This is a genomic window from Azovibrio sp., from assembly GCF_049658005.1.
In the GTDB taxonomy this organism is placed as follows: domain Bacteria; phylum Pseudomonadota; class Gammaproteobacteria; order Burkholderiales; family Rhodocyclaceae; genus Azovibrio.
Window position 1 is genome coordinate 1 of the sequence record NZ_JBASOH010000041.1, and the last position, 56,683, is coordinate 56,683.

Below are 56,683 nucleotides of genomic sequence, written 5' to 3' on the forward strand. Positions count from 1 at the left end.
ACCGTCCGGCCTTGGGTTTCGTGCGCCTGTAAACGGGCCTCGATCTCGGCGCTACACAAAGCGCGTTCTTCGATTAGACGATGATTGCCGAGGATCAGCAGTTGGCCGTCAGCGCGTGCTTCGAGGCCTCGTCCCGGGAGTGCGACGAAATCGCTCAGGCCGTTTTCGGGAAGATTGAGGCCGGTCGCAATCGCTTTCGAGACCGGGTGGTCAGAATGCCCGGCAAGGCTGGCCGCCCAAGCGAGTACCTGGGATTCGGGGACCGTTGAGGGAAGTATCTCCGTGGCGACCAGACGGGGTTTGCCTTCGGTAATGGTGCCGGTCTTGTCGAGGGCAATGACGCGCAGCTTGCGGGCCTCCTCAAGATAGACGCCACCCTTGATCAGGATGCCGCGTCGGGCCGCTGCCGCCAGTCCGCTGACGACCGTCACCGGCGTGGCGAGCACCAGCGCGCAGGGGCAAGCGATAACCAGCAGCACCAGGGCCTTGTAGAGCGACTGCGTCCAGGTCCAGTCGAGCAGCCATGGCGTCAGAGCGGCCACCGCAACCGCTAAGGTGAATACGGTCGGGGTGTAGATCGCGGCAAACCGATCAACAAAGCGCTGCGTCGGCGCTTGTGTTCCCTGTGCCTGTTCGACCGCGTGAATGATGCGGGCCAGCGTCGTGTCGGCGGCGGCAGCCGTCACGCGGAACTCCAGAATGCCGGTTTCGTTGATCGTGCCGGCGAACACCGGGTCGCCTGCCGCCTTATCAATCGGGATGCTTTCGCCGGTGACCGGTGCCTGATTAACCGCACTCGTTCCTGCCGTCACCTGACCATCGAGCGGTATCCGGGCGCCGGGTTTTACCCGCACGCAGGACTCCAGTTGTACCGCTGCGGCCGGAACTTCAAGCCAGGCGCCATCGGCTTGCCGAACTTCCGCCGTCTGCGGCGTTAGGTCGAGCAGGCCTTTGATGGCGTTACGCGCCCGATCCACGGAGCGGGCTTCGATCAACTCGGCAATGGCATACAAGGCCATGACCATCGCCGCCTCCGGCCACTGGCCGATCAGGAAGGCACCGGTCACCGCCACACCCATCAGCGCATTCATGTTCAACTGCCCGCGCCGCAATGCCGCCAGTCCCTTGCTATAGGTTGAAATACCGGACAACCAGATCGCGGCGACGGCCAATGCCATACCGAACCCCTTGAAAAGCAATGTGTCGGGCGCGAAGAAATCCAGCGCTTCCGCGCCGACGGCCAGGCCCAGCGCCAGAATGCCTCGCCATAGTTCACTGGCACCGACGTTTTCCTTTGCGACCTGACCTGCCGACACCGGCTTGGGGTCAAAACCGGCCTTGCGGATGGCGGCCAAGGCGGCATCGAGTGCTTCCGTCGTGGCATCAATCGAAACGGTGCGTGCCGACAGTTGGAAACGCAGGGAATGGATGCCCTCGATACTGGCCAACGCACGACGGATATCGTTCTCCTCGGTCGGGCAGTCCATGGTCGTAATCAGGAAGACGGGTACTCCATCGCTTTGTGCGAGATCGGGGGCTGCTGGGATGTCAGCGGCGGCGGGCACCGCTACGGAGCAACTGCTGGCGCATCCGCAGTGAGTGGTTTCCTGAAGGGGCTTTGGGGTTGGGTCAAGACTCATGGTGTTTTCCTTGTTTCCTGTATTAGAAACCCTTGAGTGGCTACAGGGTCAAGCAATTGCAATTAAGGAAAATAGTCGGAGCCGAAGCAATGCCCGAGTTGTTATTTGCATTACACACCCTGTAGTAACTATAGGGTCAAGCGCGTAAAATAAAGTTTTCCGAAATGCCCGGGCAGCAAGGAGGATCGAGTCATGAGAATTGGTGAGTTAGGGCAAGCCACTGGCGTCGATATCGAAACCATCCGTTATTACGAGAAAGCGGGACTGCTACCGGCGCCGGCCCGTCATCCAAACGGCTACCGTGCCTATGCTCCCTTGCACGTGGAACGGCTGGCCTTCATCCGCCATTGTCGGGCTTTGGATATTTCGCTGGCCGACATTCAGCGCTTGCTGGCATTTGTGGCGCATCCGGAAAGCGATTGCCGCGATATCGACCAACTGATCGATGCGCAACTGGCCCGCGTCCAGGCCCGTTTGCAAAGCATGCAGGCACTGGAGCGCCAACTCACTGCCTTGCGCGGCCGATGCGGCAACAGCCATCTCGCCGGGGACTGCGGGATTCTTCATGAGTTGGTCGCGGCAGCTCACCATGAAGCCTGCGTCTGTCATAGCGAAGCACTTTCGAAGCCGGCCGAACTGGAGGCAGTGATTGCCCCTTTGGCCACCCAAGGAGCGTAGCCCATGAGTTGGCATCGCGGCATTGCCGTTGCCCTCGCGGCAGCCGGTCTGTTCGGGATAGGCACCCCGTTATCCAAGCTGCTGCTGGCCGAGGTCAGCCCCTGGCTGCTGGCAGCGCTGCTCTATCTCGGCTCTGGCATCGGCCTCTGGCTCATGCGCCAGATTCGCCGTAGCCCGAAGGTGCACCTTGATCGGGGCGATTGGCGCTGGCTCGCTGCAGCCACCGTCGCCGGTGGCATGATCGGGCCGGTACTGCTGATGATCGGGTTGTCAGCCATGCCGGCATCGGGCGCCTCGCTGTTGTTGAATGCCGAAGGCGTTCTGACCGCACTGCTTGCCTGGTTTGTTTTTCATGAAAACTTTGACCGTCGTATCGCCCTGGGCATGCTCGCTATCGTCGCCGGGGCACTGGTCCTGAGTTGGCCATCCGATGCGCAGTTCTCCGGGGCATGGCCGGCGCTGGCGATTCTCGGTGCCTGTTTCGCCTGGGCGATCGACAACAACCTGACCCGCAAGGTGGCGCTGGCTGATGCCTCGTTCATCGCCATGGTCAAGGGCTTGGTCGCCGGAATCACCAATCTCGTACTGGCGCTTTTGGCCGGGGCGCTCTGGCCGGCACCTGGAGTCGTTGCGCAGGCGGCATTGCTTGGCTTCGCCAGCTATGGCGCCAGCCTCACGCTCTTCGTCATCGCGCTGCGCCATCTGGGGACTGCCCGCACTGGCGCCTACTTTTCCGTGGCGCCATTCTTTGGAACGCTGCTGGCGATCCTGTTGCTCAACGAACCAGTGACCCCGCAATTGTTGGTGGCCGGGTTGTTGATGGCCTTGGGTGTCTGGCTGCATCTATCGGAGCAACATGAGCATGGACATCGGCACGAAGCGCTTGAGCATACGCATGAGCATGTCCATGGGGAACTTGATGACCACCACATCCATAATCACCCTGGACCAGTGCTGGCAGGAACCAGCCATACCCATCGCCACCAGCACGCGTCGATTGAGCATACACACGCGCACTTTCCCGATGCGCACCATGCGCACAAACACTGAGGACGGGCAATGATCAAGACCGGTTTGCTGTTCTTTGCTACCGCACTGGCCGAAATCATCGGCTGTTTCCTGCCTTACCTGTGGCTGCGCAAGGATGGCTCCCCGTGGCTGCTACTGCCGGCTGCGCTTAGTCTTGTAGTCTTTGTCTGGCTGCTGACCTTGCATCCAGCAGCAAGTGGCCGGGTCTATGCCGCTTACGGTGGTGTCTATGTAGCGACAGCTCTGCTCTGGCTGCGCGTCATCGATGGTGTGAAACTCTCTCCGTTCGACTACCTGGGGGCTGGAATTGCCCTTTTGGGCATGGGCATCATTGTGGCGGGCTGGAAGGCTGCTTGATCAGGGGGCCGGTTCAAGCAATACCTTTTCTTGACGATCAATCTAACAGACGTTAGATTGATCGTATGAAAGCCAAGCCTACCAAGTCCTACCTCTACGAACACGTTGCCCGCATCGGCAAGGCACTGTCCAGCCCGAAGCGTCTGGAACTACTTGAACTGCTGGCCCAGGGCGAAAAGCCGGTCGAAACCCTCTCTGCTCAGGCCGATATAGATATGCGCTTGGCCAGTGCTCACCTAAAGGCGTTACGTGAAGCCCGTTTGGTCGAAACCCGGCGTGACGGCAAATACATTCATTACCGCTTGAGCGGCCCGGATGTCTCCCAACTCTGGGTCACGCTACGGGAAACCGCTGAGGAACATCTCGTCGAACTGCGCGTTGCCCTTGAACAGATGGCTAGCGAACCGGACAGCCTTTGTTCGGAGAGCCGGGAAAGCCTGTTGCAGAAAGCCAAGCAAGGCGACGTCATCGTCATTGATGTCCGCCCACCGGCTGAATACGAAGCCGGCCACCTGCCGTTTGCCCGCTCCATGCCTTTGGGCGAATTGGAAAAGCGTCTGGCCGACCTGCCGGCGGATTGCGCGATCGTCGCTTACTGCCGTGGGCCGTTCTGTCTGATGTCCGACGAGGCCGTGAAACTACTGCGCGCCAATGGCTTCACCGCCCAGAAGATCAGCGATGGTGTCAGCGAATGGGCGGCCTGCGGTCTACCCATCGAAACCAGCAAAAACTGATACCCAACAGCGGAGGAGTCCCCATGAAATCGTTGATCATTATTGTATCCGGCGTGCTCATCTCCTTTTCGGTCAGTGCTGCCGATGTCTCGATGGCGGTGCCTGGAGCCAAGGATGCTGCCGGCCGTTCTGTCTTGACCTTCATCGCCAAAGACCCGCCAGGGCAACGCTGCAACGGTAACCTTCAAGTGGCTGCCGAGATTGCCAACACCTACCGCGTGCCTATTCAATCAACTACTTCCGTCCAGCCTGGCGCCGGGACTCCCCGCGCCCGCAGTGTTCTACGGTACGCAGTTGATTGTCGCCGACGGGAAGGATTTCAACGGTGCCGCCAGTTACCAGATCATCGCCGATGTGCTGGATATGGAAAGCGTGTCTAAACAGGGGAAATCCGGACTACTGCTCAACGACAGCGTGCGGAAGAACTTCGATGCCTTGAAGGCAAGCGACAAGTAAGCATTTCATCAAGCCAAAAGTGAGATTCGCCATGCAAACACTGTTCATTCTCAACGATGCTCCCTATGGCACCGAGCGTAGTTACAACGCCCTACGCCTCGCCAAGGCCTTGGCCAAACGTGATGGCGAATCGGTCCGGATCTTTCTGATGGGCGATGCCGTGGCTTGTGCCAAGGCTGGTCAGAAAGTACCGGAAGGTTATTACAACGCCGGTGACATGGTGCGCATGGTCGGCGGCGAAGTCGGTTTGTGCGGCACCTGCATGGATGCCCGGGGTATTACGCCAGGTGAGGTTGTCGAAGGTACCCGGCGCAGCACATTGCTTGAGCTGGCGGCCTGGACGGCGGAAGCCGACAAGGTACTGGTGTTTTGAGTTCGACGCTGATATTGGGGAAAACATGAAAGGACGTGAAAGCGGCATGCCTGAGGAGGCCTACTGGGCGACGTTTTTTGACCCGGAGGCCGCGCTTGAGCAACTGCTGATATTGGATAACTCGCCCGGCAACATCGTGGAATTTGGCTGTGGCTTCGGCACTTTCACGATGTCGGCTGCCCGGCGAACCGCCGGCATCGTCACGGCCCTCGACATCGAACCAGAGATGGTCGAGGCGGTCCGGCAAAAAGCCGAGGCCAGGGCATACGACAATATTCAGGTTGTCCTTCGCGACTTCGTTACCGATGGCACAGGGCTGGCCGCTAGTTCGCAGGCACACGCCATGATCTTCAACCTGTTGCATCTGGAGAATCCGGTAGCCTTATTGCGCGAGGCACATCGGGTGCTTGGCCTAGACGGCATGCTCTCCGTGATCCACTGGCGTAGCGACATTGCTACGCCTCGTGGACCATCGCTGGAGATCCGGCCGACACCAGAACAATGCCAGACATGGATGGAGGAAGCCGGCTTCAAGGCTATCCAGAGCGTTGATCTGCAAGCCAGTTGCCCCTATCACTTTGGCTTGCTCGGCCAGCGCTGAATCAGCTTTCCCCAACGTACTCAAAAAAGGAGACAACCCATGTCAATCAAGCTGCTCCGCGTCAGTCTGCTGGCGCTCGCCATACTTTCTGCACCAGCCATGGCTGACAACCGTGAAGAAGCGGTCAAGGCCATGGAGGAATACCTCGATTTCGTCGACTACGGCGGCGCCACCATGTTCGCCGAGCAAATTCCGCGTGAAGACTGGAAGCGTTTTCACGTCATCGACGCCCGCGACAAGGATCAATATGCGAAGGAACACATTCCCGGCTCGGTCAATCTCGAATGGCGCCAGGTGATCGCGCAGCGCCAGTCTATTCCCAAAGACAAGCCGGTATTGATCTACTGCAATACCGGCAGTCTGTCAGCCCAAGCCGGTTTCGCGCTACGCATTGCCGGCTACGACAACGTACGAATTCTCCAAGGCGGTTTTGCCGAGTGGAAAGCCAAGGGGGGCTTGGATGCGGCTAGCAAGGCGACAGCAGCCGCCGGGCATTAAATCAAAATAAGGTGAGCGCTGCGAGCGCTCTTTTATTTATCTATCTTAGAATGGCAAATTCTGCGGAATTTTCATTATCCCAGTTGGAGTTGCAGGGCTTCTTGCCACTACATAACCAACACGCGATAGGCGACGACAACGGAAGCGATGAGTCGGGTCGATCTTTACCTTAATGCGGCTGAGCGGGCCAATACCCGACGCAGTTATGCCTCGGCCATCCGCCATTTCGAGATAGAGTGGCGCGGTCTACTGCCGGCAACGATCGATTCGATTGCCCGGTATCTGGCCGGACACGCCGAATCCTTATCCCTGAACACCCTCAAGCACCGATTGGCCGCCTTGTCGCGCTGGCACCAGGAACACGGTTTCCCCGACCCGACCAAGGCCGCCAAGATCCGCCAAGTTCTTAAAGGCATCCGGGCGCTGCATCCGGCCCAGGAGAAGCGCGCCAAGCCGTTGGAACTGGACATCCTGCAACAGACCAGTGACTGGCTGGTGCAGGCAACAGCCGCCGCCGTTGTCCGGGGCGATGCCGGCAGCGCGCTACGACATACCCGTGACCGTGCTCTGGTGCTGCTGGGGTTCTGGCGGGGATTCCGCTCCGATGAATTGGCCAGTCTGTGCATCGAGTTTATCGAGATCAAGCCTGGCGAGGGGATGACCTGTTATCTCCCGCGGAGCAAAGGGGATCGCCAACTGGAAGGGCGAAAATTTTCCTGCCCGGCATTGTCTCGCCTGTGCCCGGTGGAGGCGGTCGAGGATTGGCTGGCCTTGTCCGAACTCAAGGAAGGTCCACTTTTTCGTAAAATTAACCGCTGGGGTCATCTCTCAGAGACTGGGCTTCTCCCTGGAAGCATCATTCCCATGCTTCGCCAGTTCCTTGCGCAAGCGGGGATCGCCGATGCCGAAGCGTTCAGCAGCCACTCCCTACGCCGGGGATTTGCCCAGTGGGCAGGTTCGAGCGGGTGGGATATCCGGGAGTTGATGACCTACGTCGGCTGGCGCGACGTGAAGGCCGCCATGCGCTATCTGGACGGGATTGATGTTGGTCTCAAGGCGCGCTTCGAGCAGGGCTTGGATCGTACTTTGCCGGAGTTGGTGAAGCCGATGCCGCAACTTCCGGCCGTTCCGGAAGTGGCACAGACGATCATCGAGGTATCGATCCAGCTATCTTCATTTAGCGGCAGCCGTCGGAAAGAAGCCAGTGCATTACGCGACATGCTGGATACCGGTCTCGCCCGTTTTCAGGCGCAGCAGGTCGACAGTGATCGCGGCCTATATCAGCTATCCGTCCCGACCCCCTCGGCCGATATTCTGGATGATCATCTCTACGCTTTGCTGGATGAACTCCACCGCATTGCCGATGCCAAGGAATGCTTTCTGGAGGCAGTTTGCCGCGATCCATCAAGCGGCAAGCATTGGGATTGATCCAGCATGACCCAACTGTACGAGACCGCGTATCCCCGCTTGAATGCGGACCCTTCCGCGCAGGATCTTGAAGAGGTCTACACCCTGACGCGGGATGAAATTGCCTTCATTGACCGGACCTTCAAACGACCGCCCGCTCGCACGGTGGCCTTTCTCTATCTGAAGCTTTTTCAGCGACTGGGCTATTTCATCCGTATCAAGGATGTACCAACCGTCATCCGGCAGCACATTGTGGCGCAAACGGGATTCGCCCGTCCCCCAAGGCTGGAGGAGTTGTTGCAGTTTGACCGCTCAACCGGCCGAGAACGGATGATCGAATCGCTGCGCCGCTTCCTGGATGTCCGTCCACTCAATCAGGAGGGTCGGGCCTGGCTCCAGCACATTGCCGAGACGGCTGCCGACAATCGCCATGTCGTGGCCGACATCATCAACGTGATGCTGGAGGAACTGGTCCATCACCGCTATGAGTTGCCCGGCTTCACGGGTTTGGATCGATTGGCCATTCAGGCCCGGGAAAAGATTCACGAGGTGCATTTCGCGGGTATCGCAAATCAACTCGATACCAAGGTCAAGGAACGGATCGACAGCCTGTTCAAGGTCAGCAAGGATGAATCCAGCACGACCTGGAACATGCTCAAGCGGGAACCGAAGAAACCAACCAACAAGGAAACCCGCTCCTACCTCCAACACATCAGGCGCTTGCAGTTGCTCGTTGAGCAACTGCCCCAACCGGATATTCCCGTCCCCAAACTCAAGCAGTATCGCTATATCGCTCGCTCCCTGAATGCCAGTGAGATGGCGGAACTGAAACCGCAGAAGCGTTATGCGCTGGCGGTCATTTATATCCGCGCGCAGTTTGCGCAGACCCTCGACGATGCGACCGATCTGTTCGTCCGCATGCTCCAGAACCTGGACAATCAGGCCCGCACCAAGTTGGGTGAGTACCAGCAAGAACACTTGCAACGAACAGATCGCCTGATCGGGCAGTTAAAGGAGGTGTTACTGGCCTACCAGATCAATGGCACCGACCATCAACGCGTGGAAGCCATTGGTTCCAGTCTGATTGCCGACGTCGACGACTTGGTGGCCATCTGCGACGAACACATGGCCTATGCCGGTCGCAATTATCTGCCGTTCCTCATCCAACCCTACAAGGCGGTGCGCGCCCAATTACTCAACTGCATCGAAATCATCAATCCACAGAGCAGCAGCGAGGACGATACCTTGATCCGGATGATGAAGGCGTTGCAGGGACTGCGCAGCTCGCGTCACGAGATCGTGCCGATTTCGCTGATTGACCTGGATGCAGAACGCGATCTCCAGTGGTTGCCTGCTGCCTGGCGAAAACTGGTCGTTACCGAACGTGCCGACGGACGGATCGCCACCATCAATCGCCGCTATTTTGAACTGGCAGTCTTGTATGCCATTCGCGATGAGCTAAAGTCAGGCGACCTCTTCATTCAGCATGGCGAACGCTATGACGATTATCGCGAACAGTTGGTTGACGATGAAACCCTGAATCGTGAACTGACTGAATATGGTCAGGTAACGGGCGTTGAAACCGATCCCAAGGTCTTTACCCAGGCATTGAAATCCGCCTTACTGGAGACGGCCGAAGCCGTCGATGCCGAGTTCCCGGAAAATGCCTATGCCGAGATCGTCGACGGCCGATTGATCCTGAAAAAGCCACCGGCAAGCGAATTGCCGCCCGGTATCCGCCAAATTGACCATCTGATTACCGAGCGCATGGAGAACGTCAGCATTGTCGACGTGCTGATCGATACCGAGCGCTGGCTGCAAATGCATAAGCTGTTCCGGCCCATGATGGGGACCGAAAGCCGGATCGAGGATTTGCGCCCACGGGTGATCAGCACCTTGTTTTGTTACGGCTGCAATCTGGGCCCCACCCAGACGGCACGCTCGATTCGCGGAATGAGCCGCAAACAAGTTGCCTGGCTAAACATCAAATATATGACCGAAGAGGCGCTGGAACAGGCCATCGTCAAGGTGATCAATGCCTACAACAAGTTCGAATTGCCCGGCTACTGGGGTTCGGGAAAACATGCCTCAGCCGATGGCACAAAATGGAATCTCTACGAACAGAACCTGATTTCCGAGCACCACATTCGCTATGGTGGCTATGGTGGCATCGGCTATTACCACGTCTCGGACAAGTTTATCGCCTTGTTCAGTCACTTCATTTCCTGCGGCACCTACGAGGGAACGCATATCCTCGACGGGCTGATGACCAACACCTCGGATATTCGGCCGGATACCATTCATGGCGATACGCAGGCACAGAGCTACACGGTCTTCGCTTTGTCGCATCTGCTTGGAATCAAGCTGATGCCCCGTATCCGGGGCATCAAGGATCTGGTGTTCCATCGTCCGGATAGCGACAAGAAATTTGCGCACATCGACGGCCTATTCACGGACGACATCAACTGGCAATTGATCGAAACCCATTTGCCGGACATGTTGCGCGTGGCCATTTCCATCAAGCTCGGGAAAATATCAGCTTCGGCCATCCTGCGCCGTCTGGGTACCTATAGCCGCAAGAACAAACTGTATTTCGCCTTCAAGGAATTGGGCAAGGTCGTCCGAACCATGTTCTTGCTGAAATACGTCGGCGACGTCGAATTACGCCGGCTCATCAACGCTGAAACCAACAAGTCTGAGCAGTTCAATGGCTTCGCCAAGAAAATATTCTTCGGTGGAGAAGGGGAGATCGCCGAGAACCTGCGCCATGAACAACGCAAGGTGATCAAGTACAACCATCTCGTCGCCAACATGGTCATCCTGCACAATGTGGTGGGGATGAGCCGGGTGCTGAAGCAGTTGCAGGCCGAGGGAGTGCTAATCAACCAGGAAATTCTGGCTGGGCTGGCCCCATACCGTCTGGAACACATCAATCGCTTTGGCGACTATGTTCTGGATTTCCGGCGCAAGGTTGCGGTGTTGGCGGATGGGTTCCGGATTCTCGATGTTGAATCAGAGGCTTAAAGCAGAAACGGGGAATTTTTCATGATTCCCGGCCGACCCTCAGAAAGGCGAAAACGAGGTTCTGCCGCATATTGCCGACGGTCGCGACGGACAACAGGCGGGCCCGGGCAATGCCGCGCAGATCGCCCTTGACCAGCGTCACCTGGGCACTGTTCATCGCCACGTCGGTACCGGTGCCCATGGCCACTCCGACATCGGCGCGCGCCAGCGCCGGCGCATCGTTGATGCCGTCGCCGGCCATGGCGACGACCCGGCCTTCGCCCTGCAGGCGTTCGACCAGGGCCAGTTTGCCGGCCGGCTTGACTTCGCCATATACCTCGTCGATGCCTAACCGCGCGCCGACGGCTTTGGCCGTGGTCAGCCCGTCGCCTGTGGCCATGATGACCCGCAGACCGACGGCCCGCAGACTCTCCAGCGCCTCCGGCGTACTGGCCTTGACCGGGTCGGAAACGGCAAGCAAGCCGAGCAATTGGCCATCGGCGGCGAGATGCATGACGCTGGCGCCATCTTTCCGGAGCTTTTCGGCTTGTTCGGCAAGGATGGCCGTATCGACGCCTTCTTGCGCCATCAAGGCCCCGTTGCCGAGCGCCAGACGGCGCCCGCCGACCTTGCCGTGCACCCCGATGCCGCTGGCCGACTCGAAATCCTCAACCTTGTCGAGTGCCAGGCCCTGTTCCCGGGCGGCGCGGACGATCGCATCGGCCAGTGGATGTTCGCTACCCTGGTCGAGGCTGGCGGCCAAACGAAGCACCTCATCCACGGTGACGCCGGAAACGGCGATGGCCTGCTCGAAAGTCGGCCGCCCTTCGGTCAGGGTGCCCGTTTTGTCGACAATCAGCGTGTCGACCTTGCCCATCCGCTCGATGGCCGCCGCATCCCGGAACAAGATGCCTTGGGTGGCACCACGGCCCGTCGCGACCATGATCGACATCGGTGTGGCAAGACCCAGCGCGCAAGGACAGGCAATGATGAGCACCGAGACGCCATTGATCAGCCCGAGCAACCAGCCGCGCTCGCCACCAAAGAAGCCCCAGGCGAAGAAACTGCTGAGTGCGATCCCGATCACGACCACTACAAAATACGCCGCCACGACGTCGGCCATCCGCTGCATGGGTGCCTTCGAGCGCTGGGCCTGGGCGACCATCTGCACGATCTGGGCAAGGACGGTCTGCGAGCCGACCTTCTCCGAGCGGATGACCAGGCTGCCGGAAGTGTTCAGGGTTGCGCCGATCGCTTTATCACCGACTCGCTTGGTCACCGGCAGGGGTTCCCCGGTGAGCATCGATTCATCGATGGAACTGACACCTTCGACGACGACGCCGTCGACCGGGACTTTCTCGCCGGGGCGAACACGCAGCAGATCACCGACGTGAACCTGATTGAGCGGCACGTCTTCCTCCGTGCCGTCCGGAGCAATCCGGCGCGCGGTCTTGGGCGCCAGGCCAAGCAGCGACTTGATCGCGGCCGAAGTCTGCGAACGGGCACGCAATTCCAGCATCTGGCCGAGCAGGGTCAGCGAGATGATGACGGCAGCGGCCTCGAAATAGACGCCGATACGACCATGGGCCATGAAGGAGGCCGGAAAAAGCTCCGGTGCCAGCGCGGCGACGACGCTATAGACGAAGGCCGCGCCGGTGCCGATACTGATCAAGGTCCACATGTTCGGACTGCGCTGGATGATCGACCGCCAGCCGCGGACAAAAAACGGGGCGCCGGCCCAGAGCACGATGGGCAGGCTGAGCAGCATCTCGCTCCAGGTCCGGACCACCGGCGTCAACCCGGGAATGACGTGCCCGGCCATGGCCAGTACGACGACGATGACGGTCAATGGCAAGCTGCCCCAGAAACGGCGACGGAAATCCTTGTATTCGCTGTCGTCTTCTTCCTGTTCGAGTCCGGGCAGCAGGGGTTCGAGCGCCATGCCGCATTTTGGGCAGCTGCCCGGCCCGATCTGGCGGATTTCCGGGTGCATCGGGCAGGTGTATTCGGCGCCCGGATCAGCCGTCGGCGCTCCAGACGAGGTCTCGGTAGTTGCCAGATAACGGGCCGGATCGGCGTCGAATTTCGTTTTGCATCCGGCGCTGCAGAACCGGTAGGGAACCCCCTCCAGGATGCTCTGGTGTGGCGATTCAGGCTTTACGATCATGCCGCAGACGGGATCTTGGCTCATGTGGTTTCCTTTCGAAGGGCAATAATATCCAGGTCGGTCTCCCCTCAAAGGGCTTTTTCATACCAGGCCTTGCTGGAATTGATCATTTTCACCAGCCACAGCATCACTGGCACCTCGATCAGTACGCCGACTACGGTGGCCAGGGCGGCGCCGGAGTCGAAACCATACAGGACAATGGCCACCGCCACCGCAAGTTCGAAGAAGTTGGAAACGCCGATCAGCGTCGACGGCCCGGCCACATCGTGGCGGACGCGGAATTTGCGGTTGAGCCAGTAGCCAAGGGCGGCAATCAAGAGGCCCTGGAGAAAGATCGGCACGGCCAGCATGGCAATGATGAGCGGCTGCCGGACAATGGCCTCGCCCTGGAAAGCAAACAGCAGCACCAGCGTCACCAGCAGGGCCACCATGGTGAATGGGGCGATGCGCTCGATGGCTTGCCGGAACGCTTCTTCACCACCGCGCAAGAAATGCTTGCGCAAGCCCTGGGCGATGCCAAGCGGGATGACGATGTACATCACCACCGATAGCAGCAGCGTGTCCCACGGCACCGGAATGGCCGAGACGCCAAGCAGGAAGGCGACGATGGGAGCAAAGGCGAAGACCATCACCAGGTCGTTCAAGGCCACTTGCGAGACGGTGAAGATCGGATCACCCCGGCACAGGTTGCTCCAGACGAAGACCATGGCGGTGCACGGCGCGGCACCGAGCAGGATCAGGCCGGCGATATAGCTATCGAGCTGCCCGGCCGGCAGCCAGGGGGCAAAAACGTGACGGATGAACAGCCAGCCGAGCGCTGCCATGGTGAAGGGCTTGATCGCCCAGTTCACGAACAGCGTGATGGCGATGCTGGCTCTCTGGTTCTTTACCTCACGGATCGAGGCAAAGTCGATCTTCATCAGCATTGGAACGATCATCACCCAGATCAGCAGACCGACCGGGATGTTGACCTGGGCATATTCCATCCTCCCCAGTGCCTGGAAGATGGCCGGGAAGCACTGACCCAGCAGGATGCCGGCGACGATGCAAAGCAGCACCCAGAGACTCAGAAAACGCTCGAAGAAACTCATCGGAGCCCCCGCCGCCTGCTTGGCGCCCCCACCGCACAGGGCGCTCATGCTTCGCTTTCCTGATGAATCCGCCTGGCGGCGGCAGCCACTTCGGCGCTGTTCATGGTTTCCAGCGGCAACGCGACAAAGGCTTCGATGCGCTGGCGTAGTTTGCGGTAGGCCGCCTCGAAGGCAGTGCGCCGGGCTTCCAGGGATTCCACATGGGCCGGATCGGCGATGCCCCAGTGCGCGGTGGTCGGGTGGCCGGGCCAGATCGGACAGGCTTCGCCGGCCGCCGAGGCACAGACGGTAAAGATGAAGTCGATTTCCGGCGCGCCGGGGGCGGCGAATTCATCCCAGGACTTGCTGCGCGCCTCCGGCAGCGGCACGCCGTGCTTTTCCAGGGTTTCCAGTGCCAGCGGATTGACCTTGCCGGTGGGCTGGCTGCCGGCCGAAAAGGCGCGGATACGACCAGGGTTTTCCTGATTGCCAAGGTGGTTGAACAGGGCCTCAGCCAGGAGGGAGCGGGCAGAATTGCCGGTGCACAGCACCAGGATGTTGATGGTCATGACGGGTTCTCCGAATTGGTACAGCCATGGACTGCCTCGCCGCAGGACTCTCCGGCGCAGCAATGCTCGGTCAGGTAGGCGAGCAGATCGTTCATGACCGGGTAGTTGGCCGAATAGAAAATGAAACGGCCGGACTGGGTGGCCCGCACCAGGCCGGCATGGACCAGTTCCTTGAGATGAAAGCTCAGGCGCCCATTGGCCTCGGTGCCCAACTGCGCGGCAATGCACCCCACGGACAGTCCCTCCGGCCCGGCCTGGACCAGCAGGCGGAAGGCCTGCAGGCGTGTTTCCTGGGACAGCGCCGCCAGGGCAGCCAAGGCATTTTTCGTTTCCATGTTTCAATAATAATCGAAGTATTGTGCTTGAAACAAGTCCCGTCATCCCTTTTCACGGGGTGGAGGTTGCCCCGGTGAGTGAAAAACGGGCAGTGGGTCAGAACGGTAGGTCGAGGTCCGGATAGGGCGGGTGGTGCGGGGAAACGGTCTTCAGCCAGGCCTTGAGCTGTTTCGGGTCTGCGGCAGTCGCGATCTGCTGCTGGAGTTCGGCGATCTGCCTCTGGCAGGTGGATATGTCCTGCAGCAGCATGGATATCAGGTCACTGGGGTGAAGCGCCTTGAAGGGAGGCAGGCCAAAATCGGTTATGAGCTGTTCTTCGACGTGCTGGATTTCCATGTCCAGATCCTCCAGTTGCCCCTTCAGGATCTTGATGTAGTGCTTGAGGCGCTCGGGACGGATGGCGGCCAGGTGGGCCTGGTCGATGTGCTCGAGTTCGAGCTGCAGTTCCAGCAGCTGCAGCAGGTTGCCCTTCTCGTAGGCCTCGTTGGCCCGCTGCATCAGGACCGTCTTGCGCGCCTGCTCCGCCGGGTCCGGCTCCCGGTCCGGGTGCAGCGCGCTGGCCAGCTTGCGGAACACCTCCCGGATGGACTGGCTCTGTTGCTTCTCCTCGGCCTCCTGGCGCGCCGCGCGTGCTTCCTCTTGCCGGGATCTCTTGCGGCTTGACTCCGCCTCGGCGTGCGCCTCCTGCTGCGCCCGGAACTGGCTTTCGACCCGCTTCAAGACCTCCTCTGGCGAATTCATGTCCACGTCGTCGCCCAGATCCATGCCCAGCGTGAGTTCCAGCATGGCTTTCATGCCTTCCAGGCGCGCCGCCTCATCTTCGTCGTAGTCCGACGGGCTGTGCTTGTTGAACAGTTCCTTGAGCTCACCGTGGTCCTTGTGCGCCAGCACGGCTTCGGACAACTCCACGATCAGCTCTGCCAGTTTGCGCTTTTCGCCCTTCGTGATGCCCTTCGTGCCATGGGCCGCATCCAGGGCTCGGGCGAGTTGCCATTGCAGATCCAGGCACTGCTCCTGCAACGGCAGGAGGTCGCTGGCGTATTTCTGCCGGAAGATCGGCAGGATGTCTTCCCACTCGCCCATACGGGCCCGGCGCGCCCCGATTTTCTTGATCAGGCCGTTGAAGGCCTTCTGATCCTTGCTCAAGGGCGCCGTGTCAGTGGGCACGATGCGGGCGGAGGTCGAGACGGGTTTGTGTCCGAACAGGGGCATGGCAGTAGTCTGGGTGATCCGGAGGAGCGAACCAGGCCCGCTCCCGGTGGCAAAATACAAAGGCCGGAGTATACCGAATTGGTGGCGAATTGGCGGTGGCCTGCAGCTTCGCCTGGCGCAGCTTCAGTTGCCCGACCTGGGGGCGGGGTGCCGGCCCAATCGGGAACTACAAGGGGAAACCACAAGGGGAAACTACTGGGGGGAAACTACTGGGCGATCAGGCGCCGCGGCCAGAGCTTGCCATCGTCTTTGACCTCCCCTACTCCCAGCAATCGTTGCTCGACATATACCCGCGCCACCCCCTGCAAGCCGGCGGGCGGTTGAACCGGATTGCCGTGGCTGAAACGGGCTTCGCCCGCCGGGTCCACCTGTATGGCGGGCAAGGTAGATAGCAGACTGTCCACCGGCCTGAGCCGGGAGAGGCGCTGGTTTTCCTCCAGGGATTCCAGTTCCGCCAGGGTGACAGCCCCCTCGAGACGCAAAGGGCCGACCTGGGTGCGGCGCAGGGCAACGAGATGGGCGCCACAGCCCAGGGCCTGGCCCAGGTCTTCGGCCAGCACCCGGATATAGGTGCCCTTGCTGCAACGGACGCGCAAACGGAGCAACGGCAGATCGCAGGCCAGCAGTTCCAGGGCGTGAAGGGTGACCGGACGAGCCTGACGTTCCACCTCCACCCCCTGCCGGGCCAGTTCGTGCAGGGGGCGTCCCTCCCGCTTCAGGGCGGAATACATCGGAGGCACCTGCAAAATGGTGCCGGTGAAACGGGGCAGCATGGCCAGGACATCGGTCTCGGTACAGCTGACCGGGGCCGTGCGCATCACCTGCCCTTCCCGGTCGCCCGTGTCCGTGCAGCTTCCCAGCAGCACCCGGGCTTCGTAGGTTTTATCCGCCTCCAGCAGATCGGCGGAAAATTTGGTGGCCTCGCCGAAACACAGAGGCAGGAGGCCGGTCGCCATGGGGTCGAGGGTGCCGGTATGCCCGCCCTTGGCGGCCGAGAACAGCCGGCGCGCCTTCTGCAGGGCGGCGTTGGAAGTCATGCCTTCGGATTTGTCCAGTAAAAGGACGCCATCTACCTGTTTCCAGGTGCGTTTGACTGACATGAATGGCCGGGTTCAGTGGCGGGTGGGCTCGTCGTCATCGGAGCCATGGACATGACCATGCGCGATTTCTTCGGCACTGGCGGGACGGACAGCGGTAACGGTGCAGGTGAACACCAGGGCCATGCCGGCCAGGGGATGGTTGCCATCCAGTACCACCTTGTCGTCGGCAATATCGGTCACCCGGTAGATGAGGAAATCGTCTTCATCAGACCCCTGGGGGGCGCCTTCAAACTGCATGCCGACTTCCAGTTCCTTGGGGAAATCCTTGCGCGGCTCGACCTGGACCAGTTCCGGATCGTAATCGCCGAAGGCTTCATCAGGTTGCAGCTTGACGATGACGCGCTCCCCTACCCTCTTGCTTTGCAAGGCTTCTTCGATTTTGGGGAAGATGTCATCGTAGCCGCCATGGAGATACACCAGGGCATCGCGGCCTTCGTCCACCAATGTGCCATCGGGATCGGTCACGTTGTAGTCCAGGGTCACGACGGTATTCTTGACGACTTGGGTATTCATGTTACTGCTCCTTGATGAGTGCGGCCGTGCCACTAAATGATGAAGGGTTGTGCAGGCCGGAGGCGTTTGAAAACAACTTCACGGACTGCCCGGTCCTGGCTTGAGGTATAAAAGCGGAGAAACCGGCCGGATTCTAGCAATCTATTCTTCAATTCCCAAAAAAGGATCTGTCATGAAAACCAGGCTTGCCCTCCCTGCCCTGTTATTCCTCCTCCTGCCCAGTCCGGCAAGCTGGGCCGGGACGCGGGTGGATATCGCAGCGGATGCCAGCTATCCGGCCAGCAATGATCTGGCCCGCGCCACGGTTTTTGCCGAAGCCAGCGGCCCCAACCCCAAAGCCTTGGCACGGCAGATCAACGGCCTCATGGCAGAGGCCGGCCAGATCGCCAAAAGCCATGGCAAGGTAAAAGTCCAGAGCGGCAACACCTCCACCTACCCGAACTATGGCAGGAGCGGCAAGATCGAGGCTTGGCGCATGCGTTCAGAACTGGTGCTGGAATCGCGGGATATGGAAAGCCTGTCGGAACTGGTGGGCAAGCTTCAGGAGAGTCTGGGGGTCGCCAGCATCCAGTTCATGCCCGCCCCGGAAACCCGGAAGCAGGCGGAAGACCAGGCGGTCAAGGCGGCCATTGCTGCGTTCCAGGACCGGGCCGCGCGGGTCGGCCAGATCCTGGGCAAACCCTACAAGATCGAACAGATGAGCATCAATACCTCTGCTCACTATCGCCCTCCGGTCATGTACCGCAAGGCGGGCCCCATGATGGCGGAAGCCGCGGCCCCGATGCCCATGGAAGCAGGAGAAAGCCAGGTCCAGGTCAGTATCAATGGCCGGATCGAACTGGCGGACTGAAATATCCGGTAACAAAGTCTGAAAATTGCTGACGCCCGGCTGGCTATACTCCGCAGCCACTTGCCTCCACTGTGATGACTGGCTCCGTGCTGAACATTTCCTTGCCCCGCTTCCCGGTCACCCTGGCCTGCCTGATGCTCCTGAGCGGGGCGGGCCACGGGGCGCCGGACCCGTTCAAGATGGACAGGCGGGTTCTTGTCCCACGGCCTGTCAGTCAGGAGCCGATGGCAGCCCCCTGCCAGCCCCCGTCTGCCGACACCCTGCTGACCCTGACTCAGGTGGTGGATGAGGCCCTCTGCCATAATCCGAGAACCCGCGAGGCCTGGGCCAATGCCCGGGCCCAGGCGAGCCTTGCCGGAGTGGCCCAAGCGGCGTATCTGCCGAGCCTCAATGCAAGTCTTGGCATCGGCCGGCGCTACAGCGAGATGGAGGGCAATAACCAGAATGCCGAGCAGAACACCGCCAGCCTGACCCTGTCTTATTTGCTGTATGACTTTGGCGGCCGGGCCGCAAATCTGGAAAACAGCCGGCAACTGCTGGAGGCGCTCCTGGCAACCCAGGATGCAACCCGCCAGAACGTGTTTCTCAGCGCCCTGCAGGCTTTTTATCAGGTTCATGCCACGGAAGCGGCTGTCCAGGCCGCACGGGAATCGGAGCAGGCCGCCCAGGAAAGTTTCAAGGCGGCCGAGGCGCGTTACCTGGCGGGGGCCGCCACCCCGGCTGACAAACTGCAGGCCCAGACCGCCTATTCCCAAGCCATGCTGAACCGTATCAAGGCCGAGGGAAACTTCAAAAATGCCCAAGGGGTGCTGGCCAATGTCATGGGCCGGGATGCATACACCCCGGTGCGCCTGATGCCCATCGAAGCCCGCTTCCCGGAACAGCGTTTCGAGCAGAACCTGGAAACCCTGGTAGCGATGGCCAAGGCCCGGCGCCCTGACCTGCTGGCGGCCGAAGCCCGCTACAAGGCGGCCCAGGCCAGTATTGCCGCCGTCCGGGCCGAAGGCATGCCCGCCCTGAGCCTGGGCATCACCCCGAGCTATCAATCCCTGGATGGCGTTTCCAGCCAGACCGGCAGCCTGGGGCTGACCCTGAACATTCCCCTCTTCACCGGCTTTGCCAACAGTTACCAGATCCGGGCGGCGGAAGCCCGCCTGGAGGCCAGCGCCGCCCAACGGGAACAACTGGCCCAGCAGGTCGCTCTGGATGTCTGGCAGGCCTACCAGAACCTGATCACGGCGACCCATGCCCTGCGTACCACCGCCGACCTGCTGGCCAGCGCCCTGGCCTCGGAACAGGTGGCCCTGGGGCGCTACAAGGCCGGGGTAGGCAATATCCTCGATCTGCTCAATGCCCAGAGCGCCCTGGCCAATGCCCGCCTGCAACGGATTCAGTCTGCCTTTGACTGGCACATCGCCCGGGCCTCCCTGGCCCAAGCCATGGGCCAGATGGATAAACGGCTGCTGGACACCCCCCTGCCCGTCGATACGAATGCCGGACCTGCACGGAATACCCCATGAAACTGCCAACTCCGAAATCCCTGCTCAAGCCCCTGCCCCTCTTCATTCTGGCTGTCCTGATGAGTGTCGCCGCCTGGTATTTTTACGGGCAGGGCAACCGGCGCAGCCCCGAGGAGCGTTACCGCCTGAGCACCATCGCAATCGGCAAGCTGAGCCAGACGGTCTCTGCCAATGGCACCCTGAATCCGGTCACCCTGGTGAATGTGGGCACCCAGGTCTCGGGTCGGGTCAAGACGCTTTATGTGGATTTCAACGACCATGTGGAGCAAGACCAGATACTGGCTGAACTCGATGACTCCCTGCTCGCTGCCCAGCTGCGCCAGAGCGAAGCCAGCCTGAGCAGCGCCAGCGCCTCCCTGGATCTGGCCCGCGCCAATGAACAACGCATGCGGACCCTGTTTGCCCAAGAGTATGTCTCGCGCCAGGAACTGGATCAGTCGGTGCAGGCCCTCAAGACCGCCCAGGCCCAGTTGCGCCAGGCCCAGGCCCAGTTCGACAAGGACCGGGCCAATCTGGGTTACACCATCATCCGCTCCCCCGTCTCCGGCGTGGTGGTGGATCGCCAGGTGGATGTCGGCCAGACCGTGGCGGCCAGTTTCCAGACCCCTACCCTGTTCAAGATTGCCCAGGACCTCTCCAAGATGCAGATTGACTCGGCCTTTGCCGAGGCCGATGTGGGCAACATCCGGGTGGGCCAGCCTGTACGCTTCAATGTGGATGCCTTTCCGGACCGCAGTTTCCAGGGCGAGGTCAAGCAGATTCGACTGAATCCCACCACCATTTCCAATGTCGTGACCTACAACGTAGTGGTCTCGGTGGACAACCCCGAACAGATTCTGCTGCCCGGCATGACGGCCTATGTGAATATCACCGTGGCCAGGCGGGATGGCGTGCTGCTGGTGCCCAATGCTGCCCTGCGCTACCGCCCGGCCGAAAAGGCGGAAGGAACGAAAGCCGCCATGGCAAACACCCCCCCGGGCGGGGTGCTGAGCGGTACCACGCCGCGCAGGGGGCCACCCCAGCCCGGCGGCGGCCCGCGTAATGACAGCCGGCGGGAAGGCGCCAGCAAGGGCACCGTCCATGTGCTGCGGGATGGTCAGGGGGTGCCTGTCTCCATCGAACTGGGGATTACCGACAACCGCAATACCGAAGTCACCGGAGGAGAACTCAAGGCCGGCGACCAAGTCATCATCGGCGAAAACACCGCCGAGGCCGCCGCTCCCTCCAGCGGCACGCTGCGCATGAGGGCGTTCTGATGGCTGAACCGGTTATCCGGATTGCCGATCTGCACAAGGCCTATGACACGCCGGCGGGCCCTTTCCCGGTGCTCAAGGAGGTGAATCTGGAGGTTCAGCCGGGGGAATTCGTGGCCATCATGGGGCCCTCCGGCTCGGGCAAGTCCACCTTCATGAACATCCTCGGCTGCCTGGATCGCCCTACTTCCGGCCGCTACGAACTGGATGGCAAGAGCGTCGCGGCCATGAGCAAGGACGAAACCGCCCGGCTGCGCAACCAGACCCTGGGTTTCGTGTTCCAGGGCTTCAACCTGCTGCCGCGCATGAGCCTGGAAGACAATGTCGCCCTGCCCCTGGTTTACAGCCAGGTCGAAAAACCCATCCGCCGGGAGCGGGCCCGGGAACTGCTCGCCAGGGTCGGGCTGGAGAAATACGCCAGCTCTTTGCCCAACCGCATTTCCGGCGGGCAGCAGCAGCGGGTGGCCATTGCCCGGGCGCTGGTCAACAAGCCCCGGCTGATTCTGGCCGATGAGCCCACCGGCAATCTGGACAGCCACACCAGCGAAGAAATCATGGCGCTCTTCAATGAACTGAATCAGGAAGGCATCACCATCGTGCTGGTCACCCACGAAGCGGATGTTGCCCAGCATGCCCAGCGCCAGGTGCGTTTTCTCGATGGCCGCATCGTCCGGGACGAGCCCACCCACCCCCTGGAGACAATTCCATGCTGAGGTGGATGCTCCACGAAGCCTGGAGCGCCATGGGCGCCAACCGGCTGCGCACCCTGCTCACCATGCTGGGCATGGTAATCGGCGTCGGCGCCGTGGTGCTGATGATGGCCGTGGGCCAGGGGGCCCAATATGCGGTGGCCCAGAGTATCAATTCCATGGGCAGCAACCTGTTCGTGGTGCTGTCGGGCTTCACCAATACCGGCGGTGTGCGCAGCGGCAGCGGCGGTGGCCCGACCCTGACGGTGAGGGACGCCAATGCCATTGCCGAGCTGGACAATATCGAGGCTTCGGCCCCGGTGCACATGGGTACCGCCCAGGTGATCTATGGCCCCAACAATTGGAATACCTCCATCATCGGCACCACCCCGGATTACCTGGCCGTCCGGGCCTGGAACGTGGTGGAGGGCTCTCCCTTCACCGCTTCGGACCTGCGTTCGGCCACCCGGGTGACCCTGATCGGCAAGACCACCGCCCAGAACCTTTTTGGCGACGAAAACCCCGTCGGCAAGACCCTGCGCATCAAGCAAAGCCCCTTCGTGGTGCTCGGTGTCCTGGCTCCCAAGGGCCAGAGCCTGGATGGCCGGGATCAGGACGACACCCTGCTCATCCCGCTCACCACGGCCCAGCGTCAGGTATTCGGGACTCCCTTCCCCGGCTCCGTGCGCATGATCATGGTCCAGGCCTCCCGTCCGGAAGTCATGCCCCAGGCAGAACAGGCCATCATCGCCCTGCTGCGCCAGCGGCACCGGCTACGGGAGGGCGTGGATAACGACTTCTTCGTGCGCAACCTCACCGCCGTAGCCGACTCGGCGGCCGAGACCACCCGCATCATGTCGTTGCTGCTAGGCGCCATCGCCTCGGTATCCCTGCTGGTGGGCGGCATCGGCATCATGAACATCATGCTGGTTTCGGTCACGGAGCGGACCCGGGAAATCGGCATCCGCATGGCGATTGGTGCCCGTGAGCAGGACATCCTGATGCAGTTCCTGCTGGAGGCCATCCTGATCTCCGTGGCCGGCTGCCTGATCGGCCTGCTCCTGGGAGTCGGGGGCGCGGTGCTGGCCAACCGCCTCACCAACACTCCGGTGATGATTTCCGGCAGCACGGTGCTGGTTGCCTTCTCCGTGGCCGCCGGCATTGGCATCTTCTTCGGCTATTACCCGGCCCGGAAAGCCGCCCGACTCGATCCCATCGAAGCGCTGCGTTACCAGTGAACGTAAAAAAGCCCAGCGTTTGCGGCTGGGCTGGTGCCATTCGATTCAGTGGCGGCGGGCGTGTTGAGCATGTGCCGGGCCGGGGGGCCGGCCGGGCATGTGCCGGAAAGTGATGCGGCCCTTGCTCAGATCATAGGGCGACAGTTCCAGAGTGACCTTGTCACCGGCAATGATCTTGATGTGGTGCTTGCGCATCTTGCCTGCGCTGTAGGCGACAAGACCGTGACCGTTTTCCAGCGTGACGCGAAAACGGGAGTCCGGCAGCACTTCATCGACAGTGCCCTGCATTTCGAGAATTTCTTCCTTGGCCATGACCATCCCTTCTGAATGATGAAAAAGAAAAACCCGGCCTGTGCCGGGTTCCGGAGGGAGGCAGACCGGGACCCGCCCGGCATACATTCCCCATGCGCCGATTTTTATTCGGGACGAATATTGGTGGCCTGGGGACCCTTGGGGCCGGTGCTCACATCAAAGCTGACGCGCTGACCTTCGGTCAGGCTCTTGAAACCCTGGGACTGGATGGCGGAGAAGTGAGCGAAAAGATCGTCACCCCCGTTTTCGGGAGAAATGAAACCGAAGCCCTTGGCATCGTTGAACCACTTGACAGTACCTGTTGCCATGTCTTGTATCCTTTTTGGAAAATTTGAAAGGGGAATGCCCCCTGAAGGGACGAAACTCAAGACGGCGGGGTATTGAAGTGGGACGAACCGGAACGACGGGAACTGAACCTGCCAAAACTGCACTACTTGAAAATCGCTGGAACGAACTATGCGCTTCATGGCCGGGAAAAGCAAAGGATATTTGCACATTTTTCTGAAATGAATGCGCCAATCCCGTTTTCATTGCTCCCGTTTTCATTGCTATCCGGCTTTTTTCGGGAATTCGGATTCCCTGGTTGAAATCCCTTCCCGGGCTTTTTGATGGTGTTGCAAACCCAAAAGGATTGAGTGCTTGATTCTCTCTAGTCGTCAAGGATTTTCTGTAACTACGCTATCAACCAGCCACCACGAAATTCAGGCAGGGCAGACGGGCGACCCTCTCAACCGGTTAATCCGGATACCCCTTTTTTTTCTGGGGGGGCGGCAAGGGCGTGGCGGAACCGCTGCCCGGGTCCTGGGATTTTTCCGGAATGGGAATGAACAGCTCCCCCGTCTTGATCATGCCCAGTTCGAAGCGGGCCCGTTCCTCGATCGCATCATAGCCGGTCTTCAAGTCCCGGACTTCCGCATCCAGCCCGGCATTGCGCAGTTCCAGCTGGCGCGTCACTTCCTTGTACTGTTGCAACTGACGGTCGTACTCCCACACCTTCAACCACCCGCCCTTGCCAAACCAGAGCGGGTATTGCAGGCAGGCAATGAGCGCGAGAAGTCCGACCGTAAGCCAGCGCATGTCTGAAAAACCCGGGGTATGGGGCCTCCTCAGCGGAGGTTGTAGAAGGTTTCGCGACCAGGGTAGGACGCGGTATCGCCCAGGTCTTCCTCGATCCGGATCAGCTGGTTGTACTTGGCGATCCGGTCCGAACGGGAGAGCGAGCCGGTCTTGATCTGGCCGGCGTTGAGGCCCACGGCGATGTCGGCGATGGTGGAATCTTCGGTCTCGCCGGAACGGTGCGAGATCACGGCGGTGTAGCCGGCGCGCTTGGCCATTTCCACGGCGGCAAAGGTTTCGGACAGGGTACCGATCTGGTTGATCTTGATCAGGATGGAGTTGGCGATGCCTTTCTGGATGCCCTCCTTGAAGATGCGGGTGTTGGTGACGAAGACGTCGTCGCCGACGATCTGCACCTTCTTGCCCAGGCGGTCGGTCAGCAGTTTCCAGCCGTCCCAATCGGCTTCGGACATGCCGTCTTCAATGGAGACGATGGGGAACTGGTCGGCCAGATTGGCCAGGTAATCCACGAACTGGGCGGAGGTCAGTTGCAGACCTTCACCGGCCAGCACGTACTTGCCATCCTTGTAGAATTCCGAGGCGGCGCAGTCCAGGGCCAGCAGCACATCCCGACCGGGCACATAGCCGGCGTTTTCGATGGCCTGGACGCAAAGTTGCAGGGCTTCGGCATGGCTGCCCAGGTTGGGGGCGAAACCGCCCTCGTCCCCCACGGCGGTGGAAAAGCCCTTTTTGTCGAGCAGCTTCTTCAGGGCGTGGAACACTTCGGCGCCACAACGCAGGGCTTCCCGGAAGGAAGTCTGGCTGACGGGCATGATCATGAATTCCTGGATGTCCAGGCTGTTGTTGGCATGCTCGCCGCCGTTGATGATGTTCATCATCGGCACCGGCATCTGCATCGGACCCATGCCGCCGAAATAACGGTAGAGCGGCAGGCCGGATTCCTCGGCGGCGGCCTTGGCCACGGCCATGGAGACCGCCAGGATGGCGTTGGCGCCCAGGCGGGACTTGTTCTCGGTGCCGTCCAGATCGATCAGGGTCTGGTCGATGAAAGCCTGTTCCTGGGCATCGAGGCCGATGATGGCTTCGGAGATTTCGGTGTTGACGTTCTCGACGGCCTGGAGCACCCCCTTGCCCAGGTAGCGGCCCTTGTCGCCGTCACGCAGTTCGATGGCTTCCCGGGAGCCGGTGGAAGCGCCGGAAGGCACGGCGGCCCGACCCATGACGCCGGATTCGAGCAGCACGTCGCATTCGACCGTGGGGTTGCCGCGGGAATCGAGGATTTCGCGGGCGATCACATCAACCACAGAACTCATACTTCTCTCCTATTTCAATCACTTGAATTGCAAACCAAAGAAACTACTTCAATTCTTCGAAACCGGCGGCCTTGGTGGCCTCGTCCAGGGCCACCAGGGTGGTGAGCAGGCTTTCCATGCGCGCCAGGGGCCAGCTGTTGGGGCCATCGGAAAAGGCCTGCTCGGGATGGGGGTGGGTTTCCATGAACAGGCCGGCGATGCCCACGGCCACGGCGGCCCGGGCCAATACCGGCACGAATTCGCGCTGTCCGCCGCTCCTGTCCCCCTGCCCGCCCGGCAACTGCACCGAGTGGGTGGCATCGAACACCACCGGGCAAGCGCTCTCCCGCATGATCGCCAGGGCGCGCATGTCGGCCACCAGATTGTGGTAGCCGAAGGAGGCGCCGCGCTCGCAGACCATGAGGTTGTCGGCGCCGCCATTGGCCTCGCGGGCCTTATTCACCACGTGCTTCATGTCGTCCGGGGCGAGGAACTGGCCTTTCTTGATATTCACCGGCTTGCCGCAGGCCGCCACGGCGTGGATGAAGTCGGTCTGGCGGCAGAGGAAGGCCGGGGTCTGCAGCACGTCCACCACCGCGGCGACCTGGGGAATGTCGGCTTCTGTATGCACGTCGGTGAGCACCGGCACCCCCACCTGGCGCCGTACTTCAGCCAGCATCTCGAGGCCGGCTTCGAGGCCAGGGCCGCGCACGGACTTGCCGGAGCTGCGGTTGGCCTTGTCGTAGGAGGCCTTGAAGATGTAGGGAATGCCCAGCCGGCCGCACACTGCCTTCAGGGTGCCGGCCACCTCGACGCAGAGTTCCAGGGATTCGGCCGTACAGGGGCCGGCAATCAGGAACAGGGGCTGGTCGAGACCGGCCTCGAAGCCACAGAGCTTCATGCCCTGGCCTGCTTCTGCGCCAGGGCCGCCTGAACGTAGGAGGTAAACAGGGGATGGCCCTGGCGCGGGTTGGAGGTGAATTCCGGATGGAACTGGCAGGCCACGAACCAGGGATGCACCGCGTCGGGCAGTTCGATCATTTCGCACAGATCGGTGCCCGGGGCGCGGCCGGAAACGATCAGCCCCTTTGCTTCCAGCTGGCTGAGCAGGGTGTTGTTCACTTCATAGCGGTGCCGGTGCCGCTCGACGATTTCCGGCTTGCCGTAAATGCTGCGGGCCTTGCTGCCTTCCTTGAGGAGGCAAACCTGGCCGCCCAGGCGCATGGTGCCGCCGAGGTCGGAATCACCGGAGCGTTTTTCCAGCTTGCCGGAGGCATCCAGCCATTCGGTGATCAGGCCGACCACCGGATAGGGAGTGTCCGGATCAAACTCGGTGGAATGGGCGCCGGCCATGCCGGCCACGTCCCGGGCGAATTCCACCACGGCCATCTGCATGCCCAGACAGATGCCCAGATAGGGCACCTTGTTTTCCCGGGCGTAGCGGATGGCGGCGATCTTGCCTTCGGTGCCGCGCTTGCCGAAGCCGCCCGGCACCAGGATGGCGTCCATGGTCTTCAGCGCATCGACGCCTTCGGTTTCCAGGGCTTCGGAATCGAGGTAATGGATATTGATCTTGCTGCGAGTGTGCATGCCGGCGTGGTTGATCGCCTCGATCAGGGATTTGTAGGACTCGGTGAGGTCCACATACTTGCCCACGAAGGCGATGTCGAGCTGATGTTCCGGGTGTTCCAGGGCATCGATCAGCTTTTCCCAGATGCTGAGGTCGGCGGCCTTGGCCAGGATGCTCAGCTTGTGACAGACGATTTCGTCCAGCATCTGCTCATGCAGCATGCCGGGAATCTTGTAGATCGAATCGGCGTCCAGGCACTCGATCACGGCTTCGGGCATGACGTTGCAAAAGAGGGCGATCTTGCGCCGCTCTTCCTCGGGAACGGAACGATCGGCCCGGCACAGCAGCACGTCGGGCTGAATCCCGATTTCGCGCAGTTCCTTGACGGAATGCTGGGTGGGCTTGGTCTTCAGTTCCCCGGCCGTGGGAATGTAGGGCAAGAGCGTGAGGTGGATGTAGCAGGTGTTGTTGCGGCCTTCCACGAGGCCCATCTGACGGATGGCTTCGAGGAACGGCAGCGATTCGATGTCGCCCACGGTGCCGCCCACCTCGACGATGGCCACGTCGGCGCCCTCGGCACCGGCCTTGATCTTGTCCTTGATTTCGTCGGTGATATGGGGAATGACCTGGACCGTCTTGCCCAGATACTCACCCCGGCGCTCCTTCTTCAGGACCGTGTCATATACCTGGCCGGTGGTGAAATTGTTGCGCCTGGACATCCTGGCGCTGGTGAAGCGCTCGTAGTGGCCCAGGTCGAGGTCGGTTTCGGCCCCGTCTTCGGTAACGAACACCTCACCGTGCTGAAAGGGCGACATGGTGCCGGGGTCGACGTTGATGTAGGGGTCCAGCTTGAGGTGGGTAACCTTGATGCCACGGGATTCGAGGATGGCCCCGAGAGACGCGGCGGCGATGCCTTTACCCAGGGAAGACACCACACCGCCAGTGACGAATACGTATTTGGTCATGAAAATACAGGCCGCGGGAAAGCGCAATTCTAGCCGAAAACCCCGTGGGCCGTCGACGCACTCGCGGGATTCCGGTTGTAAAGCTGGATTTGCCCGGCCGCCTCGGCGCTGAGCCGCACCGCTTCGCGGCCCAGGCACCGGCATGTGCGGAGGCGGGAAACAAGGGAACGCCTGGTGGGCCCAGGGGCAGATGGGCCGGATGCGTTTCAGCCTGCCAGTGGACATGGGCGCCACAATTCAACACGGGGTGGCGGGAGCTTCGCTAGAATGCCTGCCTCGTCTTTTCATCTTGCCAACCGGAGACCCCCATGTTTCTCGCCATGAACCGTTTCAAGATCGCCCGCGGCCACGAAGAAACCTTCGTCGAGCACTGGCGCCGCCGGGAAAGCTACCTGGGCGAAGTCCCTGGCTTTGTCCGCTTTCACCTTCTGAAGGGGCCGCAGACCGAGGCATACACCCTCTTTGCCTCCCATACCGAATGGGAATCCGAACAGGCCTTTGCCGACTGGACCCAGTCGGAAGCCTTCATGAAGGCCCATGCCAATGCCGGCAAGGCGCCCCGGGAAATCTACCTGGGCCCGCCCGAGCTGGAACTCTTCGAGTCCATCCTCTGAATCTGAATCGACCCCATGCTGAGTTATCGTCACGCCTATCATGCCGGCAATCATGCCGACGTCCTGAAACATCTGGTGCTGGTGCAGATCCTCCAGTACATGACCGAAAAGCCTGCCCCGATGTGGGTGGTGGATACCCATGCCGGGGCCGGCCGTTACAGCCTGGAGTCGGTCCAGGCGGAAAAACTGGGGGAATTCAAGGACGGCATCGGCCGCCTCTGGAACGCCACCGGCCAGCCCAAGGCCGTCGCCGAATATCTCGATGCGGTGCGGGAACAAAATCCGGACGGCAAGCTCGCCCACTATCCCGGTTCGCCCTGGCTGGCCTACCAGTCCCTGCGCAAGGAAGACCGGCTGCGCCTCTTTGAACTGCACAGCAATGAAGTGAAATTACTGGCCAGGACCTTCAACGGCACCGGCCGCCAGGTGAACATCGTCGAAGGCGACGGGCTGGCCGCCCTGAACGTGATACTGCCGCCCCCCACCCGCCGCGGCCTGGTGCTGATCGACCCCTCCTACGAAACCCGCAACGACTACGCCGCCGTGATCAAGGCCCTGAAGGAAGCCCTGAAACGCTTTGCCACCGGCACCTATGCCCTCTGGTATCCCCAGGTCGCCAAGATCGAATCCCGCCAGTTGCCGGAGCGGCTCAAGCACCTGCCGGTCAAGAGCTGGCTGCATGCCAGCCTGCGGGTCGCGGCCCCCGCCACGGACGGCTTTGGCATGCACGGCAGCGGCATGTTCATCATCAACCCGCCCTGGACCCTGGCGGAAACCCTGCGCCAGACCCTGCCCTGGCTCACCGGGCAGCTGGCCCAGGGCGAGGGCGCCGAGTGGAAGCTCGAAGTGCAGGACAAGTGACGCACGCTTTAGTCGTCTTCCCGCGCCAGCACCGTGTATTTGTCGCGCCGGCCATGGCTTTTTTCCACCGGATATTTTTGCGCGTTCTTGACCAGCTTCTGCCGCAGCGCCTGGCCCAGGTCGATGCCGGCCCGCTCGGCCACGAGCAGGAGATAGGCGAGCACGTCGGCGCATTCGTCGGCCAGGGCCTCGCGCCCGGCCGGGTCGCCGGGCAGGGCCTCGATTTCGGCATCGCTCTGCCACTGAGTCAGCTCGAGGAGCTCGGCCGCCTCCAGGTTGAGGGCGACGATGAGCTGCCGCAGGCCATGGAACTGGGCCCAGTTGCGCGCATCACGAAAGGCGAGCACGGCCCGGGTCAGGTCTTCCAGATTTTCCGCCATTTTTTTCTCCACTTCGTTTCTCCACTTCGCATCCAACGAGGCGCTCATGATAACGGACCCCATTTTCACCGGCCTGACTCCCCAGGCCGTGTGGCGGCATTTCGCCACCCTCTGCGCCATCCCCCGCCCCTCCAAGCACGAGGCCGCCCTGCGCCGCCACCTCATGGACTGGGCCGCTGCGCGCGGCCTCGACGCCCGGGAGGATGCCGCCGGCAACCTGATCCTGACCAGGCCCGCCAGCCCGGGGCGGGAACAGGCGCCGGGCATCGTGCTTCAGGGCCATCTCGACATGGTCGCCCAGAAACACTCGGACTACGCGCACGACTTCTTTCGCGACCCCATCCGGCCCGAGCTCGAAAACGGCTGGCTGCTCGCCCGCCACACTACCCTGGGCGCCGATAACGGCATCGGCGTCGCCCTGGCCCTGGCCGCCCTGGAGGACGACCGCCTGGCCCACGGCCCTCTCGAGGTTCTGCTCACCGCCGACGAGGAAGCCGGCATGGGTGGGGCACGCGCGCTCGAAGCCGGCACCCTGCAGGGCCGCTACCTGATCAACCTGGATACGGAGGAATGGGGCCAGTTCTATCTGGGCTGCGCCGGGGGAGTGGACGTGCTGGCGCAACTACCCGCGCCGGCCATCCCGGCTGCCAGCGGCTGGGTGGGCATGGAAGTCAAGCTCGACGGCCTCACGGGCGGCCATTCCGGTGTCGACATCCATGAAAACCGGGCCAACGCCATCCGCCTCATGCTCGCCCTGCTCCTGGAACTGGGGCTACCTTACCGCTTTGCCGTGGCGCGCCTCACTGGCGGCAGCGTGCGTAATGCCCTGCCCCGCTCGGCCCAGGCCCTGCTCCTCATGCCTGCCCTGCAGTGCTCGGCCTTTCGCCATGCGGTGCAGCAGATATCCGTCCGGCTGCGCCGCCAGTACCTGGACACGGACCCGGAACTGTCCTTGAGCGCCCTGCCCTCGGAGGCGCTGGCCGACACCGTGATCGAGCCCCGTGCCTTGCGCCGGCTGGCCCTGGCCCTGAGCGAGGCGCCCTACGGCGTCGCCGCCATGAGTCAGGATTTTCCCGGCGTGGTCGAGACTTCCAGCCATCTCGGCACCCTGGACCTTGCCCCCGGACGCTGTGAGGCGGGCTTTCTCGTGCGTTCCCTCCGCGACCCGGCAAGGGACGCCCTGGCCGAGCAGATTGCCGGGCAGATCCGCGCCGCCAGCGGCACGGCGACCATCTTCGGCGCCTATCCGGGTTGGGAGCCCAGGCCCGACTCAACCCTCCTGGCCCGCTGCCAGGCCGTTTATGCCAGCCTCTACGGCCAGCCTGCCGGCCTGCAGGTGATCCACGCCGGGCTCGAATGCGGCCTGATCGCCCACAGCCATCCGCAACTCGAGATGATTTCCTTCGGCCCCGACATTCGCGGCGCCCACGCCCCCGGCGAGCGGGTGGAAGTGGCCTCCGTGGGCCGCTGCTGGCAACTGCTCACGGCCCTCCTCGACCAGCTTGCCCTGCCGCAACGGAGGCACTCATGAGCGGCTACCGCCTCGATGCCCTTACACCGCAGCTCGACAGGGAGGTCTGGGTGGCCCCCAACGCCACCGTGATCGGCGACGTCCGCCTCGGCGAGCGGGCCTCGGTCTGGTTCAATGCCGTGCTGCGCGGCGACAACGAGCCGATCTGCATCGGCGCCGAAACCAATCTCCAGGATGGCGCCATCCTGCACACCGACGCCGGCATCCCGATGTCCATCGGCGCCCGCGTCACCGTGGGTCACAAGGTGGTGCTGCATGGCTGCAACGTCGGCGACGGCTGCCTGATCGGCATCGGCTCGATCCTCCTCAACCGCTGCCGGATCGGCGCCCACTGCCTCGTCGGCGCCAACACCTTGATCCCCGAGGGCAAGGTATTCCCGGATCGGGTGCTGATCCTGGGCTCTCCCGGCAAGGTCGTGCGCGAGCTGAGTGACGAGGAAGTCGCCCGCCTGGAAAAGAGCGCCGCCCACTATGTGCAAAATGCCCGGCGCTACCGGCTGGGCCTGGCCCTTTCCTGTGGCCCCTTTCCTGAGCCGTGACCTGTGACAAGGATCATCGATTTTTTGCCTTATTTTTCGCCCTTACAATCCCGCTTCATTCAGTCCTGAGCATCACACACCATGGAATCCCTGCCGCTCTCTGAAATCATGACCCGCCAGCTCCTCAGCCTGCCGCCCGAGGCCAGCCTGGGGCAAGCCGTGGATGAACTGGCCCGCGCCCATGTGAGCTCCATTCTGGTGAGTGTCGATCATCAGGTGCTGGGCATCATCACGGAGCAGGATGTGCTGCGGGCCTACGGCAATCAGTTGCCGGACGACACCCCCCTGGCGGACTTCATGAACGCCCCGGTCCTCAGCGCCCCGGAAAGCATGAATTTCCGCGAGGCCTATCATCTGGTCACCGCACATCAAGTACGGCACTTGCTGGTACTCGACAAGAACGAGCGCCCGGTCGGCATCGTCAGCCTCACGGATTTCGAGCGCCACCTGAGCCAGGCCTATTACCGCCGCCTCAAGGATGTACAGTCGTTGATGCAGCACAGCCTGCCCACCCTGGCGGCCCAGGCCACCGTGGCCGAAGCCGTTTTTGCCATGGCCGACTACCGCAGCAGCTGCGTCATCATCGTCGCCGCCGGCAAACCAGTGGGCATGCTGACCGAGCGGGACGTGGTACGCCTCTACCAGCATCACACCACCCGCCAGCAGCCCGTGCTGCAGGTCATGACCCCGAATCCTTGCTGCATCACCCCCCATACCCCCGTCATCGCAGCGGCGGAACTGATGCACCAGCGCCAGATCCGCCACCTGCCGGTGGTCGATGAACAGGGCCTGCTGGTGGGCTTGGTGAGCGAGGCCGATCTCCTGCAGCGGCTCGAAAGCGAGCTGGTGGACCTGTCCAGCCACAAAATCCTGCGTTCCCGCCAGAAGCTGGCCCAGGCCGAAGCCAGCTGGCGCAGCGTTTTTCAACAAGCCGCCCAGTTCATGTGGATTCTGGATGCAGAAGGCTATCTGCTCGAGGTCAACGCCTCGGCCCTGGCCTTGATCGGCACCCCGCGGGAAGAGGTGCTGGGCCACCGCTTCCGGGAAACGCCCTGGTGGTCGCATGACGCAGAGCAACAGACCCGGCTGCAAGAAGCCATCGCCCAGGCCCTCGCCGGTCACCCCGCCAGCTTTGAAGCCCGGTATCGGGACCTCTCCGGCCAGACTCGCTGGGTCGATTTCCAGTTGCGTCAGCTCGATCATGAAGAAGCCTCGCCGCACCGCCTGCTGGCCGAAGGACTGGACGTCACCGAACGTCATCTGGCCACCCGCCAGCTGCGCCTGGCCGCCGGGGTGTTCATCCACAGCCACGATGCGATCCTGATTACCGACACGGCAGGCACCATCATCGACGTGAACCCCGCCTTCTGCCGCCTCACGGGCTACCACCGCGAGGCGGTGCTGGGTCAGCATGCTCGCCGGCTCGATTCCGGCCACCATGACAGCCGTTTTTTCGACCATGTGTTCCAGGAGGTGGAACAGCAGGGCTACTGGCAGGGCGAAGTGATGTGCCAACGCCAGGATGGCTCTGACGTCATGGTGTTGATGACCATTTCCGCCGTGCGCGACGAGCACGGCGGCACCCTCCAGCACGTCGGCATCCTCTCGGACATCACCGACAAGAAGCAGCACGAACAACGCCTGGAGCGCATGGCCCATTACGACAGCCTCACCGGCCTGCCCAACCGCACCCTGCTCGGCGATCGCCTGCATCTGGCCCTAGCCCAGGCCCAGCGCCGCAACACCCGCCTGGCCGTGGCCTATCTCGATCTGGATGGCTTCAAGACGGTCAATGACCAGTTCGGCCACCACACCGGCGACCAGCTCCTCATTGAAGTGGCATCCCGCCTGCGCAGTCACCTGCGCGCCAGCGACACCGCTGCACGGCTGGGCGGCGATGAGTTCGTGCTGCTGCTCAATGACATCGGCAACCTCGCTGAACTGGAAGTCATTCTTGACCGGGTACTGGAGAGCCTGACTCAGCCCATCCACAGCAAAGGCCACACCCTCCAGATTTCCGCCTCGCTCGGCATCACCCTTTACCCCGATGACGGCAACGACGGGGATGTGCTGCTGCGTCATGCCGACCAAGCCATGTACGAGGCCAAGCGCCAGGGGCAAAACCGCTACTACCTGTTCGACGTGGCCCAGGACCAGATGGCGCGGGAATTGCGGCAACTGGTCATCGACGTCCGTCAGGGGCTGGCAGCCGGTCAGTTCCGGCTCCATTACCAACCCAAGGTGAATCTGTGCAGTGGCCTGGTCACGGGACTCGAAGCCCTGTTGCGCTGGCAGATTCCGGGCGAGATCGAACCCCGCCTGCCTGGCCGCTTCCTGCCGCCGCTGGCCAATCATGAAGCGATTGAAGAAATCGGCCGTTGGGTCCTGCACGAGGCGCTAGAGCAAATGCAAGCCTGGCAGGCCGAACTCCCTCATCTACCCGTCAGCATCAACCTGGCACCGCGTCAGTTGCAATCGCCGGAATTTGTTGCCGATCTGCGGCGTGAACTTGCGCATCACCCCATGGTGCCGGCCAACCTGCTGGAACTGGAGGTGCTGGAAACGGCTGCGCTGGATGACCTGCAGCACACCCGACAGGTCATGCTCGAATGTCAGGATCTGGGCGTGGTGTTTGCCCTGGATGATTTCGGCACCGGTTATTCCTCCCTCTCCTACGTCAAATCCCTGCCCGCCAACACCTTGAAGATCGACCAGTCCTTTGTGCGGGAAATGCTGGACGACCCGGATGCGCTGGCGATTGTCGAGGGCATCATCGGTCTCACGGCGGCCTTCCAGCGCCAGGTGGTCGCCGAAGGCGTGGAGTCGGAAGCCCATGGCACCCTGCTGATCCGGCTGGGCTGCATCCAGGCCCAAGGCTACGCCATTGCCCGCCCCATGCCGGGCGATCAGGTCCTGAGCTGGATCCGCGCTTTCGAACCCCCTCCTGCCTGGGTGACTGCCGCGGAAGAACAGTGGCGGCGCGAGGACTTTCCCCTGGTGGCCGCCGAAGTGGAGCTCCGCCACTGGCGCACCCAGGTCGAGGCCCAGCTCCAGTCCGGCAAGCTGGCACGGTCCGGCCAGAGTCTTGGCGATGGGCAGCACTGCCGTCTGGGACGCTGGCTTGCCACTCAGGGCCGCAAGGATTACGGGCATCTGGAAAGCTACGCGGAACTCGTGCGCCAGAACGACGCCATGCATGCCCTCGTCAAGGAACTGCTGCAGGCCGGTCAGGCCAGCCCGGAACAACAGCAGGCCTTTGCCCGGAGCAGCGAGGAGGTCATCCGCGGCCTGCACCGGTTGCAGCAGATGGTTTCAGTGCTACGGCAGACGAATTAATGAAAAACCCGGGAAGCCCCGGGTTTTTTTTCAGGAACGTTTTGCAGGAACGAAATGGCGTGACAGTGTTGGCGGAGCAGTGTTGGCGGGGCAGTGTTCAGCCGGCCACGCTGCTCAGGTTGGAGAGCACCACATTAGGACGGACATGGGTCAGCACTTTCTGCAGCCCCAGACGCGTCTTGGTGTTGATGATCAGCGGCGCGCGCAAATTGGCGCCGATCCCGGCAGAATCCGGGGCCGCTTCCTGCTTGAACAACACCAGGACCACCGCCGCGTCAGCCGGGTCATCGAGCTTGATCAGGGCGGTTTCGGCATCGCTCAAAGCCAGTTCATAAGTAAAACCCAAGGCGGCAGGATCGATGACCTGCAGGGCCAGGTTGGCATCATCGAGGGACTGCAGGGTAAAGCTGACCGGGTCCTCACCTTCGGCTTCGTGAATCAGCATGAATCGTTTGTTGTTTTCGAAGCTCAACAGACCATTGGGAAACTCGATGATTTGTTCAGGATCGACATCCACCGCACCAAACAGAAATGTTTCAACTGTCATATACCCCCCCCTTGAAATGATTAGCGAATACCGCAGCATGCTACTCCATTTTTTCATTCAGGTGACAGGCATCTGAGCCGGTCTGCATGACGGGCCAGGCTTGGCCCCGGCTTGCCATTCCCGCCTGCTTTTGGCATGGTTCGCCCTTTTCGAAAAAGCTCCGACCCCATGCTCGCACCCATCGAACACCGCATCGCCCATGAACTCGGCGTGCGCCCCGCCCAGGTCATGGCCGCCGTCCAGCTGCTGGACGAAGGCGCCACCGTGCCCTTCATCGCCCGTTACCGCAAGGAAGTCACCGGCGGCCTGGACGATACCCAGCTGCGCAACCTGGAAGATCGCCTCGGCTACCTGCGGGAACTGGAAGCGCGGCGCACGGCCATCCTCGCCAGCATCGAGGAACAGGGCAAGCTCACCCCGGAGTTGCAGGCGGAAATCCTCGCGGCCGAAACCAAGCAGCGGCTGGAAGACCTGTACCTGCCCTACAAGCCAAAGCGCCGCACCAAGGCCCAGATCGCCCGGGAAGCCGGCATCGAGCCTTTGGCCCTGGCCTTGCTGGAAAACCCCATGCGGGTGCCGGAAACCGAAGCGGCCCGCTTTCTCGATGCTGAAGCCGGCTTTGCCGACATCAAGGCGGTGCTGGACGGCGCCCGGCAAATCCTCATGGAGAAATTCGCCGAGGATGCCACGCTCCTGGGCCAGTTGCGGGAATACCTGAACGACCATGGGGTCGTGAAATCCTCCGTCGTCGAAGGCAAGGAAAACGAAGGCGCCAAGTTCCGCGACTGGTTCGACTTTGCCGAACCGATCACCCAGATGCCGTCCCACCGCGCCCTGGCCCTTTTGCGGGGCCGCAACGAAGGAGTGCTGAACGTGGCCCTGGTGCTCGATTCCGAGCTCGACCCGGAACAGCTGAAACCCGGTCCCAATCCCTGCGAACAGCGCATCGCCGCCCGTTTCGGCATCAAGGACATGGGCCGCCCGGCCGACAAGTGGCTCAATGACACGGTGCGCTGGGCCTGGAAGATCAAGATTTTCCTGCACCTGGAACTGGAATCGATGCAGGCCCTGCGGGAGCGCGCCGAGGCAGAAGCCATCCACGTCTTTGCCCGCAACCTCAAGGATCTGCTCCTGGCCGCCCCCGCCGGGGCGAAGTGCACCCTGGGCCTGGACCCGGGCATCCGCACCGGCTGCAAAGTGGCCGTGGTGGACGCCACCGGCAAGCTTTTGCAGACCGCCACTATCTACCCGCACGAACCGCGCAATGACTGGGACGGTTCCATCGACATCCTGGCCAAAATCTGCAAGCAATTCGGCGTGCAGCTGGTGGCGATCGGTAACGGCACCGCCAGCCGCGAGAGCGACAAGCTGGTGGCCGAGCTGATGAGCCGCCACCCGGAGCTGAAACTCACCAGAATCGTGGTCTCCGAAGCCGGGGCCTCGGTCTATTCGGCCTCCGAATTCGCCGCCCGGGAATTCCCGGATCTGGATGTGTCGCTCAGGGGCGCGGTCTCCATCGCCCGCCGCCTGCAAGACCCGCTCGCGGAACTGGTGAAGATCGACCCCAAGTCGATCGGCGTCGGCCAGTATCAGCACGACGTTTCCCAGAGCAAGCTGGCCAGGAGCCTCGATGCGGTGGTGGAAGACTGCGTAAACGCCGTGGGGGTGGATGTGAATACCGCCTCGATTCCGCTCCTCACCCGCATTTCCGGCCTCAACGCCAGCCTGGCCGCCCACATCGTCGGCTTCCGGGACAGTAACGGGGCCTTCAACCGCCGCAGCGACCTGAAGAAGGTGCCGCGCCTGGGCGACAAGACCTTCGAACTGGCCGCCGGCTTTTTGCGCGTGCCCAATGGCGACAATCCCCTCGATGCTTCCGCCGTGCACCCGGAAGCCTATCCGCTGGTGGAAAAGATCCTGGCCGACATCAAGAAGGGCATCAAGGACGTGATCGGCGATTCCCGCCTCGTCCGGGCCCTGAACCCGGCCCGATACACCGACGAGAAATTCGGCCTGCCGACGGTGCAGGACATTCTCAAGGAGCTGGAAAAACCCGGCCGCGACCCGCGCCCCGAGTTCAAGACCGCCCGCTTCACGGAGGGCATCGAAGCGGTGCAGGACTTAAAGCCCGGCATGATCCTCGAAGGCGTGGTCACCAACGTCGCCGCCTTCGGCGCCTTCGTGGATATCGGGGTGCACCAGGATGGTCTGGTGCATGTTTCCTGCCTGTCCACCCAGTATGTCAAGGACCCCCATGAAGTGGTCAAGGCCGGCGCCGTGGTGAAGGTGAAGGTGCTGGAAGTGGACCTGCCGCGCCAGCGCATCAGCCTTACCCTGCGCCTTGACGACGAGGCTGCCCCGGCCCGCCGGGAACCGGCCACAGGCCAGGGCCGCGCTCCTGATTCACGAGGCCGGCGCAACAGCCCGGCGCCCAGACGTCAGGAAGCCGCACCGGCGGGGGGTTCCATGGCGGCGGCCTTTGCCAGGCTGAAACGCTGAGCCGGCAGGACCGGAAGGGTGCGCAGGGGCAAGTGTCGGGCGAAGTGTCGGGCGAGCGGCACTTCAGTCATCCGACACTTCGCCCGACACTTCCTGAGCAATCAGCTCGGGCTTCTCGGTCAGCGTCATCAAGATATCGGCATACCAGACGCAATTTAGCCCCAGCGCCTCATCCAGGAGCACGTCCCGGGTGCCCATGTCGAGGCGCGAGGAATGGATGCCGAGCAGGATCCACGGCAAATCCCCGGAAATGGTGTCGCGCTCCGAAGCATGCATCACGACCGGCGCGCCGCTGGTGCCACGGTGAGTGCGGGCATCGGTGAGAAAGTAACCCTTGCCCTGGAAACGCAGGACGAACGAGGAAGCAATCACCGCATGACGAGCCACCGGCAAGTGATGCAAGGTGTCATGAAAGCCCAGGGGAAAACCCACCACCAGCAGCGAAGTGCCGACCGAAACCTGTTGCAGCGAACCATGCAGGTGCTGGGGGGTGAAGGCGCGATAAACCGTCGTCGCCGGCAGGGCCGCGCGGTCGATCTCGATCACCGCCACATCGATATCTCCAGCCCGGTCCCGGCCCTGGCGCCAGGTACTCTGGCCATCCCGATACAGGGGAATCGAAAAACCGGTGGAGCGGGCCATGTTCTCCGAGTCAGTGTGAAGTTCGATCTCGATGCGATCGGGGAAGTGCTTGCTGGACTCATCGACCATCACATGCCGGCTGGTAACCAGAAACAGGTGTTGGTCGCGCTCGAAAAAGAAACCGCTGGCATTGGTCAGATGGCGCTTCTGGGCAAAGGTGGAGACGCGGGCAGCGGTCAGCAGGATGGATTCGATCATCAAGGCTTCAGTCTCGTCATAAAGAGCGGCGGCCACGGATGACGTCGAGCAAAACCACGACCATGGCAATGACCCGCAGGATGGGATGAAACCGCCCGGCATGGTGAAAACCACCCGCCCCGGCAGCCAGAGGAGGATCAGGATAACAGCAATGTTTATAGCACGATGGCGCGCCTTTCATGAACCTGGATCCGCGACCACACCACCGCGCCCTTGCCTTAGCGGCAACAAGCCATGCCTGGCCCTTGCCCGGTTGCAGGCTTCCTGGGGCCGGCCGTCGGCGTCGTAGGGGTCGAACTCCCGGCAGGTGCTGGAACGCAGCGGGTAAATGGCACAGGAAACGCTCACGCCCACCCTGCCCTCCAGGGCCACGCAGCGCCAGGATTCCCGGTCATCCACTTTCATGCAGCGCAGATGAAGAGAAACGGATTCGGTCAGGGCCACGGGCACCAGGCCGCCCGGAGCGTCGTCGGCTTCGGCCCAGTAGAAGGAAACGCGCAAGCCAGAGCAGCAGGCGCCGCAGTTCATGCAGGGGGATGTGTCGGACATGGGGTCGGACATGGGGTCGGACATGGGGTCGGACATGGGGTCGGATCAGGGTCGGATCAGGGGTGCGTGCGGGGTGGCGGGTGGCGGGCGGCGGGCGGCTCGTCCTGCGCTTGCTGCAGGAATTGCCGCAGCAGTTCCCGGTTCCTGGCGATGGCGCTGCCGGCGGGAAATTCGGTTTCCATGGCCCGCTGAAATGAGGCCAGCAAGCCTTGGTAGCAGGCGGCGAAGCGGCGGCGGTCATGACGAAAATCCAGCACCCGCTGCAACAGGCGCTGCACCTGGGCCTCGTCGGCCAGCAACTGCCGGGATTCCCAGTCCATGGGCAGGGCCAGGCCCTGGCAGGCGTATTTGAGATGGACAAAATCGGTGTTGCTGCCCTGGATGCGAAAGGCCATCAGGCCCCGGGCGATGCGCTGCCCCTTGTCCATGGCCCGGCGTCCGCCCAGGGCGTCGCGCACCCGTTCCAGGCTCTGGCTCATCAACTGGGGCTGGCCCCAGTTCAACTGGCGGGGCCGCCCGGCCATGGCCTGTGTCAGCAGGGCCTCCAGTTGTTCGAGTGGCGGACGTGGTTCCTGAGTGGCGGCCATCAGAGATCCAGGGGGCAACGGCTGTCCCCGTCCAGGGCCTGCTGGCGGGAGGGGCCGCGGGTTTCACCTAGTTCCAGGAACTCCAGACGCAATTCGATCCGGCGGCTTTCTTCGGCGCTTTCCTTGAGGGCATTGAAGGAGGCGCCGCTGACCAGGAACAGGTCGCGCACCTGCTGCCGGTCCGTATCGTTCAGGGCATCGGGGGCCGGCGGGCCGGCCATGAGTACGCACAGCACCCGCTCGGAACGCTGCAAGGAAAGATTGAGGTTGTGCAGGTAGCTGCCCCGGGCGTCGGCAAAGCCTTCGACCACGATGCGCTTTAGCCACTTTTCGCCCAGGGGGTCGCGGGCGGCGGCCAGCACCTTGGGCACGAAGGTGCGCAGCAGGCGGGCCTGGGCTTCACTGAGTTTGTGGCTGTTGCTGTCGAACCGGGCCCGGTCGCCAAAATCCACCACCCGGCCGCGCACCGTGATGCCGGGAAAATCGGCCGTGGCAATCTGGAGGCTGGCCATGAGTTTGGCGATGTCGTCTTCCCGCGCCGCCTTCTGGTCTTCGGTTGCGGAGATTTCGTCGGTGATCGCCAGCAGGGCCACCGTCATGGCGACCAGAAACAGCACCATCAGCGCCGTCATCAGATCCGAAAAGGAAATCCAGAATGGCCGCTCGGCCTCGTCCCGCCGGGGCCGGCGCGGCAGCGCGTTGCGTTTGCCCAGGCTCATTTGCGGCTCGCCAGATTTTCCAGGGTATCCCCCAGTTCCTCGATGGCGCCCTTGAGGTAATCGACGGCGGTGGATAGCTCCTTGTGAAACTGGGAATTGCCCTGACGCAGGGTGCGTTCCACGTTCTCGGCAAAGCGGCCGTGCGCTTCTGCCAGCACCCGGTTCACCCCTTCCAGATAGTTCCTGGCTTCGCCCTCGGCCCGGGCCAGGGCACCGCCGGCGGCTTCGAGGCGGGAGACCAGTTCGCTAGTGAGCGAGGCTTCGCGGCGGGCGTTTTCCAGAATGGATTCGAGGTCGCCCAGCATCAGGGCAAAGGCATCCCGGGTGCGGCCCTGCTCGCGCATCACCTCGCCGGCTTCCATGGCGGCAGCGGTGAGGGAGGCGGCAGCCGCCACCAGTTGTTCGCTGGCCTGGGCGAAGGTGTCGGCGGCGCGGCCCACGCCGACCCCCGCATCCTGCAATTGCCCGGCGGCCCGGCTCACGGCGCCCTGCCCGGCCCCGTCCAGGCGGGCGGCGACCCGGCCGAGTTCGCCCACGACCTTGTCGAGGGATCCGGCAGTGCGGGTCAGCAGGCCTTCCAGACCCGACTGGCCCTGGCCCAGATGGGCTTCCATGCGGGCCATGAAGCGGCCCAGCAGGGGTTCCAGGGTGCGGGCCGTGGCCTCGCCCTGGCTACCACCGGCCTTTTCCACGGCCGCCGCCATGCGCCCCAGGGGCTCGCGCAGGGCCTCTCCCACGGCCCGTGCAACGGCATTGGCGACCGCCGCGGCGATCTGCTCCTGCTGCCTGGCGGCTTGTTCGTTCTGCTGCTCGATCAGGGCGCCGAGGCTCTGGCGCAGTTCGCCCACCAGGGCCTGACGCAGTTGCCCGCCCTGATGGGCAGAAATCTCGCTGGCGCGCACCAGCCGGGCCAGGTATTCCTCTTCGACCCCGCCTTCGAACCGGCTGTCGATCAGTTCGTTGAGCCGCGCCACCTTGCGGTAGCCCAGGGTGACCAGCGATTTTTCGATCCAGGTGGCCACCATGGCCAGGGTGATCGCCAGGGCGGAAACCTGAAAGGCGTGGCCAACGCCCTGAATCAGGGTCTTGAGACTCTGGCGCACCGTGTCCGCATCGCCATTCACCTCGAAATGGGTGAGGCCGACGATCAGGCCCGTGAAGGTGCCGATGATGCCGATGCCGGTGAGGATGCCGGGCAGGTGCTTGTAAAACTCGGTCTTGAGCGGGGTTTCCACCAGCGCCGCTTCGGTAAAGAAGGTCTCGGCCATGGCCGTGGCCCGCCAGGCGCCGACCTTGGGCTTGCCCTGGGCGTCGGCGACGGTGATGCCGTGCAGGGTCTGGGCGTATTCGCGCCAAAGGTGGGCCAGGCGCGGGGAGGTCATCACCTGACTGGCGATGGCGTCCGGGTCCGGGGGCGCCTTGCTGACCGCAAGTTTTTCGAGCCGCTGCACGGCCCGGCCCAGTTCCCGCAGCAAGAACAGAGCCGGCAGCACGAAACGCAAGATGAAACCCAGGGCGATGAGGGCCAACAGGGCAAAGATCAATCCGGTGCCCCCCGGGCCGTTCCAGAGGGTGGCGAGCATGTCCATAAATCCGCTTTGAAAAGAGTCGGCCCAAAAGCCAAAGGGGCAATTTTAGTGTGTCTGGCGCCCGTTCAAGTGCTGCGCCCATGAAAAAAGCCGCCGGGCGAAACCCGGCGGCTTGTTCGTGCGGCGAAGAAAGGCTTACTGGACCTGCTGAACGCCGGACACCACCCAGCCACGGCTGCCGTCGGTGGGCTTGGTCATGTGCCAGATTTCGTCGAAGGCTTCGGCGGCGGCCTCGGCGCTTTCGCGGATCAGGCCATGGAAACGCACGCTCACCACGTAGCGGGTCGCTTCTTCCACCACGTCGATCACTTCGGCTTCCAGGGAAACCACATCGGTCTGCTGGGCTTCACCGGCGCGCTCGGAGAAGTTCATCTTGATTTCGGCGAACATCTCGGGAGAGGTGAATTCACGGATGTCGTCCAGATTGCCGGCATCGTTGGCGGCCTGGAGACGGATGAAGTTCACCTTGGCATTGCGCACGAAACCTTCCACATCGAAATGGGCAGGAATGTTGCCGACGCCGTTACCAGCTTGATTGGCCGCTTGGGCAGGTTCAGGCTGGAAGCTGCTGGCAGAACCCTGGGGATATTCGGGCGCAGGAGCGGGAGCACGGTTGAAGCCTGCCCCGGCACCAACACCGGCACCGGCGCCAGCGTACTGCATGCCTCCGGCCATGGCGGGTTGCTGGGCAGCAGCACGCTTGCGCATGATGAAGCCCACCACCATCAGCACGGCCAGCACCAGCAGGCCGATCATCATCATGGAAGCCAGTTCTTCACCGAAGCCCAGGTGGGAAGCCAGGGCGGCGAGGCCCAGGCCAGCGGCCAGACCCGCCAGGGGACCCATCCAGGAACGCTTGGGCTGGGCGGCCTGACCGGCGGCAGCAGCGGGAGCCGGCTTGGCGGCAGTGGGAGCGGCGGCGGGCGGAGGCGTGGTGGCCTGACGCTGCATACCGGTGGATTTACCGCCGCCGAAGCGCTTGGCGGCTTCAGCGTCGCTCACTGTCAGCGTCAGGCCAAAGACCAGCGCTGCAGCAAAAAGGGCAAAGGATTTCATGGCAGTCTCCATTGGGAATTGTTGAGCAGAGCGAGGATAAGCTTTATTCAAATACAAAAAAACAGAATGTGGTTAAGTTTTTCATCGGAAAAAGTTGATGAATTACCCGGAAGCCCACAACAAACCTGTCGCAAAGACAGCAAGTCCAGAGCCCGTTCCTTTCAATTCAACAGCTTGCATCGTGGCACCGCTCTTGCATCCGCCACCCCATCATGCGAGCCCATGCCAACACTCCCCTCCTGAATCTTGCAGCCCTGGCCCAGGCCTCCCGGGCGGAAGGGGTGCTGGCCGGCTTCGAATTGCAGGAATTCCCCAGGGATTACCTGCTCTGCACGCCCGAGTCGGCCCGGGACCAGGTCTTCATCGTCCGCTCCGGCCGCCTGCGGGTTTATCTGGCCGGGGAAAACCGGGAACTGAGCCTCAGCTTTCTCGAACCCGGCGACATCTACACCACCCACACCCCCACCTATGTGGAAACCGTGGCGCCCACCCAGCTCTGGGTCATGGATACCAAGAGTTTTGCCAGGAAGCTGGCCTGCGACCCCGGCGCCACCCCGGTGATGATGCGGGTCCTGGGCCGACTCCTCAGCAATGCGGTGAACCTGATCGAGGACCTGGCCTTCCGGGAAGTGCCGACCCGGCTGGCCCGCTTTCTCCTGGGCCTGGCGGCCCGCCGGGGTCAGGCGGTGGACCGGGGCTGCCTGATTCCCCTGGACCTGGGCATGGAAGACATCGCCAGCCTGCTGGGCAGCACCCGCCAGACCGTCTCCGCCCTGATCAACCAGTGGGAACGGGAGGGCATCCTCCAGCGCCAGGGGCGTCGCAGCCTCCTGATTCTTTCCCTGCCAGCCCTGGAACAACGCAGCGCCCCGCCCCTGTAGCCTCCCAGCGAATGTCGGCCAGCCGACAGACAGGCTGCCGCTCCCTGGCTACAGTCCCGAGTACCCCAACTTCGAGGAGAACACCATGACCGAGGACTGCGGCTGCAAGCACAAAGGCCGGAGCACCGACCGCTACGTGAGCTTCGCCGGGATCGACTGCGACGGTAACGCCCGGCAGATCATGGCAGCCATCGACCGGCAACTGGCCCTACCCGGGCGCAACAACAAGTTCTGGGAGTATTTCAACAAGAAGCGGGCGGGGGGCTCCGGCCCCAAGCCCGATGACCTGTTCCTGATCCACTCCAACATCAATCAGGTGCGGGAACTGTTCGAAACCTGGGAAGACGAGGCCGCCATGGCCCTGCTGGTGCAACTGGAAGAAGAATGCTGCTGACTTTCTAGCCGGGCGGGGTCACCGCCACCACCCGGTTGCGCCCCTGGTGCTTGGCTTCGTACAGACGCAGGTCGGCCACCTTGAAGAGCTGCTCCAGGCTACCGCCATCCAAGGGGAAAACCGCCAACCCCATGCTCAGGGTGAGCCGGATCGGCCCTGAATTGCTGGGCACCTGCAAGTCAGCTACCCGCTGCAGAATACGGTCCGCCACCCCCAGGGCTGCCGCAGCATCGGCATCAGGCAGGAGCACCATGAACTCTTCGCCCCCTACCCGGCCCATCAGGTCCGAGGGGCGCAACACGGCCTGCACCTCTGCCACCACAGCCTTGAGCACGGCATCACCGCCCTGGTGGCCGTAGGAGTCGTTGATGGCCTTGAAATGATCCAGGTCCAGCAGCAGCAGGGCCGTGGTTTCGGCACTGCGCCCGGACCGGGCCAGTTCAGCCCGTGACCGCTCCATGAATGCCCGCCGGTTGGCCGCCCCGGTCAGGGGATCGGTGCTGGCCAGACGTTCCAGCTCCACATTGGTCTTCTCCAGCTGGGCCAGGGCGCCTTCTGCATCCTCCTTGGCCTGGCGCAGCTGTTCCATGATTTCTTCCTGGCTGTAGACCTTGGAAAAAGCCCGGGTGGAATGAAAGGCCAGCACCACCCAGTAGCTGAGGAAGAAGAAGCCCCCGGCAAAAATGGCATGGCCCAGCCACCACATGTGGTTCCAGGGCTTGGCAAGCATGAAGGCCAGGGAGGACTGCACGAAGATCAACAGGGAAATGGCGTAGGCCTGGATCAGGGGGGCCTGGATACGACGCAGCAGAATCACGCCGACCCCCAGGAGGCCCAGCAGCAGGGCGCCCCCTTCCATCCCCACACGTATCGCTGTACCAAGCCCATCCTGCCCCAGAGGAGTCCAGGCGATCAGTGCCAGCAACATATTGATACCCAGGAACAGGGCAATCCAGCCCAACCACCCATCGCGACGCAGTTCCGGGTCATGGGCATCCTGACCATAGCAGCACAGCCCCACCAGCAGGCAGGCCAGCATCACCAGGCGAGAAGCGGGACCATGGATGATGAACAGCCACAATTGCTCCTCGGCCAGAGGCGTGAAAAAACCGTGGGGTGCGTAGATGATGGTGAAGCCGAGAAAGCCCAGGGTCAGCCAGCGCAGGAAGGGTTCCCCGGAAGAAAGATAGCAACGCCAGGTCACATAGGAAACGAAGCAGCCCACCAGGATGGCGAGGCCGATGACCATTTCGTGAAAACCGTGGTGGGTCTCGCAAAGGTCGGGAAACTGGTAGAAATACAGATAGGCAATGGCAGCGCTGGGCACCAGGGCGAACATCAGTTGCAACAGGCGCTCATACAACCGAGTCGCACCCAGGAACCATGCCTCGCCCCCCCTGACCTCCTTCGCTACCCCGTCCAGCCGCATTTTTTTGGTGATCTTGAATTCCGATGATGGGCAATCTACCGCAAAACCCGGCCTGAAGTCATGCAGGCTGTCTTTTATTCCTCAATGCCAGGGAAACAGCCAGGGCATGACCAGCACACAAACCAGCAGCAACAGGACGGTAAACGGCACCCCCACGCGCAGGTAATCCCCGAAACGGTATTGGCCCGGCACCAGCACCAGGGTATTCACCGGGGAGGAAACCGGAGTCATGAAGGCCGCCGAGGCCGCCACCGCCACGGTCATGGCGAAAGGATAGGGCGAAAGCCCCAGCTGGCTTGCCGTGGCAATGGCGATGGGGGCCATCAGCACCGCCGTGGCGGTATTGGAAATGAACAGGCCGACAATGGCCGTGAGCAGGAACAGACTGCCCAGCACCAGACGCGGCGACTCGCCCCCGGTCATGGACAACAGCCCATGCACCACCAGATCGATCCCGCCGGTCTTCTGCAGCGCCGTTGCGAAGGGCAACATACCGACAATCAGGACCAGGCACTGCCAGTTGATGGAACGGTAGGCGCTCTCCAGGTCGATGCAGCGGAAGGCTCCCATCAGCAGGCAGCCGATAAAGGCAGCCATCACCGTGGGCACCAGGCCGCTGATCATCAGGGCCACCGTCAACAACAGGGTGAAAATGGCAAACGGGGCACGTCGCCCGGCCGGGGCCGCTTCGTCCATTTCCGCCGGCAGATTCAGCACCAGGAAATCGTGGCTGCAACTCTGCAACTGGCGGATGGCCTTCCAGGGCCCCGCCACCAGCAGGGTGTCACCCATGCGCAGTTTCTTGTCCAGCCCGGCCCCATGGGCCTTGCGGCGTCGGCGCAGGCCCACCACGTTGAGGCCGTAACGGGTGCGAAAGCCGATTTCCAGCACGGTGTGGTTGATCAGGGTGGATTCGGGGGGCAGCACCACCTCGGCCAGACCCATGTCCCGGCTCGAATCGGCAAAGGCATCTTCCCGGAAGGGCCGGGGGCTCAAGCCCTGGTCGGTGCACAGGGCGCCCAGCTCCACCAGCAGGGGGTTGCAGAGCACCAGGAGCAGGTCACCGGCCTGGAGTTCCCGGCCAGGCCCGGCATCGAGCAGGGCCAGCCGGAAATGGCGCTGGCGCTCCACCCCCACCACATTGAGGCCGAAGCGGCTGCGCAGGGCCAGCTCCCCCAGGGTCTGCCCCACCAGGGGCGAATCGGACAGCACTTCCAGGCGCAGCACCCGGCCTGACAATTCATAATCCCGGGCCAGATCCAGCAGCCGGCGCCGGGGCCGCTCCCGGCCACCGCTGCGGCGCTCATCTCCCTGACCCAGCCAGTGGCGTGCCACCAGCATGTAGGCCACCCCCAGGCCCAGGGCCAGCAGGCCCACAGGGGTAAAGGCAAAGAAACTGAAACCCTCGATGCCCGCCCGCTCCAGTTCGCTGTTGACCACCAGATTGGGCGGCGTCGCCACCAGGGTCAGCATGCCGCTGATCAGGGCAGCAAACGAAAGGGGCATCATCAAGCGGCCCGGAGCCAACCCGAGACGGTTGGCCACGCTCAGGGCCACAGGAATGAAGATGGCCACCACCCCCGTGGAACTCATGACCGAGCCCAGCAGGGCCACGGACAGCATCATCAGGACAATCAGCCGGGTTTCGTCGTTACCCGCCTGGCGTACCAGCCAGTCCCCCACCCGGTAGGCGATGCCGGTGCGCACCAGGCCTTCGCCGATGACGAAGAAGGCGGCAATCAGGAGCACGCTGGGCTCACTAAAACCGGCCAGGGCTTCCTTCAATTCGAGGATACCGGTCAGGACCAGGGCCACCAGGGCCAGCAGGGCCACCACATCCATGCGCGGCCGGTTTGCAATGAAGGCGACGATGCAGGCCAGCAGCAGGCCAAACACCCAGACTAATTCAGGACTCATAGGGGTACATACAAAAGCTGACTGGCGCCATCATGGCGCCAGTCCGTGTCAATCAGTGGTGCCGGGTGCCGTTATGGCGCTGGCCGCCGCCGGAACGGCCCGAACCGCCGCCATCTCCGCGTCCACCGTTACCACCCCGGCCACCATTCCCGCCATTGCCACCGCCGCCACCCCGGCGACCGCCACCGGGCTGGCCACCTTCGCTACGGCGCGGCGCAGCGGCCTGCTGGCCCCGGCCCTGACCGCCATTACCGCCCCGGCCCTGCCCCTGGCCCGACTTGGGCGGATTGGGCTTGGCGGGGTTTTCCAGGGTCATCAGCGGTTCGAAACCGGGCAGCACCATACGCTCGATTTCTTTTTTCATCAGGCGCTCGATACCCTTCAGGTAGTCCTTTTCGTCATGGCAGACGAGGGAATAGGCCTCCCCTTCCGACCCCGCCCGGCCGGTACGACCGATGCGGTGTACATAGTCTTCGGAGACATTGGGCAGTTCGTAATTGATCACATAGGGCAGGCTGTCGATGTCGATGCCCCGGGCGGCGATATCGGTGGCGACCAGAGCCGCCAGCTTGCCGTCCTTGAAATCGGTCAGGGCGCGCACCCGGGCACCCTGGGTCTTGTTGCCGTGCAAGGCGGCGGCGGAGATACCGGCCTTTTCCAGGCTGCGCGCCAGGGCGTCGGCGCCGTGCTTGGTACGGGAGAAGATCAACACCTGGTGCCAGCCACGGGTCTCGAACAGATGCAGCAGCGCATCCTTCTTGCGATCCTTGTCGATGGGAATGACGCGCTGTTCCACCAGTTCGGTCGGCGCATTGCGGCGGGCCACTTCGATATAGACCGGGTTGTGCATGAAACCGGAAGCCAGTTGCTTGATTTCGTCGGAGAACGTGGCGGAAAACAGCAGGTTCTGGCGGGTGCCCTTGGCCGGGATCAGGGCGAGAATCTTGCGAATGTCGCGCACGAAGCCCATGTCGAGCATCCGGTCGGCTTCATCCAGCACCAGGATTTCCACGCCAGACAGGTCCAGGGTGCGCTGGTTCACGTGGTCCAGCAGACGGCCGGGACAGGCCACCAGAATATCCACACCTCGGCGCAGGGCGGCGATCTGGGGATTCATGCCGACACCACCGAACATGGCCAGGGATTTCAGGGGCAGGTGCTTACCGTAGGTGCGCACGCTCTCTTCCACCTGCAGGGCCAGTTCCCGGGTCGGGGTCAGCACCAGGGCACGTGGGCCCTTGCCGGTGCGGGCACCACGGGTGGTCATCAGGCGCTGCAGCAGCGGCAGGGTGAAACCGGCAGTCTTGCCGGTACCGGTCTGGGCGCAAGCCATCAGGTCCTGGCCTTTGAGCACGGCGGGGATGGCTTCACGTTGAATGGGGGTGGGATCGGTATAGCCGGTATCGTTCACGGCAAGCAGCAACTCGGGCAAGAGGCCCAGTTCGGTAAATTTCATGGGATAAAGCTCCTGATGCCGACCACCTGCAAGCAGCAGGTCAGTCTGGGCGGACATTCGTCAGGGAGGTAAAACCGGAAAGACGTCTATCGTCTTAATGGTATGGCGCAGGAGACTGAAGCCCGGCCACAATGGGGGGCGAAGTATAACACACTGCCCGGATCAGGCTGTGCCCTCGATGTAATAGTCGATACGGCCCCGGGGCGCCAGATATTCGACCGTTTCGAGCGGCAGCCTGGCGGGGCTCAAGGCCGCCTCGATCTTCAGGTCCGTATCGCGCAGATCAAGCAGGATGGCCTCGCCGCGCGGCACGTCCGGGTCGTGCAGCATGATCAGGGGGCGCAGCAGATCGTCGGGATTGCTCTCCACCACCAGGCCCACGGCCCCGTTGTCGAGGCTGACGAAACTCCCCGGCGGAAACACCCCCATCGTCTTCACGAAGCGTTGCAGCAGATCCGGGTCGTAACGGGCCGCCTCGCCCCGGAACATCTGCCTGAGCGCCTCGGCCGGGGTTTTGGCCAGCTTCAGGTCAAAGGGATTGCAGAGGTTGTCGTAGCGGTTGGCAAGGGCGACGATGCGGGCCAGCCTGGGAATTTTCTCTGCGGCCAGACGGTTGGGGAAACCGCTGCCATCCCAGCTTTCGTGGTGGCAGGCGATGATGTTGCGGGCCGGAGTGGTCATGTTCTTCATGCCGGCCACGGCCTTGATGCCATAACCCACATGAGCCTGGTAGAACGCTTCTTCCGGTGGCGTGCGGCTGGCGGCACGCAGGATGCGCGGTGGAATCTCCCCCTTGCCCGCGTCATGGAACAGGGCCCCCAGGCCGAGGTTCCTCAGATCCTCGGCCGGGAGCTTGATGGCCTGCCCCAGGAGCAGGGAGAGCACCATCACATTCAGGGAGTGAAGGGCCAGACCATGGTCCTTGCTCTTCAGGTTCACCAGATGGATGGTGACGCTTTCGGCCCCCATCAGCTCTTCCACCATACGCCCCACCATGGCCTGGGCCTTGACATGCGATTCGGTGGGGCGGGAGGCCAGGTCCTTCAGCACCTCGGAAGCGGAGGCCGCCTCCTGTTCGAACTCCCGCTCGCGCCGGGCCAGACGGTCGCGCTGGGCCTGAACCCGGGCGACCCGCTGGCGCTTCTCGTCGAGCATGCCGGCCAGGGCCAGGCCACCGAAGTCCGGCTCGTCCTCATGGACGCTGGCCTCGGGCAGGGGCTGGACGGTGCTCCGCTCCGGGTCCCACACCACGGTTTTCAGGCCCATTTCGCGCAGCGCCTGAATCTGCTTCTCGTTCGCCAGACGGAACTGGTTGAGCAAAAAAGGATGGGTCAGCCAGCCCAGCTCGGCAAGGGAGATGAAAATGCCAGGCTGGAGCCGGTCGATGTCCAGGGTGGGCATGGGCGTCAGGGACGGGAGAGGCCCCGCTCCAGATCGGCCTGGATATCCACCATCGCTTCCAAGCCCACGGCGATGCGCAGCAGGCCCTCGGAAATGCCGGCCGCAGCCCGGGCTTCGGGACTGATGCGGCCATGGGTGGTGCTGGCCGGATGGGTGATGGTGGTCTTGGTGTCACCCAGATTGGCGGTGATCGACAGCAGCCGGCAGTGATCCACCACCCGCCAGGCCTCGGCCCGGCCGCCCTTGACCTCGAAGCTGACGATGGCGCCGCCGCTTTTCTGCTGGCGCAGGGCGAGCTCGTGCTGGGGATGGGAGGCAAGCCCGGGGTAGTACACCCGCGCCACCTGGGGATGGGCTTCCAGCCAGGTGGCCAGTTGCAGGGCACTGGCGGATTGGGCTTCGATCCTGAGCTTCAAGGTTTCCAGGCCCTTCAAGAGCACCCAGGCATTGAAGGCAGAAAGCGTCGGCCCGGCCGTGCGCAGGTATTTGAATACCTCCTCGGTGAGCTTTTTCGGGCCGCACACCGCGCCGCCCAGCACCCGGCCCTGGCCGTCCAGGTATTTGGTGGCCGAATGCACCACCAGGTCCGCCCCCAGTTCCAGAGGCCGCTGCAAGATGGGGGTGCAAAAGCAGTTGTCTACCGCCAGCAGGATGCCATGCCGATGAGCAAGGTCGGCCAGCACGCGGATGTCCGCCACCTGGGTGAGCGGGTTGGAGGGGGTCTCGAGAAAAAACAGCCGGGTCTCGGGCCGGATCGCCGCCTCCCAGGCCAGGGGATCGGTCTGGGGCACGAGGGTGCAGGCGATGCCGCAGCGGGAGAGGATGTTGCCAAACAGCTGCAAGGTGGCGCCAAAGAGGCCGTTGGAGGCGACGATGTGCTCGCCCGCCTTGAGATGGGCGAGGCAGAGGGCCATGATGGCCGACATGCCGCTTGCCGTGGCGACACAGTCCTCGGCCCCTTCCAGGGCGGCGAGACGCTGCTGGAACATGCTCACCGTGGGGTTGGAGAAACGGGCATAGACATTGCCCGCCTCCTCGCCGGAAAAACGTGCCGCGGCCTGGGCGGCGCTCTCGAAGACGAAGCTCGAAGTGAGGTAGAGCGCTTCGGAATGCTCGCCGAACTGGCTGCGCTCCTGGCCGGCGCGCACCGCCAGGGTTTCTTGCTGGTAGCGGGCTGCGTCCATCACTCATCCCCCTCGTCGGGCGCCAGGCCAAGCACCATCTGGCGCGAGCCGGTGCCTTCGTCGTCGCCGGACGAAGTCTTGCCGCCGCGCCGGCTCTCCACCCAGTCGAGGTATTCGGGGGTGACATCGCCGGTGATGTAGCAGCCGTTGAAGCAGGAGGTATCAAAGCGCGTCAGCTTGGGGTTGAGGGCCGTGATCGAGGCTTCCAGGGCTTCCAGGTCCTGATACACCAGGGCGTCGGCGCCGATCTCCTTCGCGATTTCTTCGCCGCTACGGCCCGTGGCGATCAGTTCCGCCCGGGTCGGCATGTCGATGCCATAGACGTTGGGATAGCGCACCGGCGGCGCGGCGGAAGCGAAATAGACCTTGAGCGCCCCGGCGGCGCGGGCCATTTCCACGATTTCCCGGCTGGTGGTGCCGCGCACGATGGAGTCATCGACGAGCAGCACTCTTTTCCCCTTGAATTCCTGGCCCACGGTATTCAACTTCTGGCGTACCGACTTCTTGCGCATGGCCTGGCCGGGCATGATGAAGGTGCGGCCCACATAACGATTCTTGACGAAACCTTCCCGGTAAGGAATGCCCAGCTTCTGCGCCAGCTGCATGGCGGAGGGACGGCTGGAGTCGGGAATGGGGATGACCACGTCGATTTCCTCCGGCGGAATGTATTTCCGCACCTTCTCGGCCAGGAATTCGCCCATGGACAGCCGGGCTTCATAGACCGAGACGCCATCCATCATGGAATCGGGCCGGGCCAGATAGACATATTCGAAGATGCAGGGGGCGAGCACGGGATTTTCTGCGCACGGGTGGGCACTGAAATGACGGTTCAGGTCGATGAAGATGGCTTCACCCGGGTCCACGTCGCGCATCACCTGGAAGCCCAGGGTGTCGAGGGCGACGGATTCGGAAGCGACGAGATACTCGGTCCCGGCCGGGGTCTCGTTGCTGCCCACCATCAGGGGGCGGATGCCGTAGGGGTCGCGGAAGGCCAAAAGGCCATAGCCGGCGATCATGGCCACCACCGCATAGGCGCCCTTGCAGCGGCGATGCACCCCGGCCACGGCGGCAAAGATGGTGTCCAGATCGAGCTTCGGCCCCTTGGCATGGGCCTGGAGCTCATGGGCCAGCACGTTGAGCAGCACTTCCGAATCGGAATTGGTGTTCACATGGCGCAGATCCTTCTCGAACATCACCTGTTTCAATTCCTCGGCATTGGTCAGGTTGCCGTTATGGGCCAGGGTGATGCCAAAAGGGGAGTTCACGTAGAAAGGCTGCGATTCGGCAAAATTCCAGGCCGAACCGGCGGTGGGATAACGGCAGTGGCCGATGCCCCAGTTGCCGGGCAGGGCGCGCATGTTGCGGGTGCGGAACACGTCCCGCACCAGGCCCGGGCCCTTGTGCAAATGGAAGGTATTGCCCTCGGCCGTGGCGATTCCCGCCGCGTCCTGGCCCCGGTGCTGGAGCACCATCAGGCCATCATAAAGAAGCTGATTCACCGGAGTGGTGGCGACTACACCCAGAATACCGCACATATGAACTTCCTAACTATCTGAATTTAATACGTTGAGCTACATCATCCGGCAGCCAGCCCCGAGCCGCCAGTACCGCCGTTTCCAGAGTTTGCGCCAGTTGCGCCTGAGCCCACCAGGATTGTCGGGGCAAGGCAGTCATGCCACCCGCGGCCACCAGCACCAGCACGATGAACAGGCCCCGGATCAAACCGAAGACAAGACCCAGGAAACGATCCGGAAGCCCCAGCCCCAGCGCACGAACCATGCCACTTGCGGCCAGCCGTCCGAGGGACATGAGGATCAGCACAGCGATAAAGACCGCCGCCCAACCCGCCAGGGTCCGGATGGCGGGATCGGCAATGCCGGTCAACAGCCCCAGGCCGACTTCGGCCCCGAACTCGCGGGCGGCAAAGAAGGCCAGTATCCAGGCCGAGAGGGCGATCAATTCGCCCACCACGCCACGCCAGACACCCATCAGCAGGGAGACACCGACAATGGCGATGACCCCGTAATCGAACAGCGTCATTGCCTGGCAGCGACAACGCCGGAAACTCCGATGCGTTTCATTTTTTCCAGCGCCTGCTCGGCCGCTGCACGATTGGGGAAAGGGCCGGCCCGGACCCGGGTCTTCCTGCCCTGGGGAGAATCCAGGGGTTCCGTATAAACCTTGATGCCCAGTTCGCCGAGTTTGGTCTTGATGTTCTTGACGTTGGCTTCGTTGGTGAAGGCACCGATCAGGATCACATGGGGCCCGCCACTGGCAGCAGACGCCGTGTTGCCCGGCGCGGTCGTCTTGCCCGCCAGGATAGCAGCGGCGCGCTCGGCCTCATCGGGCTTGCCAGGCCTGGATTCGGGCTTTGATTCGGGCTTGGCCGGAACCTTCTCGATCATCTTGCTTACCGGCTGCGCGGCAGGGGCCGGTGGAGTGCTCTCCGGCGTGGGTGGCACGACTTCAACCGCCGTCGAGGGGGGAGCGGCCGGGGCCTCCTGAGGCGCTGGAGGAACAGCGGCAAGGCTGGGATGAAAAGGCTTGCCATCCTGGCCGGGAATGCGGATTTCCAATTCCTGGGCCGGGGGCGCGGGCTCCTGGTCCATGACCATGGGCAACACCAGGGCGGCAAAGGCGGCAAAAGCCACGGCCCCCACCAGGCGGCGGCGGGCCTTCTTCTTGATTTGCAACTGGACGTCGTCGGGGTCGATCATGTCTGGACTTTTCCTTGGCCTCGTTCCTGGGCCCTGCTTCCGGCCCATCATGCCCGGCCCAGGGCCTGCAGGGCCCCGGCCACGGTGTAGAAGGATCCGAAGGCGAGAATTCTATCATTTTCCCCCGCCACTTCCTGCGCCGCGGCAAGGGCTTCAGCCGGGCTGCGGTGACAACTCAAGGCAATACCCGGGTCAGCCCGGCCCACCTGCTCGGCCAGGGCCTCGGCCTTGAGGCCCCGGGGGCCTTCCAGATCGGTGAGGAACCAATGGGCGACACGGCCGCGCAGGGCGGCGATGCTGCCCGCCACATCCTTGTCCGCCAGCATGCCCAGCACGGCGTAGGTCTGCTCGAAGAAACCCATGGTGCCCAGGTTTTCCGCCAGCACCTGCACGGCCTGGGGATTGTGGCCGACATCCAGCACGAGGGCGGGACGCCCCGGCAGCACCTGGAAGCGGCCCGGTAGTTCGACATGGATCAGGCCCTGGCGGATGGCCTGCATGGTCACCGGCAAACGCGGGGCGAGAACATCCAGGGCGGCAATGGCCAGGGCGGCATTCTTGAGTTGCACGGCGCCCCGCAGCCCTGGATAGGCAAGACTGCGGCGCTGGATGCTGCCATCGGCCCGTTTGCCCCAGTAACGCCACTCGAAGCGGTTCTCGTCATCCTTCTGGAAGCCGAAATCCCGGCCGATCAATTGCAGCGGCACCCCCAGCCGTCCGGCATGGTCGAGCAGACGGGCGGGGGGCTGGCTATCGCCGCACAGGGCGGGACGCCCGGCCCGGAAGATGCCGGCCTTCTCGAAGCCGATCGATTCCCGGTCCGGCCCCAACCAGTCCTGATGATCGAGATCCACGGTGGTCACCAGCGCCAGGTCCGGGTCGTAGAGATTGACGGCATCGAGGCGCCCGCCCAATCCCACTTCCAGCACCAGCACTTCGCAGCCGGCCTGGGCAAAGACCTCCCAGGCGGCCAGGGTGCCGAATTCGAAATAGGTGAGCAAGACATTCCCGGCCTGGCGCCGGGCCGACTCGACCCGGGCAAAGGCGGCGCACAGCCCGGCATCTGCCACGGCCCTGCCGCCGATGCGCACCCGTTCGTTGTAGGCCAGCAGATGCGGCGAGCTGTAGCAGCCCACCTTGTGGCCCGC

At 62.7% G+C, this 56,683-nt stretch carries 53 protein-coding genes and 1 pseudogene (1 of these 54 cut by a window edge); 23 read left to right on the forward strand and 31 right to left on the reverse strand.

The annotated features are described in order from the left end of the window. Positions 1-1,487, reverse strand: a 1,487-nt coding sequence (locus WBH99_RS04245; RefSeq protein ID WP_424218874.1) for a heavy metal translocating P-type ATPase, incomplete at its 3' end; no start/stop codon positions are given. A 345-nt stretch (positions 1,488-1,832) separates the two neighbouring features. On the opposite strand from WBH99_RS04245, the gene cadR reads away from it, so the two are divergent. From cadR to WBH99_RS04295, 10 genes are all read left to right on the forward strand, one after another. After that, a complete protein-coding gene (cadR, locus tag WBH99_RS04250; RefSeq protein ID WP_046531524.1) occupies positions 1,833-2,318 on the forward strand; it encodes a Cd(II)/Pb(II)-responsive transcriptional regulator in 486 nt (161 codons plus the stop codon). A 3-nt stretch (positions 2,319-2,321) separates the two neighbouring features. Further along, positions 2,322-3,368 (forward strand): DMT family transporter, encoded by a 1,047-nt coding sequence (locus WBH99_RS04255; RefSeq protein WP_046531523.1) that lies wholly within the window; start codon positions 2,322-2,324, stop codon positions 3,366-3,368. Positions 3,369-3,377: 9 nt separating this feature from the next. After that, positions 3,378-3,704, forward strand: a complete 327-nt coding sequence (locus WBH99_RS04260) for a YnfA family protein (RefSeq protein ID WP_046531522.1) — start codon at positions 3,378-3,380, stop codon at positions 3,702-3,704. A 65-nt stretch (positions 3,705-3,769) separates the two neighbouring features. Then, positions 3,770-4,438 (forward strand): ArsR/SmtB family transcription factor, encoded by a 669-nt coding sequence (locus WBH99_RS04265; protein ID WP_046531521.1) that lies wholly within the window; start codon positions 3,770-3,772, stop codon positions 4,436-4,438. 201 nt (positions 4,439-4,639) lie between these two features. Then, on the forward strand, positions 4,640-4,894 hold the full coding sequence (locus WBH99_RS04270; RefSeq protein WP_424218875.1) for a hypothetical protein: 255 nt from the start codon (positions 4,640-4,642) through the stop codon (positions 4,892-4,894). Positions 4,895-4,925: 31 nt separating this feature from the next. After that, a complete protein-coding gene (locus WBH99_RS04275; protein ID WP_046531519.1) occupies positions 4,926-5,267 on the forward strand; it encodes a DsrE/DsrF/TusD sulfur relay family protein in 342 nt (113 codons plus the stop codon). A 25-nt stretch (positions 5,268-5,292) separates the two neighbouring features. Continuing rightward, positions 5,293-5,868 (forward strand): class I SAM-dependent methyltransferase, encoded by a 576-nt coding sequence (locus WBH99_RS04280; RefSeq protein WP_046531518.1) that lies wholly within the window; start codon positions 5,293-5,295, stop codon positions 5,866-5,868. Between the two features lie 39 nt (positions 5,869-5,907). Next, positions 5,908-6,366, forward strand: coding sequence for a rhodanese-like domain-containing protein (locus tag WBH99_RS04285; protein WP_046531517.1), 459 nt, complete (start codon positions 5,908-5,910; stop codon positions 6,364-6,366). 147 nt (positions 6,367-6,513) lie between these two features. Next, the gene (locus WBH99_RS04290) at positions 6,514-7,794 is read left to right on the forward strand and encodes a site-specific integrase (RefSeq protein WP_046531516.1); all 1,281 of its coding nucleotides are present in this window, start codon (positions 6,514-6,516) and stop codon (positions 7,792-7,794) included. Positions 7,795-7,800: 6 nt separating this feature from the next. Continuing rightward, a complete protein-coding gene (locus WBH99_RS04295; protein ID WP_424218876.1) occupies positions 7,801-10,797 on the forward strand; it encodes a Tn3 family transposase in 2,997 nt (998 codons plus the stop codon). A gap of 19 nt (positions 10,798-10,816) precedes the next feature. On the opposite strand, the gene WBH99_RS04300 is transcribed toward WBH99_RS04295, so the two are convergent. The 7 genes from WBH99_RS04300 to WBH99_RS04330 form a co-directional block, all read right to left on the reverse strand. After that, positions 10,817-12,967: a heavy metal translocating P-type ATPase gene (locus WBH99_RS04300; RefSeq protein ID WP_424218877.1), complete on the reverse strand. Its 2,151-nt coding sequence runs from the start codon at positions 12,965-12,967 to the stop codon at positions 10,817-10,819. A gap of 44 nt (positions 12,968-13,011) precedes the next feature. Further along, entirely contained in the window at positions 13,012-14,082 is a 1,071-nt protein-coding gene (arsB, locus tag WBH99_RS04305; protein ID WP_424218878.1) for an ACR3 family arsenite efflux transporter, read from the reverse strand. After that, on the reverse strand, positions 14,079-14,582 hold the full coding sequence (locus WBH99_RS04310; RefSeq protein ID WP_424218879.1) for an arsenate reductase ArsC: 504 nt from the start codon (positions 14,580-14,582) through the stop codon (positions 14,079-14,081). Before WBH99_RS04310 ends, arsB begins: the two co-directional genes overlap by 4 nt. Beyond that, a complete protein-coding gene (locus WBH99_RS04315; RefSeq protein ID WP_424218880.1) occupies positions 14,579-14,917 on the reverse strand; it encodes an ArsR/SmtB family transcription factor in 339 nt (112 codons plus the stop codon). Before WBH99_RS04315 ends, WBH99_RS04310 begins: the two co-directional genes overlap by 4 nt. 97 nt (positions 14,918-15,014) lie before the next feature. Next, positions 15,015-16,130 (reverse strand): molecular chaperone DnaJ, encoded by a 1,116-nt coding sequence (locus tag WBH99_RS04320; protein WP_424218881.1) that lies wholly within the window; start codon positions 16,128-16,130, stop codon positions 15,015-15,017. A gap of 206 nt (positions 16,131-16,336) precedes the next feature. Beyond that, complete coding sequence (gene truB / locus WBH99_RS04325) at positions 16,337-17,230, reverse strand: tRNA pseudouridine(55) synthase TruB (protein WP_424218882.1); 894 nt, start codon at positions 17,228-17,230, stop codon at positions 16,337-16,339. A gap of 12 nt (positions 17,231-17,242) precedes the next feature. Next, positions 17,243-17,743, reverse strand: a complete 501-nt coding sequence (locus tag WBH99_RS04330; protein WP_424218883.1) for an FKBP-type peptidyl-prolyl cis-trans isomerase — start codon at positions 17,741-17,743, stop codon at positions 17,243-17,245. A 172-nt stretch (positions 17,744-17,915) separates the two neighbouring features. On the opposite strand from WBH99_RS04330, the gene WBH99_RS04335 reads away from it, so the two are divergent. The 5 genes from WBH99_RS04335 to WBH99_RS04355 all read left to right on the forward strand — a co-directional run bounded on the left by WBH99_RS04335 (position 17,916) and on the right by WBH99_RS04355 (position 23,293). After that, complete coding sequence (locus WBH99_RS04335; RefSeq protein ID WP_424218884.1) at positions 17,916-18,593, forward strand: SIMPL domain-containing protein; 678 nt, start codon at positions 17,916-17,918, stop codon at positions 18,591-18,593. Between the two features lie 86 nt (positions 18,594-18,679). Then, a complete protein-coding gene (locus WBH99_RS04340; protein WP_424218885.1) occupies positions 18,680-20,113 on the forward strand; it encodes a TolC family protein in 1,434 nt (477 codons plus the stop codon). Continuing rightward, on the forward strand, positions 20,110-21,369 hold the full coding sequence (locus WBH99_RS04345) for an efflux RND transporter periplasmic adaptor subunit (RefSeq protein WP_424218886.1): 1,260 nt from the start codon (positions 20,110-20,112) through the stop codon (positions 21,367-21,369). The genes WBH99_RS04340 and WBH99_RS04345 overlap by 4 nt, the downstream gene beginning before the upstream one ends. Further along, complete coding sequence (locus WBH99_RS04350; RefSeq protein WP_424218887.1) at positions 21,369-22,079, forward strand: ABC transporter ATP-binding protein; 711 nt, start codon at positions 21,369-21,371, stop codon at positions 22,077-22,079. The genes WBH99_RS04345 and WBH99_RS04350 overlap by 1 nt, the downstream gene beginning before the upstream one ends. Continuing rightward, positions 22,073-23,293 (forward strand): ABC transporter permease, encoded by a 1,221-nt coding sequence (locus WBH99_RS04355; protein WP_424218888.1) that lies wholly within the window; start codon positions 22,073-22,075, stop codon positions 23,291-23,293. Before WBH99_RS04350 ends, WBH99_RS04355 begins: the two co-directional genes overlap by 7 nt. Positions 23,294-23,338: 45 nt before the next feature. On the opposite strand, the gene infA is transcribed toward WBH99_RS04355, so the two are convergent. The 6 genes and pseudogenes from infA to WBH99_RS04385 form a co-directional block, all read right to left on the reverse strand. Beyond that, positions 23,339-23,605, reverse strand: a complete 267-nt coding sequence (infA, locus tag WBH99_RS04360) for a translation initiation factor IF-1 (protein ID WP_424218889.1) — start codon at positions 23,603-23,605, stop codon at positions 23,339-23,341. Positions 23,606-23,709: 104 nt separating this feature from the next. After that, complete coding sequence (locus WBH99_RS04365) at positions 23,710-23,913, reverse strand: cold-shock protein (RefSeq protein ID WP_424218890.1); 204 nt, start codon at positions 23,911-23,913, stop codon at positions 23,710-23,712. A gap of 499 nt (positions 23,914-24,412) precedes the next feature. Continuing rightward, a pseudogene (gene ftsB / locus WBH99_RS04370) lies at positions 24,413-24,682 on the reverse strand (cell division protein FtsB); the annotation flags it as partial. 29 nt (positions 24,683-24,711) lie between these two features. Continuing rightward, positions 24,712-25,995 carry a phosphopyruvate hydratase gene (eno, locus tag WBH99_RS04375; RefSeq protein WP_424218891.1) on the reverse strand — a complete coding sequence of 428 codons (1,284 nt, stop codon included), beginning with the start codon at positions 25,993-25,995 and terminating at the stop codon, positions 24,712-24,714. Between the two features lie 43 nt (positions 25,996-26,038). After that, the gene (kdsA, locus tag WBH99_RS04380) at positions 26,039-26,875 is read right to left on the reverse strand and encodes a 3-deoxy-8-phosphooctulonate synthase (protein ID WP_424218892.1); all 837 of its coding nucleotides are present in this window, start codon (positions 26,873-26,875) and stop codon (positions 26,039-26,041) included. Next, positions 26,872-28,509 (reverse strand): CTP synthase, encoded by a 1,638-nt coding sequence (locus WBH99_RS04385; RefSeq protein ID WP_424218893.1) that lies wholly within the window; start codon positions 28,507-28,509, stop codon positions 26,872-26,874. The genes kdsA and WBH99_RS04385 overlap by 4 nt, the downstream gene beginning before the upstream one ends. Positions 28,510-28,817: 308 nt before the next feature. Between WBH99_RS04385 and WBH99_RS04390 the strand changes: the two genes are divergently transcribed. After that, on the forward strand, positions 28,818-29,123 hold the full coding sequence (locus WBH99_RS04390; protein WP_424218894.1) for an antibiotic biosynthesis monooxygenase family protein: 306 nt from the start codon (positions 28,818-28,820) through the stop codon (positions 29,121-29,123). A 15-nt stretch (positions 29,124-29,138) separates the two neighbouring features. Further along, a complete protein-coding gene (locus WBH99_RS04395; protein WP_424218895.1) occupies positions 29,139-29,984 on the forward strand; it encodes a 23S rRNA (adenine(2030)-N(6))-methyltransferase RlmJ in 846 nt (281 codons plus the stop codon). An 8-nt stretch (positions 29,985-29,992) separates the two neighbouring features. On the opposite strand, the gene WBH99_RS04400 is transcribed toward WBH99_RS04395, so the two are convergent. Next, positions 29,993-30,364 (reverse strand): nucleotide pyrophosphohydrolase, encoded by a 372-nt coding sequence (locus tag WBH99_RS04400; protein ID WP_424218896.1) that lies wholly within the window; start codon positions 30,362-30,364, stop codon positions 29,993-29,995. 46 nt (positions 30,365-30,410) lie between these two features. Here WBH99_RS04400 and pepD point away from each other — a divergent pair, with 46 nt between their 5' ends. From pepD to WBH99_RS04415, 3 genes are all read left to right on the forward strand, one after another. Continuing rightward, complete coding sequence (gene pepD / locus WBH99_RS04405; RefSeq protein ID WP_424218897.1) at positions 30,411-31,895, forward strand: beta-Ala-His dipeptidase; 1,485 nt, start codon at positions 30,411-30,413, stop codon at positions 31,893-31,895. Further along, the gene (locus WBH99_RS04410) at positions 31,892-32,434 is read left to right on the forward strand and encodes a gamma carbonic anhydrase family protein (RefSeq protein ID WP_424218898.1); all 543 of its coding nucleotides are present in this window, start codon (positions 31,892-31,894) and stop codon (positions 32,432-32,434) included. The genes pepD and WBH99_RS04410 overlap by 4 nt, the downstream gene beginning before the upstream one ends. 81 nt (positions 32,435-32,515) lie before the next feature. Beyond that, positions 32,516-35,770 (forward strand): EAL domain-containing protein, encoded by a 3,255-nt coding sequence (locus WBH99_RS04415; RefSeq protein ID WP_424218899.1) that lies wholly within the window; start codon positions 32,516-32,518, stop codon positions 35,768-35,770. Positions 35,771-35,867: 97 nt separating this feature from the next. Here the strand turns inward: WBH99_RS04415 and fliW are convergent, their stop codons facing one another. Next, a complete protein-coding gene (gene fliW / locus WBH99_RS04420) occupies positions 35,868-36,317 on the reverse strand; it encodes a flagellar assembly protein FliW (protein WP_424218900.1) in 450 nt (149 codons plus the stop codon). Positions 36,318-36,485: 168 nt separating this feature from the next. On the opposite strand from fliW, the gene WBH99_RS04425 reads away from it, so the two are divergent. Further along, complete coding sequence (locus WBH99_RS04425) at positions 36,486-38,816, forward strand: Tex family protein (RefSeq protein WP_424218901.1); 2,331 nt, start codon at positions 36,486-36,488, stop codon at positions 38,814-38,816. 63 nt (positions 38,817-38,879) lie between these two features. On the opposite strand, the gene WBH99_RS04430 is transcribed toward WBH99_RS04425, so the two are convergent. The 6 genes from WBH99_RS04430 to WBH99_RS04455 all read right to left on the reverse strand — a co-directional run bounded on the left by WBH99_RS04430 (position 38,880) and on the right by WBH99_RS04455 (position 44,156). After that, positions 38,880-39,692 carry a S1 family peptidase gene (locus WBH99_RS04430; RefSeq protein WP_424218902.1) on the reverse strand — a complete coding sequence of 271 codons (813 nt, stop codon included), beginning with the start codon at positions 39,690-39,692 and terminating at the stop codon, positions 38,880-38,882. A 141-nt stretch (positions 39,693-39,833) separates the two neighbouring features. Beyond that, entirely contained in the window at positions 39,834-40,241 is a 408-nt protein-coding gene (locus WBH99_RS04435) for a YkgJ family cysteine cluster protein (RefSeq protein WP_424218903.1), read from the reverse strand. 20 nt (positions 40,242-40,261) lie between these two features. Further along, entirely contained in the window at positions 40,262-40,792 is a 531-nt protein-coding gene (locus WBH99_RS04440; protein ID WP_424218904.1) for a hypothetical protein, read from the reverse strand. Beyond that, entirely contained in the window at positions 40,792-41,511 is a 720-nt protein-coding gene (locus WBH99_RS04445; RefSeq protein WP_424218905.1) for a flagellar motor protein MotB, read from the reverse strand. The genes WBH99_RS04440 and WBH99_RS04445 overlap by 1 nt, the downstream gene beginning before the upstream one ends. Then, on the reverse strand, positions 41,508-43,094 hold the full coding sequence (gene zorA, locus WBH99_RS04450) for an anti-phage ZorAB system protein ZorA (protein WP_424218906.1): 1,587 nt from the start codon (positions 43,092-43,094) through the stop codon (positions 41,508-41,510). Before zorA ends, WBH99_RS04445 begins: the two co-directional genes overlap by 4 nt. A 141-nt stretch (positions 43,095-43,235) precedes the next feature. Then, entirely contained in the window at positions 43,236-44,156 is a 921-nt protein-coding gene (locus WBH99_RS04455; protein ID WP_424218907.1) for a Tim44 domain-containing protein, read from the reverse strand. 212 nt (positions 44,157-44,368) lie between these two features. Here WBH99_RS04455 and WBH99_RS04460 point away from each other — a divergent pair, with 212 nt between their 5' ends. After that, the gene (locus WBH99_RS04460; RefSeq protein ID WP_424218908.1) at positions 44,369-45,037 is read left to right on the forward strand and encodes a Crp/Fnr family transcriptional regulator; all 669 of its coding nucleotides are present in this window, start codon (positions 44,369-44,371) and stop codon (positions 45,035-45,037) included. Between the two features lie 85 nt (positions 45,038-45,122). Further along, positions 45,123-45,431, forward strand: coding sequence for a N(2)-fixation sustaining protein CowN (gene cowN / locus WBH99_RS04465; protein ID WP_424218909.1), 309 nt, complete (start codon positions 45,123-45,125; stop codon positions 45,429-45,431). A 4-nt stretch (positions 45,432-45,435) separates the two neighbouring features. On the opposite strand, the gene WBH99_RS04470 is transcribed toward cowN, so the two are convergent. From WBH99_RS04470 to folC, 9 genes are all read right to left on the reverse strand, one after another. Next, on the reverse strand, positions 45,436-46,770 hold the full coding sequence (locus WBH99_RS04470) for a GGDEF domain-containing protein (protein ID WP_424218932.1): 1,335 nt from the start codon (positions 46,768-46,770) through the stop codon (positions 45,436-45,438). Between the two features lie 171 nt (positions 46,771-46,941). After that, complete coding sequence (locus tag WBH99_RS04475) at positions 46,942-48,777, reverse strand: SLC13 family permease (protein WP_424218910.1); 1,836 nt, start codon at positions 48,775-48,777, stop codon at positions 46,942-46,944. Between the two features lie 52 nt (positions 48,778-48,829). Then, positions 48,830-50,233 carry a DEAD/DEAH box helicase gene (locus tag WBH99_RS04480; RefSeq protein ID WP_424218911.1) on the reverse strand — a complete coding sequence of 468 codons (1,404 nt, stop codon included), beginning with the start codon at positions 50,231-50,233 and terminating at the stop codon, positions 48,830-48,832. 162 nt (positions 50,234-50,395) lie between these two features. Then, the gene (locus WBH99_RS04485; protein ID WP_424218912.1) at positions 50,396-51,634 is read right to left on the reverse strand and encodes an HD-GYP domain-containing protein; all 1,239 of its coding nucleotides are present in this window, start codon (positions 51,632-51,634) and stop codon (positions 50,396-50,398) included. 5 nt (positions 51,635-51,639) lie between these two features. Next, positions 51,640-52,818: an O-succinylhomoserine sulfhydrylase gene (locus tag WBH99_RS04490; RefSeq protein ID WP_424218913.1), complete on the reverse strand. Its 1,179-nt coding sequence runs from the start codon at positions 52,816-52,818 to the stop codon at positions 51,640-51,642. Then, positions 52,818-54,353 carry an amidophosphoribosyltransferase gene (gene purF, locus WBH99_RS04495; RefSeq protein ID WP_424218914.1) on the reverse strand — a complete coding sequence of 512 codons (1,536 nt, stop codon included), beginning with the start codon at positions 54,351-54,353 and terminating at the stop codon, positions 52,818-52,820. The genes WBH99_RS04490 and purF overlap by 1 nt, the downstream gene beginning before the upstream one ends. 13 nt (positions 54,354-54,366) lie before the next feature. Continuing rightward, positions 54,367-54,858 carry a CvpA family protein gene (locus tag WBH99_RS04500; RefSeq protein WP_424218915.1) on the reverse strand — a complete coding sequence of 164 codons (492 nt, stop codon included), beginning with the start codon at positions 54,856-54,858 and terminating at the stop codon, positions 54,367-54,369. Beyond that, positions 54,855-55,535, reverse strand: coding sequence for an SPOR domain-containing protein (locus WBH99_RS04505; protein WP_424218916.1), 681 nt, complete (start codon positions 55,533-55,535; stop codon positions 54,855-54,857). The genes WBH99_RS04500 and WBH99_RS04505 overlap by 4 nt, the downstream gene beginning before the upstream one ends. Positions 55,536-55,582: 47 nt before the next feature. Continuing rightward, a protein-coding gene (gene folC / locus WBH99_RS04510) for a bifunctional tetrahydrofolate synthase/dihydrofolate synthase (RefSeq protein WP_424218917.1) crosses the window boundary here: on the reverse strand, positions 55,583-56,683 show its 3' portion. Its footprint extends 234 nt past the window's final position; only the last 1,101 of its 1,335 coding nucleotides appear in the window; its start codon lies off the right edge, out of view; it ends in the stop codon at positions 55,583-55,585.

Excerpts from the sequence above, each read along its gene's own strand:
- cadR (WP_046531524.1), top strand. The coding sequence starts at position 1,833 with ATGAGAATTGGTGAGTTAGGGCAAGCCACTGGCGTCGATATCGAAACC.
- WBH99_RS04255 (WP_046531523.1), top strand. The coding sequence starts at position 2,322 with ATGAGTTGGCATCGCGGCATTGCCGTTGCCCTCGCGGCAGCCGGTCTG.
- WBH99_RS04260 (WP_046531522.1), top strand. The coding sequence starts at position 3,378 with ATGATCAAGACCGGTTTGCTGTTCTTTGCTACCGCACTGGCCGAAATC.
- WBH99_RS04265 (WP_046531521.1), top strand. The coding sequence starts at position 3,770 with ATGAAAGCCAAGCCTACCAAGTCCTACCTCTACGAACACGTTGCCCGC.
- WBH99_RS04275 (WP_046531519.1), top strand. The coding sequence starts at position 4,926 with ATGCAAACACTGTTCATTCTCAACGATGCTCCCTATGGCACCGAGCGT.
- WBH99_RS04280 (WP_046531518.1), top strand. The coding sequence starts at position 5,293 with ATGAAAGGACGTGAAAGCGGCATGCCTGAGGAGGCCTACTGGGCGACG.
- WBH99_RS04285 (WP_046531517.1), top strand. The coding sequence starts at position 5,908 with ATGTCAATCAAGCTGCTCCGCGTCAGTCTGCTGGCGCTCGCCATACTT.
- WBH99_RS04290 (WP_046531516.1), top strand. The coding sequence starts at position 6,514 with ATGAGTCGGGTCGATCTTTACCTTAATGCGGCTGAGCGGGCCAATACC.
- WBH99_RS04295 (WP_424218876.1), top strand. The coding sequence starts at position 7,801 with ATGACCCAACTGTACGAGACCGCGTATCCCCGCTTGAATGCGGACCCT.
- WBH99_RS04300 (WP_424218877.1), bottom strand. The coding sequence starts at position 12,967 with ATGAGCCAAGATCCCGTCTGCGGCATGATCGTAAAGCCTGAATCGCCA.
- arsB (WP_424218878.1), bottom strand. The coding sequence starts at position 14,082 with ATGAGCGCCCTGTGCGGTGGGGGCGCCAAGCAGGCGGCGGGGGCTCCG.
- WBH99_RS04310 (WP_424218879.1), bottom strand. The coding sequence starts at position 14,582 with ATGACCATCAACATCCTGGTGCTGTGCACCGGCAATTCTGCCCGCTCC.
- WBH99_RS04315 (WP_424218880.1), bottom strand. The coding sequence starts at position 14,917 with ATGGAAACGAAAAATGCCTTGGCTGCCCTGGCGGCGCTGTCCCAGGAA.
- WBH99_RS04320 (WP_424218881.1), bottom strand. The coding sequence starts at position 16,130 with ATGCCCCTGTTCGGACACAAACCCGTCTCGACCTCCGCCCGCATCGTG.
- truB (WP_424218882.1), bottom strand. The coding sequence starts at position 17,230 with ATGTCAGTCAAACGCACCTGGAAACAGGTAGATGGCGTCCTTTTACTG.
- WBH99_RS04330 (WP_424218883.1), bottom strand. The coding sequence starts at position 17,743 with ATGAATACCCAAGTCGTCAAGAATACCGTCGTGACCCTGGACTACAAC.
- WBH99_RS04335 (WP_424218884.1), top strand. The coding sequence starts at position 17,916 with ATGAAAACCAGGCTTGCCCTCCCTGCCCTGTTATTCCTCCTCCTGCCC.
- WBH99_RS04345 (WP_424218886.1), top strand. The coding sequence starts at position 20,110 with ATGAAACTGCCAACTCCGAAATCCCTGCTCAAGCCCCTGCCCCTCTTC.
- WBH99_RS04350 (WP_424218887.1), top strand. The coding sequence starts at position 21,369 with ATGGCTGAACCGGTTATCCGGATTGCCGATCTGCACAAGGCCTATGAC.
- WBH99_RS04355 (WP_424218888.1), top strand. The coding sequence starts at position 22,073 with ATGCTGAGGTGGATGCTCCACGAAGCCTGGAGCGCCATGGGCGCCAAC.
- infA (WP_424218889.1), bottom strand. The coding sequence starts at position 23,605 with ATGGCCAAGGAAGAAATTCTCGAAATGCAGGGCACTGTCGATGAAGTG.
- WBH99_RS04365 (WP_424218890.1), bottom strand. The coding sequence starts at position 23,913 with ATGGCAACAGGTACTGTCAAGTGGTTCAACGATGCCAAGGGCTTCGGT.
- eno (WP_424218891.1), bottom strand. The coding sequence starts at position 25,995 with ATGAGTTCTGTGGTTGATGTGATCGCCCGCGAAATCCTCGATTCCCGC.
- kdsA (WP_424218892.1), bottom strand. The coding sequence starts at position 26,875 with ATGAAGCTCTGTGGCTTCGAGGCCGGTCTCGACCAGCCCCTGTTCCTG.
- WBH99_RS04385 (WP_424218893.1), bottom strand. The coding sequence starts at position 28,509 with ATGACCAAATACGTATTCGTCACTGGCGGTGTGGTGTCTTCCCTGGGT.
- WBH99_RS04390 (WP_424218894.1), top strand. The coding sequence starts at position 28,818 with ATGTTTCTCGCCATGAACCGTTTCAAGATCGCCCGCGGCCACGAAGAA.
- WBH99_RS04395 (WP_424218895.1), top strand. The coding sequence starts at position 29,139 with ATGCTGAGTTATCGTCACGCCTATCATGCCGGCAATCATGCCGACGTC.
- WBH99_RS04400 (WP_424218896.1), bottom strand. The coding sequence starts at position 30,364 with ATGGCGGAAAATCTGGAAGACCTGACCCGGGCCGTGCTCGCCTTTCGT.
- pepD (WP_424218897.1), top strand. The coding sequence starts at position 30,411 with ATGATAACGGACCCCATTTTCACCGGCCTGACTCCCCAGGCCGTGTGG.
- WBH99_RS04410 (WP_424218898.1), top strand. The coding sequence starts at position 31,892 with ATGAGCGGCTACCGCCTCGATGCCCTTACACCGCAGCTCGACAGGGAG.
- WBH99_RS04415 (WP_424218899.1), top strand. The coding sequence starts at position 32,516 with ATGGAATCCCTGCCGCTCTCTGAAATCATGACCCGCCAGCTCCTCAGC.
- fliW (WP_424218900.1), bottom strand. The coding sequence starts at position 36,317 with ATGACAGTTGAAACATTTCTGTTTGGTGCGGTGGATGTCGATCCTGAA.
- WBH99_RS04425 (WP_424218901.1), top strand. The coding sequence starts at position 36,486 with ATGCTCGCACCCATCGAACACCGCATCGCCCATGAACTCGGCGTGCGC.
- WBH99_RS04435 (WP_424218903.1), bottom strand. The coding sequence starts at position 40,241 with ATGTCCGACCCCATGTCCGACCCCATGTCCGACCCCATGTCCGACACA.
- WBH99_RS04440 (WP_424218904.1), bottom strand. The coding sequence starts at position 40,792 with ATGGCCGCCACTCAGGAACCACGTCCGCCACTCGAACAACTGGAGGCC.
- WBH99_RS04445 (WP_424218905.1), bottom strand. The coding sequence starts at position 41,511 with ATGAGCCTGGGCAAACGCAACGCGCTGCCGCGCCGGCCCCGGCGGGAC.
- zorA (WP_424218906.1), bottom strand. The coding sequence starts at position 43,094 with ATGCTCGCCACCCTCTGGAACGGCCCGGGGGGCACCGGATTGATCTTT.
- WBH99_RS04455 (WP_424218907.1), bottom strand. The coding sequence starts at position 44,156 with ATGAAATCCTTTGCCCTTTTTGCTGCAGCGCTGGTCTTTGGCCTGACG.
- WBH99_RS04460 (WP_424218908.1), top strand. The coding sequence starts at position 44,369 with ATGCGAGCCCATGCCAACACTCCCCTCCTGAATCTTGCAGCCCTGGCC.
- cowN (WP_424218909.1), top strand. The coding sequence starts at position 45,123 with ATGACCGAGGACTGCGGCTGCAAGCACAAAGGCCGGAGCACCGACCGC.
- WBH99_RS04470 (WP_424218932.1), bottom strand. The coding sequence starts at position 46,770 with ATGTTCGCCCTGGTGCCCAGCGCTGCCATTGCCTATCTGTATTTCTAC.
- WBH99_RS04475 (WP_424218910.1), bottom strand. The coding sequence starts at position 48,777 with ATGAGTCCTGAATTAGTCTGGGTGTTTGGCCTGCTGCTGGCCTGCATC.
- WBH99_RS04480 (WP_424218911.1), bottom strand. The coding sequence starts at position 50,233 with ATGAAATTTACCGAACTGGGCCTCTTGCCCGAGTTGCTGCTTGCCGTG.
- WBH99_RS04485 (WP_424218912.1), bottom strand. The coding sequence starts at position 51,634 with ATGCCCACCCTGGACATCGACCGGCTCCAGCCTGGCATTTTCATCTCC.
- WBH99_RS04490 (WP_424218913.1), bottom strand. The coding sequence starts at position 52,818 with ATGGACGCAGCCCGCTACCAGCAAGAAACCCTGGCGGTGCGCGCCGGC.
- purF (WP_424218914.1), bottom strand. The coding sequence starts at position 54,353 with ATGTGCGGTATTCTGGGTGTAGTCGCCACCACTCCGGTGAATCAGCTT.
- WBH99_RS04500 (WP_424218915.1), bottom strand. The coding sequence starts at position 54,858 with ATGACGCTGTTCGATTACGGGGTCATCGCCATTGTCGGTGTCTCCCTG.
- WBH99_RS04505 (WP_424218916.1), bottom strand. The coding sequence starts at position 55,535 with ATGATCGACCCCGACGACGTCCAGTTGCAAATCAAGAAGAAGGCCCGC.